Here is a 57,671-nt window from a genome sequence, read left to right as displayed (position 1 = left end):
CCCTTCAGACAACGGTTTGTCCTCCTTTGGTTCTGGTTTGGTTTCCTCCTCCTGCTCTATTTCTGGCAATTCTTCCAATGAATCAAAGAAGCTATCTTCTTCTTCAGTCACAGCTTCTACTTCTGGCTCTGGCTTCACCTTCGCTGGGATTGGCTCATCTGTTTTAAAAACATCCAATGGAACCACCGCATTAAAAAAAGTTTCAACCTCTTCTCTCTCTGCTGGATCTTCCTTGTAGTTTCCCACGGCATTTTTCATTACGCTTTGAACCACTGCCTTGTCAGTAGAAACCCCTGATTCCAAATTATTCAAAATAGAATCATACAGATCTTTGTAAACCTTGATGTATTTGCTCTCGGCTTTCAATTCTTTGCAAATGTCTTTACCCTCCAGCTTTTGAGCTTCCTCCAATAAAAATGCAGTCGGATCATACAGCCAAACCAAAGTTTGCTCTACTGCTCGGGTCAGCAATTCGTGAAAATCATCCTTCTGAATCAGGATGTGCTTAGAGAGCGTGTTGACTAATGTCTTCAAAGCTGTATTAACCTCCTCATTTCTATAATCGAAATAGGGGCTTTTAAACTTTTTCGTTTCTTCTTGCCACTCTTCGAACAATACCTTCAATACAAAGAAGTTGACCTGCTTGATAGGGGTCAGAGAAATGATTTCCTGACCTGTGATCCCTTCCTTTTCCTGAAAGAAATCGTCGAGAATTTTCTGGCTATAGGTATTGGCGTACTGGGATGTGGCTTGTGGATTTAATTTGCTACCGTGCATAATAATTGCTTCTTTTGTAAAGTTATAGAATATGCCGAAAATCGTTATACAAAACCTCCACAACAGGGAAATTTATACCAACGAAGAAAACAAAAATCTTTTGGAAATCATTCATGAAAATCAAGTGGATTGGATGTTTGCGTGTGGAGGAAAGGGCAGGTGCACGACCTGCAGGGCTCAGGTGCAAGAAGGTTTAGAGCATTTTTCGGAACTCACAGCTGCTGAGATTAAATTCAAGAATATGGATCGACTCAAAGAAAATGAAAGACTGGCATGCCAATGCAAGATTCAGGGAGATGTGGTCATCCGTGTGGCGGAAGAAAATAAATTCATGCACCTCAATTACTCCAACTAATCGATGTTTATAGAACCGGGCATAGACCAAAGCAGCTCTAAAGGAGCTCAAACGGGATGGATCGAAGTGATCTGCGGTTCGATGTTTTCAGGAAAGACCGAAGAACTAATTAGAAGGCTGAATCGAGCCGTTATCGCCAATCAAAAGGTGGAAATCTTCAAACCAGCAGTAGACAAACGCTATCACGAAAGTGATGTAGTCTCGCACAATGACAATTCCATCCGCTCTACTCCTGTTCAATTCGCCAGTGACATTCTCCTACTTGCCGGTAACTCAGATGTCGTGGGTATAGACGAAGCACAATTCTTTGATATGGAACTGGTCAATGTCTCTCGTAAACTGGCCAATAAAGGTAAACGAGTGATTATGGCTGGCTTGGACATGGACTTTCGCGGAGAGCCATTTGGTCCCATCCCATCCATCATGGGGATCGCCGAATATGTGACCAAAGTACGTGCTATCTGCATGAAATGTGGCAGCCTTGCTTCCTTCTCCTTTAGGCTATCTGACTCGAAGGACAAGGTGATGCTAGGAGAAGCGGATTCCTATGAAGCTAGGTGTCGCAAATGCTTTTACGAGGATTTTGATCCTAACAAACCTTAACAAATAATCCGGGGACGGCTATGCTGCATAAGACCAAAGGGATCGTTCTCAACTATATCAAATATAAGGAGACCTCTATTATAGCAAGGATTTATACGGCCGAGTTTGGCTTGCAATCCTACATCATCAATGGCGTCAGAAGCGCCCGATCCAAAAAAGGACTCGCATTGATGCAGCCCCTTACTCTGCTGGACATGGTAGTCTATCACAAAAACAACAAAGAAGACCAACTCCAGCGTATCTCAGAATACAAATCAGCCTATACTTTTACAAGTATCCCTTTTGAGGTCAAAAAATCCTCGGTGGCACTCTTTGTGACCGAATTGCTATCCAAAGTGCTCAAGGAAGAAGATGAGAGAGGGGTTGTCTTCGAATTTCTCTGCCATTTCATTATGGAGCTAGACCAAAGGCCAACTTCTTTTGAGAGTCTTCATATCTACTTGATGGTTCACCTGACCCACTTCATCGGATTTGGGATCCATGAGATCAGAGACCTGCAACGAGACAATATTTTGCAGAGGGTCAACACGAGTTTTGAAGAGATATATCAGACCATCATCCATATGAACCGCAGCGAAATCCATGAAGTCCAAATCATGGACAACAAATTGAGGAAAGACTGTCTCAGCTATATGATCAACTATTATCTGCAACATATCGAAGGCTTTGGTGAGTTAAAATCCATGGCTGTTTTATCTCAAATATTTAGATAGATATATTCTGTTTGCTGCAGATATATTAATTTAACCCCTGAAGAATGATAGACCTCTTTTTGTGAATACGTCCCTTCATTTTGAACATTAATCCTTAACAACCCACGCATGAGCGATCAATTATACGACGAAGTACCATCCTTAGACCTAGCCAATTTTCTATCAGAAGATGAAGCAAAAAGAGCCCAATTTGTGGAAGAATTAGGCCATGCTTATAACAACATCGGTTTTGTAGCGATCAAAAATCATGGGCTTTCTGATGCATTGGTTAAGAAACTCTATGATTCGATCGAAAAATTCTTTTCTCTCCCTGAAGAGGTAAAAACTAAATATGAAATACCAGAGCTATTCGGTCAGCGTGGCTATGTCGGAAAAGGAAAAGAACACGCCAAAGGCCGAAAAACAGGTGATTTGAAAGAGTTTTATCATGTAGGACAGTTTGTAGAAGATGGAGATGCTATCAAAGAAAACTACCCTGACAATGTCTGGCCAGCTGAAGTTGAGGATTTTGAAGCGGCTGCTACAGAAGCCTACAAAACACTGGAAGCTACTGGCAAGCACATGCTTCGAGCCATTGCTTTGTATCTGGGGCTTGAAGAAAATTATTTCGAAAGCAGGGTTCACAATGGCAACAGCATTTTGCGTCCTATCCATTATTTCCCAATCGAAAATCCAGAAGAAATACCTGCTGATGCGGTAAGAGCGGCAGAGCATGGAGACATCAACCTGATCACCCTACTAATGGGTGCAAGTGCAGATGGGCTCCAGGTCAAAAGAAGAGATGACAAATGGATACCGATCACCGCATTGCCCGAACAAATCGTGGTAAACGTAGGAGATATGCTTGCGCGCCTCACCAACAACAAATTAAAATCAACCATTCATAGAGTAGTCAACCCACCTAAAGAGCAGATGAAAAGTTCCCGCTACTCAATTCCATTCTTTATGCATCCACGTGCCGAAATGGACTTAACTTGTCTGGAAAGTTGCATCGACGAAAACCATCCCAAAGAATTCGATGACATGACGGCCGGCGAATTTTTACACCAGCGACTGACAGAAATAGGATTGAAAAAATGACATTCAAGAAGGTTCGATATTACATTTTTTTAAAGGACGTAATCATTCTTGCGGTGACTGCTTTTGGCGGACCACAGGCCCATTTTGCTATGATGCTGGATATGATGGTAAAGAAGCGGGGCTATCTGGACGAAAAGGATTTTATCGAACTGCATGCCTTGTGTTCTTTTTTACCAGGACCTACGTCCACCCAAACACTTACTGCGATTGGTTTTAAAGTAGGTGGTCCCAACCTTGCATATCTCACGTTGCTGGTCTGGATCATTCCGGCATTTATCATCATGTCTACTGCTGGTGTCATGATTTCCTCCTTGGAGGAGTACAATATCTCGCTGGATTTTACAAGATTCATACAACCGATGGCTGTTGGGATAGTCGCCTATTCTGCCTACCTCATCATCAAAAAAGTAGTGAATACCCGTCTGGCCGCTGGCCTCATGGTAGTCTCCGCTATTTGTAGTTTCATTTTCAGAACGCCATATGTTTTTCCGATACTTATATTGGTAGGGGGAACGATCACAGGGTTTAATTACAAAAGACACCAAAAAGAAGAGAAGCAAGGAATCAAAATCGAATGGTCGAATTTCATTCTTTGGGGAGCTGTATTGCTATTAGCTGCGGGTATTGGTGCGGTGACCAAATGGAGAGGTATCGATCTGTTTGAAAATTTTTATCGGATCGGCAGTTTGATATTTGGTGGAGGGCAAGTATTGGTACCTTTCCTTTACACTGAGTTTGTGGAGTTTAAAAAGTATCTGACCTCCGAAGAGTTCCTTTCTGGCTATGCCTTGGTTCAGGCAGTGCCTGGGCCGGTTTTCTCCTTTTCAGGGTTTGTAGGTTCGGTATCCATGCGGGATTATGGTATTTTCGGACAATATTTGGGCGGATTCTTGTCGGCAGTAGGTGTCTTTCTACCCGGTGCGTTTTTGATTTTCTTTGTCATTCGGTTTTGGGATGAACTGAAGAAATTCAGAATAGTTAAGGCCTCACTGGACGGAGTAAATGCTGTGAGTTCAGGGATGATCGTGGCTGCAGCTGTCTTACTAGCAATCCCACTTTTCAAAACCACTCCGGAAGCTTATGAGCAATACTTGAATATCGGAATCATATTTTCAACCATACTGATTTTACTTTTCACCAAAATCCCAACACCTGTTTTGATCATCGGCGGATTAATTCTGGGGATCGTACTTTGATGGCTTAAAGACTCATTTTCTCTTTGAACTTGGCTGCTTGTCTTCGACTTACCTCGACCTTGTCACCTCCTCTCAATTCCACCATCAATCCACCATTAAACCAGGGTTCAATCTTTTCTACCCAACTTAGATTGATGATGTGTTTGCGACTGGCACGAAAGAAGGACTTTTCATCCAACTTTTCATCCAATGCATTTAATGACTTATGAATCATGGGACGCACCGTATCAAAAAACACTTTGATATAGTTTCCGTCAGATTCGAAATAGCGCACCTTTTCGAGCTTTACGAACCAACATTTCTCCCCATCCTTTACGAATACCTGATCACTCAGCGATAGTTTATTCGTGGGTACTTGACTCTCCTGTTGTTGGTCTTTTCTGAATTTATCCAAAAGCTTTTGAATCACCCGAGAAAGACGATCTGGCTCAATCGGTTTCAGCAAATAGTCAAATGCATTCACCTCAAAAGCCTTGATAGCGTACTGATCATATGCAGTAGTAAAAACAACAAGAGGTGCACGGTCCAACTCTGCCAATAGATCAAAACCCGTCTTCTCTGGCATCTGAATATCTAAAAAAATCAAATCGGGCTGCAGCTGATCAATCAGCTCTAAAGCATCGTCTGCATGCGCAGCTTCACCTACTATTTCTATTTCACTATGTTCCTGCAGCAGAGAATTCAACTCTTTTCTTGCAAGCCGTTCGTCATCTATGATGATTGCCTTCATGGTCAGTATTCTTTGGGTAAAATGATTTCTGTTAAGACCAGTCCTTCTTCCTCATTTAAGATTCGGAAGGAAGCCCTGTCTTCGTATATCAAATTAAGCCGATCCTTTGTATTCTGCAAGCCTGTACCATGTCCATCTTCTAAAACCTGATTTTCTTCCAATCGACCATAGTTTCTGATTTGTAGAATCAAACGCTCACCTTCAGATTTAGTGGAGATAATAATTTTACCTCCATTTCGTAATTTGGAAATGCCATGTTTGATACCATTCTCCACTAGCGTTTGTAGCATCATCGGAGGAATCAAGCACCCCAGAGTATCCTCCTCCAAATCGATACGCACAGCCAGCCTTTCTTCAAATCGAATGCTCTCCAGGCCCAGATAAGCATTGACGGTTTCCATCTCCTCCTCTAGTCTCACCAGTCGCTTTTTCTCAGCATTCAGCGTATTTCTAAACATACTCGAAAGCTGGGTTATGGCCATCTTTGATTTTTTAGGTTCATCATCTACCAGGGCCTTAATACTGTTCAATGCATTAAAAATAAAATGAGGGTTCAACTGAGACCGGAGTTGCTGCAGTTCAGCCTCACGGATCACCGCTTGATATTGTAGGTTCTTATTGTGCTGCTCGAAAAAATGATAGGTAAAATAAACCAGAGACCAAAGACAGTACATGGCAGTAGGTCCCAAAATCCCAAAAATGATATTGACCATTCGAAATTCTACAGAAACCATCAAAAGGCCTGAAAGAAAGGAAACCAACAGCAAAAAGAAATAATTGGCAATCCCAAGAGCCAAATTACTCCCGAGAATCAATGGCAAAAGCTTAAGTATAGGGTAAGTACTCCAGCCCCTTCTCTTGATGATGGTTCGCAGTAGATGGGAGGAAGCAACATAAAAAAAGATTTGACTCAAGGCTATGGTAAATTCTCTTCCATCCAGCTTCCCACTTTGGATAAAATAAATGCCAAAATTGAGTAGTCCATAGGTGGACCAACCCAAAATCTGACAGAGCCAATAAATCTTATGCTTAGTCATATTGCCAAGGTAGCGCAAATCCCATGAAAGCGAGAAATGACATTCTCGCTTTTTGATCAACGGTAAATTCCTTGTTTTACTACGCGGTTTGAGTCGCTAATTTTTTCTTTTGAAGGAAATATGTGTCCCACACCCAGCTATATACCCATCCAAAAGATGCACATGAAATATGGATAAAGGAGATATGAACATTGTTGCCGATCACTGTCATATTGAAGACTTCGAATACCGTAACCATCGCCCATAAGAACCATTTCTTGCTACTGAAATAGGAAAGAGATCCAATAATAGCAAAGATCCCAACGGAACCTCCCATCCAGGTTCTGTTAAATCCATTACTCACAAAGTGTGTGTCTGGCCAGTACAATTGAAGGAAATTGAAAAGTGATCCTGTATATAGACCAATAAACAGGTAAGAAGCAAAATACAATTTTATTGTATTCCAGGTTCCATGCTGCTCTTCGAAAGACTGGACGGGAAACAAAAAGCCAAACAAAGTCACAAACCAAATGTGCTGTGGATCATTGTGAAACCAAGCGGTGGTAAAACATGTCATCAGAAAATGCCAGAAATCCGTTCGGAACTGTTCCATCCACATGGTCATCTCACACATAAACTGAATTTCCCAGGGGCCATCGCAATTGCGACGAGCAGCATATCCAAAAATGGCCAAAATCGTCCATGCAATGACGAGATAGCTAACTGTAAATTTCCTAGAAATCAACCACTCCTTAATTGAAGTGATATTATTGCCGTACTTATCAGTCCATGGCCATTGATAGGGAACCCAACGCTTGTTGTACTTCTCTTCCTGCTTCTCTTTTAATGCCTCCAATTGCTAAATGTATTTGTGTTGCAAAACAAGTTAATTTGTTAAGATTGAGATAACTCTGGTCCTAAAAATTGTGCTGTGTAACAATTATTTAATGCTACGATCTCTTCCGGAGTACCTTGACCTACAATGGTTCCTCCTCCTACTCCACCTTCTGGGCCTAAATCGATGATATAATCAGCGACTTTGATCACGTCCAAATTATGTTCGATGATCATCACTGTATTTCCCTTTTCGACCAAAATATTGAGCACATCCAACAAGAGCTTAATGTCCTGAAAGTGCAAACCGGTGGTAGGTTCGTCCAATACATAAAATGTCTTTCCCGTATCTTTCTTGGATAGCTCGGTTGCCAGTTTTACACGCTGAGCTTCTCCTCCAGAAAGCGTTGTAGCATGCTGTCCCAAGGTCAAATACCCCAGTCCAACATCATTTAGCGTTTTAATTTTACGAACGATTTTAGGCTGATGCTCGAAAAACTCCACTGCCTGCTCAACAGTCATGTCCAGTACGTCGGCGATGGATTTCCCTTTGAACCGAACCTCTAGTGTTTCCCTATTGTAGCGTTTTCCTTTACAGGTTTCGCATGGCACATAGACGTCAGGCAAAAAGTCCATTTCAACCAGCTTCATCCCGGCACCTTCGCAAGTCTCACATCGACCTCCTTTGACGTTGAATGAAAAACGACCAGGTTTATATCCACGGATCTTTGCCTCGGGCAATTGTGTATATAAACTCCTGATGTCTGAAAACACGCCAGTATAAGTGGCCGGATTCGATCTCGGTGTACGACCGATAGGCGATTGGTCTACCTCTATGATTTTATCGATATGCTCTATACCGTCAATTGATTCATAGGCTAGCGGTTCCTTTTTGGATCGATAAAATTTCTTATTGAGAATAGGCACAAAGGTCTCATGGATCAGGGAGGACTTACCACTTCCAGAAACTCCTGTCACCGCTATCATCTTCCCTAATGGCAGGGAAATAGAAACATTCTTCAAGTTGTGACCCGTAGCACCCTTGAGGTCAATTTGGGTACCATTGCCTTCCCTTCTCTTTTCTGGAACAGCAATTTTCAGCTCTCCATTCAAATAGCCAGCGGTGGTGGTTTTTGTTTTCACAAAATCTTTGGGGTGACCCTGAGCAACGATCTGTCCACCGTGTCTTCCTGCTCCAGGACCAATATCGATGATGTAGTCCGAATCCAACATCATGTCCTTGTCATGCTCCACGACGATGACTGTATTGCCAAGATCACGCAGGTCTTGCAGCGCTTTGATCAACTTGACATTGTCTCGCTGATGAAGGCCGATACTCGGCTCATCTAAAATATAAAGAACACCTACCAGCTGCGTACCGATCTGAGTAGCTAGCCTAATTCGCTGGGCTTCTCCCCCAGACAGCGTTCTGAGCGGACGGTTGAGCTCCAGATAGTTTAAGCCTACATCCAGCAAAAAACCTAGACGCTTGCGAATTTCTTTCAGTATCTCTGCGGCGATGATATTTTGACGCTCGTTCAATCGCTCCTCAACGCCATCGAACCACTCTGCCAATGCCTCGATGTTCAAAGTAGCTAGCTCCGCAATATTTTTGTCAGCGATCTTAAAGTGTAGCGATTCCTTTTTCAACCTGGCTCCCTCACAGGTAGGGCAAGTAGAACTGGAGGTAAAATCTTTGATCCACTTCTGAATTTTTTCCGTCCCGCTATCCTTTTGTTTTTCCAGAAAATGAATGATACCCTCGAACTCTGTATTCCAATCAGTGCCCGGGTATTTCTTAGAGCTAACTGCTACTGGTTCATCAGCTCCATAAAGCAAGATATCCAGCACCTCTCTTTTGATATCCTTGATTGGGGTGGTCAATTTATAATTATGCCTCTTTAGAATCGCATCTATTTTTTTGAAAATCCAGATGTCACGATAATCTCCCAATGGAGCAAAACCACCTCTGGTTATACTGAGTGAAGGATCCGGAATAATGTTGATTTCTTCTATCTTTTCAATCATCCCCAGCCCGTTACATTCAGGACAGGCACCATAGGGCGAGTTGAAAGAAAACATATTGGGAGCAGGGTCATCGTATGCCAATCCTGATTTGGCATCCATCAGATGTTTAGAAAAGTGGTGATCTTTGCCATTTTCATCAATCACCATCAAGATCCCCTTACCATGCTGGATGGCGGTTTTCAATGAAGCATTGATACGTGCATGATCCTTTTCTCCTACAATCACACGATCGATCACAATTTCTATGTCGTGCGTTTTGTAGCGATCTACTTGCATCTTAGGTACTACGTCCAGCATCTCGCCATTGACCCTCACTTTTGTAAAGCCCATTTTGGCAATCTGCACAAACAGTTCGCGGTAGTGCCCCTTTCTACCTTTCACGACTGGTGCCAGGATGGAAAGCTTCTGTCCGTCGAAATAGGACATCACATGGTTGAGGATCTGCTCCTCCGTTTGCTTTTCCATCTTTTCTCCTGTGATGTAGGAGTAAGCGATTCCCGCCCGAGCAAACAATAAACGCATAAAGTCATAGACCTCAGTCACTGTCCCTACGGTAGATCTAGGGTTCTTTGAAGTCGTCTTTTGCTCGATAGAAATCACTGGCGAGAGCCCATTGATCTTATCGACATCTGGACGCTCCATGTCTCCCAAAAAGCTGCGAGCATAGGCAGAAAAACTCTCCATGTATCGTCGCTGTCCCTCCGCATAGATCGTATCAAAGGCCAGGGAAGATTTTCCACTGCCGCTAATCCCGGTAATCACTACCAGCTGATCTCGCTTGAAGCTGACATCAATATTTTTGAGGTTGTGCTCGCGGGCACCATAGACCTCCAGATATTCTGTGTGGTCCAAATCCAGATTGAGCTTTTTCTCGCTAGTTTTTTCTGCCTGCATTATTCTTCTAATTATTCTTTACCAGCACTGTGTACTTCTGCCCAGTTCGCAGGGTCAATTTATAATCCCTAATCCATGGATTCAACTGTCTGAGCTGATAATATGACATATCGTATTGCGCTGCGAAATCATTCCAATCCGAAACGGAAGAATCAATCACAACACTTTTGGTATCTGGAAATTGATATAAATCCTCTTCGTCAACCTGAAAGCTAAAAAGCTCTGGATTCTCTAAAAGATTTTTGAGAGCGATGATCCGAAATACATATCGAGAGGGTTCTTCACTCACATTCATGTCATAGTAGCTTTCTGCCCTTTGATTTTCGACCACCCTTCTGGTAGCCGTCAAACCCATGTTATAAGAAGCCGCTACCATCGTCCAATTGCCTAATCTCTCATAAGACCACTTGAGATAATCACAAGCCGCGACAGTTGCCGCTATCGGATCGTATCGCTGATCCACCTGACCATTTACAATCAGCCCAAAATCTCCTGCTGTTCCTTTCAAAAATTGCCAAAAGCCTACTGCCCCAGCGGGTGAAATCACATTTTGTAATCCACTCTCCGCTACAGCCAGATACTTAAAATCTGAAGGAACCTCATTTGCCACCAGAATAGAATCAAGCAAAGGCAACCACTTATGAGCTCTTTTGATCAGGATGATAGCATTGGAGTGCCAAAAGGCATTGACTTGAACTTCGCGATCGAGTCGTTCTCTTACATCCGGACGCTCCATAGGCACCCGCTCCCCAGCAAACGTGATGCTATCCGGAAGTGAATATCCAGCGATAGTTCCATTGTTGATCTGAGGTTCTAAGACCTGAGGCACTTGCACCTGCTGCGCTACGGGTTCGGGCCTTAAAAAGTAAACCACTAACCCTCCAAGCACTGCACCGATCAATAAGTATCTCAGTTCTTTAGGCATAAATCAGATCAGGAAATTCGGTGACAGATTGTATTTGTTGTAAAAATCATCGATCACATCTACAGCTTCAGTAGCAGTGTCCACCACGTGAAACAAATCCATATCATCAGGACTGATATTTTCAAACTGATCCAAAAGAGTATTCTTGATCCAGTCTACCAATCCACTCCAGTATTCTTTACCAACTAAGATGATGGGAAACTCTCCAATCTTTTCTGTCTGAATCAGTGTCAATGCTTCGAACAATTCATCCAGCGTACCAAAACCGCCAGGCAATACGATAAATCCCTGCGAGTAACGCACGAACATCACCTTGCGCACAAAGAAATAATCGAAGTTGATCAGCTTATCTTGATCGATATAGGGATTGCCATTTTGTTCGAAAGGCAGGTCAATATTGAGACCTACCGATTTTCCTTTTTCACTACTGGCGCCTTTGTTGCCTGCCTCCATGATACCAGGACCACCACCCGTGATCACACCATAGCCATGACGCACCAGTTTAGCCCCAATCTCCTCGGCTATTTTGTAATATTTATTAGACTCATGTGTACGAGCAGACCCGAAAATCGAAACACAAGGACCGATTCTGGCCAGTTTTTCGAATCCTTCTACCATCTCGGACATCACCTTGAAGATGACCCATGAATCTATACTTTTGATTTCGTTCCAGTCTTTCTTTTTGAAAGCTCTTATGATTTTCTTTTCTGTTTCTTCGCTTATTGGTTCTTCAGCCATTTGGAATGTATTAGGGTTAAACAAATGCCGGGTTGATTGAGTCTCTCAGGAGCACATGCACACCGTTCCCTCTTGGGGGACACAAATGATACTGCATGATCCCTCTCAAAGTTTCGGAGCGCGCAAATTTATAAATTAAAAGAGTAAGCTTTAGTCTGGGGCGAGAATATCCTCCACAGCTTTTTGGGCATTGTCGTATTTGAATTGAAAACCGCTATCCAAGACCTTTTGATTAGACAAATGGTGACCTTCCAAAACTATTTCTGCCATTTCTCCTAAGATAATTTTCAACACAAAGGCAGGCACATTGGGCAACCAAAGTGGACGCCTGATCGACCTTGCAATCATCTTGGTCAATTGAGCATTGGTCACAGGGTTGCTGGCAACCGCGTTGTAAGGTCCTTCGATTTTTTCATTGTTCATGAAAAAGATCAGCATCTCTACCAGATCCTCCACATGAATCCAATTGCAAATTTGCTTTCCAGAACCCAGCGGTGCTCCTACCAGCCAACGAATAGGCTCAGCCATTTTTATCAAAGCGCCTCCTCGGTCCGACAGCACCATGCCTATTCTGGCATGAACCAGACGGATGCCCATTTCTTTTATAGGATCAGCAGCCTCCTCCCAGGCACTGGTGATGTCTGCCAAATATCCCTTTCCACTTGGGTCTCCTTCTTTGGACCAATGGGAGAAATCTTCGTATCCATAAAATCCCATCGCAGAAGCACCTACAAAAACGCGAGGCTTTTTATTCATTTCAGCCAGTTTTCGGCAGAGCAATTTGGTGGATTCCACTCGGCTATCCAAAATGACTTTCTTTCTTTCCTCCGTCCATTTTTCATCGGCTATACCTGCACCTGCCAGATGAAAAACGACTTCCACATCATCCAATGCACCCTCTTCGATATAGTCATTGTTAATGTCCCACTCGAAAACCTCTGCGCTGAGATGTTGAAATTTGGAACGGCTTAATAGCCTGACATTATGTCCCTTAGATGAAAGAGATGCCGTTAAATGAGAAGCGACGAGCCCATTACCGCCCGTTATAAGGATTATCATAGAAAATAGCTGTTTTAAGCTTTTAAGTTAATATAAATTGTTGAACGATATACATTATTAAAGTTATTCACTATTTTAACAGTTAGTCAAAACTAAAACCCACTGCATGAATTTCTCTTTGGAGTCTTATCAACAATTGATCGTTTTAGGTGCTGGATTTCTCATTATTTGCATCGCAGCTTCTAGAATCGCACCTCAGTTTAAACGTATCAATTTACCAGTAATTACGGGTTTTTTGTTTACGGGGATCATCTGCGGCCCTTATGTTTTGAATCTTATCCCTAAAGAGAGTTCCATTCAACTAAATTTTGTAAATGAGGTTGCACTCTCTTTTATAGCCTTTGCTGCTGGTGCGGAACTTTATATTCGCGAGCTTAGATCAAAATTCAGAAGTATAAAGTGGAATACCATCAGTCAATTGCTTTTCACTTTTGGTATTGGTTCTACATCCATTTACTTTTTTTCTGATATCATTCCATTTATGGATGGGATGCAATTTGTAGAGCGACTCAGTGTATCCATTTTGGCTGGTGCCATTTTTGTCGCACGATCACCTACAAGTGCCATAGCCATTATCAATGAGCTACGGGCCAAAGGTCCAATGACGCAAACGGTTTTAGGAGTGACGGTTCTCACCGATTTTTTTGTCATCATTCTGTTTGCGATATGTTATTCATTTGCACTTAGTCTTACCAGCGGTGATAATTTTAACTATCTGAGCCTCCTCATTTTATTATTAGAGTTATCCGCCTCATTTGGATTAGGCTGGTTGTTGGGCCAGACTTTGAATTGGATATTGAACCTGAGAGTGATTGTCCATTTCAAGATGGCAGTGATCATTCTTATCGGATATAGTGTCTATTTACTTGACCACTTTATCGCAGAATATACACAACACTATATAGGCACGGAATTGGGCATAGAGCCACTGATCATCTGCATCATCGCCAGTTTCTTCGTCACCAACTACACCAAAAACAAACCTGAATTCCTGTCGATTCTAGATAAGGCATTCCCTATTATTTATGCGGCATTTTTTACACTAACGGGTGCGAGCCTTTCCTTGTATGCATTATTGGATGCCTCGTTGATAGCTGTTATTTTCTTTTTGATAAGACTGATATCCATAGTTGCAGGTAATTATTTGGGAGGAATCATGGCAGAGGATCCATGGCCACAAATTCACCTGGGATGGATGCCTTACATCACTCAAGCGGGAGTAGCATTAGGCCTTACAGCAGTAGTATCTAACAGCTTCCCGGATTTCGGGCAGGCTTTTGCTGCCTTCATTATCGCTATCATTGTCATCAATGAAGTGATCGGGCCGCCACTATTCAAATACGCACTGACAAAAATCGGCGAAAACCGAAACAAAGGCACTTTCAAGTTTGATGGAGTGAGAGATGCCATCATATTAGGATTCGAGTCTCAGAGCGTATCTCTCGCTCGTCAGTTAATGGAAAATGGATGGAAAGTCCAGATCGCCACTAGAAAAGAAAAAGGTTCCATCGAAGAACCGACAGGAATCACTATCAATTACATCGATGGGGTGAGTCTCGATTCGCTGAAAGAAATGAAGGCTGAAAAATCTGAAGCCATCGTATGCTTGATGTCAGATCAAAGAAATCTGGAAGCCTGTGAATTGGCTTACAAACATTTTGGTACACCAGATCTGATCGTGAGGCTGGATGACAGAAGCTATTTTGATAAGTTTTTGGCTCTGGGTGTTCGAATTGTGGATCCATCTACAGCCATAGTGAGTCTTTTGGATCACTATGTTCGATCTCCACAGGCTACCTCTCTACTACTCGGTATGGAGCCTGGTCAGGACACGAGAGATATGGAATTGCTCGATCCAAGTTTACATGGTATCACCCTCAGAGACCTTCGATTGCCGTCTGATGTCTTGATTTTATCCATCCAAAGATCAGGACAGATGATCATATCACATGGCTTTACCCGTTTGAGAGTGGGAGATGTGGTGACTTTTGTAGGGTCGAAAGAAAGTCTGGATCGAATGCAACTCAAATTCGATCATTTCAATTGATGGATGTAGGTTTAACTTTGGATCAGTCGGTATTTCTGGGGGATAGATGAAAAATTAAGAATTTACATTCCCCCTAACATCTGACGAATACTTATTACCATAACACCAACCGTTAACCAAAAAACGCTCCTATTAAACTTATTGGATGATTTCCTTTAATGTTAATGGTTAAGGTTAACAGTTTTTAAGTATAGAAATGTATGGATCTACTTACCTCCCAACTTTACAGACTGATCCTTAACTTTTCTATGAACGCTATAAGCGAATATCATTAGAATCATCATCCAAATTCCATCGAAACCTAGAACATGAATCTTTGAAGCTTGAAATTCAAAGCCTACCCAATTTATTCTTCGTAGGCCCAGTCGATTCCTGTCTTCATGTCCTTGAGCATGATGCCCTGTTCCTTCAGGCTGCTGCGGAGTGCGTCTACTTTGTCGTAGTTCTTATCTGCTTTCGCCTCAGCATATTCTTTGATCACGATGTCCATCAGCTCATCGACATCTACATTGGTTTCCTCTTTCAGTCCAAGTACGTCTAATACAAAAGACTCATAGGTCTCCTTCATGCGCTCAAATGTGTCCTTTCCGATTTCGGCAATCGAAAGATTCTGTATGTAGACATTGTTGATCTTTTTCAAAAGATTGAAGAGATGACCAATCGCCAGTGCCGTATTGAAATCATCGTTCATCGCACGATAGCAATTGTCACAGATCTGATTGATTTGACTGATGGCCTTTTCGTTTGGCTCGGCAGTTTCATCTGTCACCTCTATTTTTCTCAAGGTCTTCAAACCATTGATCAGCTTGCGGTAGCCCTTCTGTGCAGCAAACAATGCATCATTAGAAAAATCCAGTGTGCTCGCATAGTGGGACTGCAGCATAAAGAACCTTACCGTCATCGGGCTATAGGGACGATCCAACAGCTCGTGATCTCCTGAGAACAATTCGTGTGGCAAAAATGAGTTGCCCAGCGACTTACTCATCTTCTGACCATTGACGGTCAGCATATTGGTGTGCAACCAGTATTTGACAGGATCTTCGCCATGTGCGCCTACGGACTGTGCCAGCTCACATTCGTGATGAGGAAACTTCAAATCCATTCCTCCCCCGTGAATATCAAAAGTCTTGCCCAGGTATTTGGTTCCCATCACAGTACACTCCAGGTGCCAGCCCGGGAATCCTTCGCCCCAGGGCGAGTTCCAGCGCATGATGTGATCGGTACCCTCTGCGGACTTCCAAAGCGCAAAGTCCACTGAATCTCTTTTATCATCCTGTCCGTCCAGGGTCCTTGTATTGGACAGCAAATCTTCGATTTTACGACCCGATAGCTTACCATAGTCGTGGTCTTTCTGATAGGCCTTCACATCAAAATACACTGAGCCCTTCACTTCGTAGGCCAGTCCCTTTTCGATCAAAACCTCTATCAGTTCTATTTGCTCCAGGATATGACCCGTTGCACTTGGTTCGATGCTCGGAGGCAGGGCATTGAATTTGTCCATCACCATGTGAAAGTCCTGCGTGTATCGCTGCACCACTTCCATCGGCTCTATGTTTTCCAATTTTGCCTTCTTGGCAATTTTATCTTCTCCAGAGTCAGCATCATTCACCAGATGTCCTACATCCGTGATATTACGCACATAGCGCACCTTGTAACCGAGATGCTTGAGGTATCTAAATATGACATCAAAGCTGACGAAAGTTCGAACGTTGCCCAGGTGTACATCGCTGTAAACGGTGGGGCCACACACGTACATCCCCACGAAGGGTGCATGGATGGGTTCGAAAAGTTCTTTTTTACCAGTAAGTGAATTGTTGATTCTTAGATCCTTGAGCATCGATTAGCTATTACTAAAATGAAGTTGCAAAATTGCTTATACGAAGGCAAGGAAAAAAGTTATGCCTCCAAAATATTGACTTTAGGGATGCATCTTAGACCAATTGGCATCTGCTTTCTCCTCGTATTCCTCTGGCTGGGTCTCCCATTCCTCCAACAACGATCCGGTTATCTTGCTAGTCCAATCGTCATAAAAGAGCAACAACTTACCATCCTGAATCTTCCATAGGGTAGGGTCAGGCTGCATTTTGGTGTTGTTTTCAGCTATGGCATAAGCACACCAGCCCCCATAGGCAGGCAAATATTTTTCAGGATTTTTTTCGAATAGTAGCTGGTTGTCTCCATTTAAAAAATGATAGGTCACATCCCCTCGGTCGACTCTCAAACTCGGGTCGCCAAGGATGGCCTCTCCTGATTCGAAATAGGCAACCGGATCATAACCATCTATGGCCACTCCATGAATGGCGAATATTTTATTTTTTGGTGCCTCCTCCGAACAGGCAGCCAGAAATATCAAAAGAGCAAAGGAAAAGAAAAGCTTTCTCATAAGTTTTAATTCAAATTGAGCAAACGAAGAGAGAGGCATAGTGTTGCGTTCAATTTTGCTCAGAGCGGATTTACAAAACCCATCCAAGACAAAAATGGCAGATTTCAGTCCCGGCTAATTCGAAAGTTAGTAATTCGATTTGTTTATCTTTATTATTGAATCCCAAATGGAATATGAATGAAAAAAATTGCTGTCCTATTTACTTTTCTCTTACTGAGTCAACACCTACTGGCCCAGACAGATGGCAATTATGAATACACCAAAGAATTCATCTGGGGCATTAACAAAAACACCAATGGCGGACTGATTGGCGGTTTCATGTTTCGCTGGTCCAGCGCTAGAGGTGAAAAGAAATTTCGAAGCATTGGATTTGAGCTCATGAATGTCAAGCATCCAAAAGAAAATCGAATTTCGAACGGACAGAGCCAATTTATCTATGGTAAGTCCAACTTTCTTTACAGCATTCGTGCTCAATATGGCTTTGATCACCTGCTATTCAAAAAAGCTCCGGACAAGGGCGTGCAGATCAACTTTAACTACTCGATCGGACCGACTTTGGGCGTGATTGCACCCTACTATGTACAGGATGGCAATGGGGATAGCAAGCAGTTTAGCTTCGAAGATTTCCCTACCTGGAATTCCATTGCGCGAACCGGTCATGTTTTTGAAGGACTAGGTGAATCCGAACTGGCTTTTGGAGTCAATGCACGAGCCGGGTTACTTTTCGAAATGGGTGCTTTCAAGAGTAATGTCACAGGTTTCGAAATAGGAGCTTTGATAGAGGCCTTTACCAAAGAAATCGAGCTAATGCCGCGCGAAGACAACAAGGCCGTTTTCCTCTCTGCCTACATCACCATTTTCTACGGAAGTCGAAGATAAGTCCAACACAGACAAGGTCGGACTATGAAAATATGCGCTTAGTGTGTTTCTTTGCACAAAGCTAAAAAATCATGATCGAGTTACCGGTAGTAAACGAGCAACCCAAGAAAAGACAAAAACCTGATTGGCTGAGAGTAAAACTCCCAGTAGGAAAGGAATATGCCAGTGTGAGAAAGGTAGTGGACGAAAACAAGCTCCATACCATCTGTGAGAGCGGTAACTGTCCGAACATGGGTGAATGCTGGGGTGCCGGAACAGCCACTTTCATGATCCTGGGTAATGTATGTACACGTAGCTGTACCTTCTGCGCGGTGGCCACCGGTCGTCCACCAGAGTACGACGAGCAGGAGCCTATCCGAGTAGCAGAGGCCATCAAAACCATGGGCGTAAAGCATGCGGTACTGACCTCTGTCAACCGTGATGAGCTGAAAGATCGTGGAGCAGAAATCTGGTACCAAACCGTCTACCACACCAAAAGACTCGCGCCTGAAACAACCATAGAGACTTTGATTCCGGATGTCAAAGGAAACTGGGATGCCCTCTACCGCATGTTCGAAGCGGGGCAAGAAGTCGTGTCTCACAACATGGAAACAGTCGAAAGACTCTACAGAAGAGTACGTCCACAGGCCAAATATCAAAGAAGCCTCGATCAAATCAAATTGACGAAGGAGGCTAAGCAAAGAACTAAATCGGGTATCATGTTGGGACTGGGCGAGACAGAGGATGAAGTATACAAGGCAATGGACGACCTGGTCGCTCACGGTCTGGACATCCTGACGCTAGGACAGTACCTACAGCCTACCAAGATGCACATCGAAGTGGCAGAATTCATCCACCCGGATCAGTTCGACAAGTACAAAGAAGAAGGACTGAAAAGAGGATTGAAATATGTAGAGTCTGCACCTCTCGTACGTTCGTCGTACCACGCCGAGCGTCACGTCAATGTGCCGATCTAATCCCCGGATTTTTGATTGAAAACCATACACCATTAGTATCCATCATCATGGCAGTCAAGGACACTGAGCCTTATCTGCCGGCATGTCTGGATTCGATATTGGCACAGACCTACCCCAACTGGGAGCTGATCGCTGTAAACGACCACAGCACGGATGCGACTCCAGATATTCTGCGCAGCTATGCCGAGAAGGACCCTCGGGTTCGAGTGTTTGATAGCGATCGTCCCCGACTGATCCCTACGCTGCAAGTAGCCTATGCACAAGCCAAAGGCACGCTGATTAACCGCATGGACTCGGACGACATGATGCCCCACGACAAGCTGGAGATTCTGGTCAAGGAATGGCTAAAGTACGGCAAAGGCCATGTGATCGCTGGTGGCACAGAACATTTCGTGGACGAGGGCGAAGTAGGAGATGGCTTCCGCCGCTACGAGCGCTGGCTCAATGATGTCGCCCGTCGATCCGCCCACTATGAAGAAATCTATACCGAATGCGTGATCCCCTCCCACTCATGGATCATCCATCGAGAGGACTTTGATCATGTAGGCGCTTTTGATCCGATCGTCTATCCGGAGGACTATGACCTGAGCTTTCGCTTCTACCGTGCCCAACTCAAAATCATTGGGATCGACGTGGTGCTGCACCACTGGCGCGACCGCTCCAATCGCATCTCTCGCACCTGGGACGAATACAAGGACAACCGCTATTTTGACCTGAAGACCCGATTCTTCTACGAGCTAGATAGAGACAGAAGCCGACCCCTTGTACTATGGGGAGCTGGCCGCAATGGCAAAGACATGGCCAAGATCCTGCTGGATCATCAAGACACCTTTCACTGGGTATGCGACAATGAGCGCAAGATCGGAAAGGACGTCTACGGCATACGCATGGAGCACTTCGACGTGATCCCCACTCTCGATCATCCTCAGATCATGATCGTAGTATCCTCCCCCGATGGCAAAGAAGAAATCAAAGCTATGCTTAAAGCCTGGAATAAAAAGCCAGTCGAGGACTATTGGTTTTTTGCCTAAACCCAAATTTGTCTTTAGAACTTCGTCATGAAGGCGCAAATCGCAATAAATCAAGAAGTTTGGTAAAAAAGGCATAGCATCGCTATGGTGATTGAGTCAAACGAAACGAAGTGTTTGATTTGAAGCGAGTTGTGTATATAATAGATTTTCTAATGATAATTTTGGGTTAAACGTCAAAGAGGTTTACCCCTCTTTGATCGTTAGCCTTTGATAGACCTGAGTCTGATCATAAAAAGTTGACAGGCAGGAATCTAGCTAGAAAAGCATTGTCGATTTCTTTCCCCGTCATTGGTACTTTGTAGAAATCTAAAGCGATCCTCAGGTTGCGACACGTCATTGGTTTGTTAGGAGAATTCTCATTCGGCCTACAAGACCGAATGAGATATCTCGCTGCGCTTCGATATGACGACTATTCAGAGACAGGCTTCTGTATTGTTTTTTAAAACTCTGCGTTACCCGGAGTACGTGGGAATGGGATCACGTCACGGATGTTGGTCATGCCGGTGACGAAGAGGATCATTCGCTCAAAGCCCAGTCCGAAACCACTGTGTGGAGCGGAACCAAATCTACGCGTATCCAGATACCACCATAGCTCTTCGCTTGGGATGCCCATCTCTTCCATGCGAGTAGTTAGCTTATCCATTCTTTCTTCACGCTGCGCTCCCCCTACGATCTCCCCAATGCCTGGGAAGAGGATGTCCATCGCCGCTACAGTTTTATCATCATCGTTTTGACGCATGTAGAAGGCCTTGATGTCCTTTGGGTAATCTGTAAGGATCACAGGTTTTTTGAAGTGCTTTTCTACCAGATAGCGCTCATGCTCCGACTGAAGATCTGCTCCCCAGCCTTCTATCAGGTAGTTGAACTTCTTCTTCTTGTTAGGCTTAGAGTTGCGCAGAATGTCGATGGCTTCCGTATAGGTTACTCGTTCGAATGCATTGTCTACGACGAACTTTAATCGATCCATCAAGTACATGTCTGGTCGATCTGCTTCTTTCTTGTTTTTATTTTCTTCTACCTCACGATCATGAAGGAACTTCAGATCATCCGCACAGTTGTCCAGGGCATATTGCACCAGGTATTGCAGCATTTCTTCAGCCAGGTCTGCATTGTCGTCCAGATCATAAAAAGCCATCTCCGGTTCGATCATCCAGAATTCTGCCAGGTGACGGGTAGTATTAGAATTTTCGGCACGGAAAGTCGGTCCGAAAGTATAAATATTGCCTAGTGCCATAGCTGCTAGTTCTCCTTCGAGCTGACCCGATACGGTGAGGTTAGTTTCTCTTTCGAAGAAATCCTGTTCGTGATCTACTTTGCCTTCCTCGGTTTTAGGCACATTGTTGAGGTCTAGAGTCGTGACCTTGAAGGTCTCTCCTGCTCCTTCTGCATCCGATGCAGTGATGATCGGCGTGTGGATGTTATAAAATCCTTTGTCGTTGAAGAACTTGTGTACCGCATAGATCATCGCATGTCTGACTCTGAACACAGCACCAAAGGTGTTGGTACGAGGGCGCAGGTGTGCGATCTCGCGAAGGAATTCCATCGAGTGCTTTTTAGGCTGCAGTGGATATTTTTCTGGATCTGCCTCGCCTAGTATTTCGAGTGACTTTACGATCAGTTCTACTTTTTGGCCAGAGCCTTGAGAAGCGACCAACTCACCTCTAGCAGCGATACTCGCTCCTGTGGTACAGCGACGCAGCAGTGATTCCTCAATCTCATTGGGATCCGCTACCAGCTGAAGGTTATTGAGGGTAGAGCCATCGTTGAGGGCAATGAACGCGACGTTCTTGTTTTGCCTCTTGGTTCTAATCCATCCCTTGACAAGCGCACTGGATCCAACCTCTCCCGATTGGAGTATGTCCAGTATTTTGGTGCGTTTTTCGGTACTCACTTTCTCTGTTTTTTTGATTAATTAATTTCCCTCTGTATAAGTAGGAACGCAAAAAAAGGTCTTTTTGAACTCCTATCCAACCGTCCTTCTTAAAGACCTTTGATTAGTTCGAGTATTTCTTTGTCACTAATGTTCTCTTGTTCTGATTTGTCGTAAATGTAAATGAGGTATATCGTAGTAGCTGTGATATGTAGATGAGTAATGACACGTGCCCCTCCTGATTTTCCTTTCCCTTTCGAAGTGATGGACAATCGTATCTTGTAGCAGTTGTTTTTCAGGGGAGTGCCTTGTCGAGGGTTTTCTTTTAACTGACTAATCAAGCTGCTTAAGTCACTCTTAAACGAGGGGTGCTTTTTGAGAATTGATTTAGCTTTTCGCTTGAATTTAGCTGTGAGTTCAATCTTCAATTTCATTAAGAAAATCTTCGGCTGATTGTAATTGAATCTTTCCTTCCTTAGCCAACTTCACTTCATCCACAGCTTCTTTCAGATCACTGATGATCTTAGCTTTTTCTTCACTTATTGGAGTTGCTTTAACGAATGAAAAATTTCTCAGCACCTCTAACAGGAATTCTGCCTTGTTTTCTTTAACGTCAACTATCAGTTTCATAGATGTAAAATAAATATTATTTGCCAATGCATGATTTATATGACCTGAATTATCCCTTGTATTGTCATTAATCATATTGAATTGTTTCTATCTAAGAGTAGGATTATTTCTATTTGCCGAAATACTTATCAATTAAGACAGAGATGAAAAAATACGACATATACGGAATAGGAAACGCTTTGGTGGATTTGGTGTTCGAGGTGGGTGATGACTTCCTGACCAAAAACGAAGTGGAAAAAGGACTGATGACACTGGTAGAAGAAGATCGTCAGAAGCAACTGATCAGCCAGATCAATGTGAGCGAAAACATGATGAAGGGTGGCGGATCGGCTGCTAACACAGTGGTAGCTGCCAGCCAGTTTGGAAGTACCTGCTACTATTCTTGTAAGGTGTCTAATGATGAGTTCGGTTCTTTTTATCTCAAAGACCTAAAGACAAACGGTGTAGACACGAAGTTGACCGAAGAGACTGCTCCCGAAGGAATCACCGGTAGATGTCTGGTGATGACGACTCCTGATGCCGAGCGTACCATGAATACATTTTTGGGAATCACTTCTGATTTTTCTGTTGAGGAAATAGACGAGGAGGCCATCAAAAACTCAAAATATATCTATTCTGAAGGCTACCTAGTGCCATCCCCATCTGGACGTGAGGCCATGAAAAAAGCCATGGATGTCGCCCGAGCCAATGGAGTGAAAGTTTCCCTTTCTTTCTCAGACCCTAGTATGGTTAAGTTCTTTCATGCGGAGATGAAAGAAATCGTGGGTGATGGAGTGGATCTTCTCTTTTGTAATGAGGAAGAGGCAATGCTTTTCACAGAGAAAGACAATGTGCTAGACGCCAGAGAAGCTTTGAAGGATGTGGCCGATCGTTTTGTGATCACACTGGGTAAGAATGGTGCTACGATATTTGATGGCGAGACTTTTATCGACATAGAGCCGTACCAGGTGGATGCTGTCGATACCAATGGCGCTGGAGATATGTATGCAGGCGCTTTCCTTTTTGGGATCACGCATGGTCATAGCTATGCCGAGGCGGGTAAGATCGCGAGCTTGGCTTCTTCTAAAGTTGTTTCTCAGTTTGGTCCTAGACTGGAATGGTCACAGGCCAAAGAGATTTTGAATCACCTGTTCGAGTAAGATAAATAGACACCAGTGGACGAGTCGTTTCGCTGGTGTCACGCTTTTACCGTTCAAATAATAAGCTTCGGATTTATCCTCGTCCCTATCATATATTTGTCTTAGAAGAAATTAGACGAATAATGATGAATTTGAAGCAATTTTTAACCCTGCTTCTTCTTTTTGCTGCGACACAGCTATGGGCACAAAAGAAGATTACTGTGGAAGATTTCACAGAAAAAGGCACTTTTAGACAAGAGAATCTGGCCAGTCTCAACTGGATGAACAACGGCCAATACTACACGGCTCTTGAGGGCAATCAGATTTTAAGATACAATGTGACCACTGGCAGTTCAGATTCTGTCATCGTGGATGGAAATGCGCTAAACTTGAGTATCTCGGATTATAATTTTAGTGAGGATGAATCTAAAATTTTGATCCTGACGGATAAAAAGAGCATCTATCGCCGTTCTTATACAGCCGAGTATTATGTCTACACCTTCAAAGGCGAGGAGCTGAAGAAATTATCAGATGGCGGTCGTCAGTCTTATGCAACTTTCTCTCCAGACAATTCGATGGTAGCTTTCGTTCGTGACAACAATCTATTTTATGTCAAGCTGGTAAATATGGCAGAATATGCTGTGACCACAGATGGCAAATTCGGCAGCATCATCAACGGTAGCACCGATTGGGTTTATGAAGAGGAGCTTTATCTGACTAAGGCCTTCAACTGGTCGCCTGATAGCAAGAAGTTGTCTTTCTTCAAATTTGACGAAAGTAAGGTGAAGGAATACAACCTGCAGTACTGGGACAATGGGTCGATCTATCCAAGAGACTATCGCTACAAGTACCCAAAGGCTGGTGAGGACAATGCCGTCGTAGAGGTGTACATCCATCACCTGGACAAGAATGAAAATGTGAAAGTGAAAACAGGAGAGGAAACAGATGTTTACTTCCCTAAGATGCAATGGACGAAAGATGCCAACACGCTTTCGCTGATGAAGCTAAATCGTCTGCAAAATCGACTGGACATCTATCATGTCAATGCGAAAACGGGAGGAATGGTTTTGATATTGACAGACAAGTCTAAGACCTATCTGGACGTGACCTATGCACACGAATTGATCTATCTCAACAACGGTACGCAGTTTTTGTACTCGACGGAGAGAGAGGGGTACAAGCATTACTACCTGCACCGAATCGATGGCCAACTCAACAATGCCGTGACTAAAGGCAATTGGGAGGCTGAAGAGTTTGTGGGTCTGGATCAGAGTGGTCGTACTCCTGTGTTGTATTACATTTCTACGGAGGGGTCTAGTCTGGAAAGACACTTCTATCGTGTAGATCTGAAAGGAAAAGGAAAAATGAAACTGAGTACCAAAGCAGGTATCAACTCAGTGGATATGAGTAAGGATTTCAAATACTACATTTCATTCAATCATTCTGCTGGTCAGCCCAGGGAGATCTCTTTGGTCTCAACCAAAAAGAACGAAACAGTAAAAGTCCTGAAGGACAATGCCAAGTTGAAAGAGACGATCAAAGAGTTTGGCTTGAGCGAAAAAATCTTCTTCCAGATCACTGGAGCTGATAGCAAGCAATTGAATGCATTTATGCTGCAGCCTACAGACATGGACAGCACAAAGCAGTATCCACTGTTGATCTATCAGTACAGCGGACCAGGATCACAAAACGTAAAGAATGGTTGGTCGGGTAGTCACTATTATTACCACCAGATGCTGGCTCAAAATGGATACATCGTAGTGTATGTCGATTCGAGAGGTACCGGAGGCCGTGGAGAGAAATTCAAGAAAATGACTTACATGGATTTGGGCAAGTTGGAAGTTCAGGATTTGATCGCCAGTGCCAAGTCACTGGGTAAGTTGGATTTTGTGGATGCAGATAGAATTGGAATCTGGGGATGGAGCTACGGCGGACATATGTCCTCTCTTTCGATCATGAAGGGTGGTGATGTGTTCAAAGCAGCCGTGGCAGTCGCACCGGTGACCAATTGGAGATTTTATGATACAATCTATACGGAACGTTACATGAGGACTCCACAAGAGAATCCAGAGGGATACGACAGCAACTCTCCGAATACCTATGCCAGTCAGCTGAAAGGCAACTTCCTACTGATCCATGGCACTGGAGATGACAATGTTCATTTTCAGAATGCGGTGACACTTCAGGAGAGTCTGATTCAGTCCAACAAGCAGTTTGATTCCTTCTATTATCCAGATAAGGCACATAGTCTCTATGGTGGAAAAACCCGCACGCATCTTTATTCCATGATGGCGAGTTGGATCATGGAGAATTTGTAAAAAATACTCTATATTTATTTCAAGGAAGCAATCCCCTGTATCCCAAGGGATTGCTTTTTTGTATCAAGCATGGAGAGAAAATTCTTTATAGTAGCCAACCCCTATTCGGGTCAGGGTAGAGCCCAATATGCGCTGATGCGGCTGAAGAAAAAGCTGGATCAGGAGGGGTATTATTATGCAGTTTTTCTAACCCCTCAAAGCGAAATCCTCGACGAGTTTATCGAAGAAAATCTTTTTACTGATTCTACTGATGTGGTTGCCATCGGAGGCGATGGTACGATCAATGCTTGCATCAATGCGATCAAGGACAAGGACATGGTGTTGAGTTTCATTCCTGTAGGAACGGGCAACGATTTTGTGAAAACCATAGACATCGGTACTGATCTGGACGAGCACATAGATACGCTGATCTATGGCAAGGAAAAGCTGGTGGATGTGGGTATCTGCAACAACCGACGATTTATCAACGGTCTGGGTGTGGGCTTTGATGGACAAATCATCTATGAAGACCAGAACTCTACTAGTATGTTCAATGGCTACTGGAGGTATCTCATGCGGGTGTTGAAGATTCTGGGCAGTTACAAATCCAAGAACTATATTTTTAATATGGATGGCCAAAAGCTGGAGATGAATTTGCTGACTATGGCCATTCATAATGGTACTACGTTTGGTGGTTCTTTTAAGCTAAATCCTAATTCGAAGAACGACGATGGCCTTCTCGATGTATGTATCATCGGACGCATGTCCCCTGTGCGCCGCTATCTTCAGTTGTACAAGGCTAACTTTGGTAGTCATGGCAGTTTGCCTGAAGTCAATTTTTTCCAAACCAAGGAGTTGAAAATAGAAGCCAATGATCAGTTGAGAGCCCATCTCGATGGCGAATATTTTGGACATCCCCCCTTTGAAATTTCCATTCTCGAAAAGGCCCAAAAGGTGAGGGTGAAGATTTAACCCTAAAATGAAGTGGTATTTTGGGAGTTAATGTTCATTCAAGAAAACTAAATCATCTTGGTTCATGGATCTAATTCTCTTGATTCTTGAATCAATTGATAGGTAGGGTTTTGCTTTTGCTCCCCGTTTTGTGTGTATAGGTGTGAAACTGCACCCCAATTTTAACACACAAATACTATGAAGAAAGAGAACCATTTCAAACGAATTTTGCTTTCTCTGATGGCAGCTGGACTGATCGTGACCAGTTGTGATAAGGCGGAGGATGTGATCGAAGAAGAGGAACAACAACAATCCGAAACGCCAGCTGATATTAGCGTACTGGCCGATAAGTTTTACAGCGACGATGTGACTGTGCAGGTGACGGATGATGAATTGATCATTACTACCAAGGATTTGCCAGATCATAAGAGTGTTTATTATTCACAGAATGATCCGCTGTATGAGTTTTATCAAGGACAGGATTTTCGTCAGAATCCAGGTCAGATCGGAGAGCAAAACATTGTTTTGACAGTACCGAGATATCCTGAAGAAGCCAGCAATCACCAGTCGCCAGGTTTGGGGCCTATGGGTGTGGCGATCAATAGCGTCGTTTTCTTCAATCAGGAAGCCGCTCCTGGTGACGATATCTTCGAGGAGCTTTATACTTTCGATCAGTACGATGGACACCCAGCTGGGGACCAGTATCACTATCACATCGAGCCAAGCTGGTTGACAGAACTGAAAGGTAGCGATGCTTTTCTCGGCGTGCTTTTGGATGGTTTTCCAGTGTATGGACCGATGGAAGATCAAGTGGAAGTCACCAATGACGATTTGGATGATTATCATGGACATTTTGGAGTTACCGCTGATTTTCCTGATGGCATCTATCACTATCATATCACGGTAGATTATCCATGGATCAATGGAGATGGATACTACGGAACCCCAGGTACCAAAACCCAATAACAAATGAGAGGGCTTTTTTTCCTTGCTAGTATAGTTTCGGTGGCACTGAGTTTTGGTTGTTCTGTTGAAGCTGGAAATGATTTTAGCACGTCCACAGCTATAGTGCCTGATTTTGAGATTTCGGTAGGTCATGCCGAATTGAAGAAGTTGAAGTCCGGAGAGTATTTATTCAGAGGGCTGCCCTTGTCGGGATACTTGTTGGAACACGATCAATCGGGTATTTTGAGATCTCGAAGAGGCTATTTCGATGGGTTTTTGGAGGGGGATTACTTACTTTTTTATCCCAGTGGCGATACGGCTGAATGGCGAAATTATAGTCAAGGAAGAAAGCATGGTAGGCACGTTGGTTTTCACAGCAATGGCAATCAGAAATTTGAATTTTTCTTCGATAAGGGAAAAGCCATAGGGACCCATCGGCAATGGTATGCCGATGGGACATCCTACATGCTGGAAAATTATAATGACGCAGGAAAGCCTTTCGGCCTCCAAAGAGTATGGAGACCAGATGGCAAGCTTCGCTCCAATTTTGTAGTCAAGGAAGATGGCCGCTCTTACGGCTTGGTAGGGCTCAAGCGATGTACGAAAATAGACAGTGAAACGAAATATATAGATCCCTATGAAGGTAGTTAATGCTTTAATGCTTGTTGGAATTTCTTGGTTGGTTCTGGCCTGTCAGACTGCGGATAGTGAACAATCTGTTGTCGTAGACTTGCCATACTATTCTACCTCGGATTGGATGCCCGTTTGGATTCCTGAGGATAGTTTGGAAACAGTAAACCCACATGCCATTCCTCCATTTGCTTTTCTGAATCAGGATGGAAAAGAAATTACAGACAAGGACATGAAGGGAAAGGTCTATGTCGCCAATTTTTTCTTTTCGACTTGTCCGGGTGTCTGTCCTAAGATGACGAACAATCTGCATTTGGTGCAGGACGAATTTGGTACTAACTCAGAGGTAAGAATCCTGTCTCATTCTGTTATGCCCTGGGTGGATTCCGTGGCACAGCTAGCCCGCTATGCCGAGAGGAATGCAATCCAATCTGAGACCTGGGATTTGGTTACCGGAGATAAAAAGGAAATCTATCAATTGGCCAGAGAATCTTATTTTGCTGATGAGGGATTCGGTAAGACGCTGACTACCGAAGAGGATTTTTTACATACCGAAAAATTGATTCTTATTGATCAATACAGCCATATCCGCGGTGTGTACAATGGCACACTTCCATTGGATACCAAACGCTTGATTGCTGATATTTATCAGCTGATCGAGTAGTTTTGGTGTATGAAGAGCTTCCAAAAAGAAATAACTTTATCCGCTTATCGCCGAGGGTTTCATCTCGTTACTCATGAGATACTGGAGCAGTTTCCAGAATTGTCTCAGATCCGAATCGGAATCTTTCAGGCCTTTATTAAGCACACCTCTGCTAGCTTGACCATCAACGAAAATGCCGATCCAACCGTTCGGCAGGATTTCGAAAGTCATATCAATGAAATGGTACCCGAAAATGCGCCCTATTACAGACATACCTACGAGGGGCCAGACGACATGCCTGCCCATATCAAGGCATCCCTTATGGGCAGCTCAGTGTCGATTCCTATCACCAATGGTCGATTGAATATGGGTACCTGGCAGGGGATTTATCTATGCGAGCACCGAGACTATGGGGGATCTAGACGATTGGTTTTAACGGCGATGGGTAGCTGATCTCAAGGCTTTTTTCTTCCTTTCTTTAGTGTTTGGTTTTTCTGTCATATCTTGTTGGCAGACAAATTATTTTATAACCAATCCATTATCAATAATGCTAACGATAGGAATTATTCTGGTCATTGTTGGGGTTATCTTGTATTTCTTGAGACCCCAATTGGCCGAGGAAAATGTTTTTGAGGGCGAACAAAAAGTAAGATCCAAAGCGCCACCATTTCTACTCATGTTTAGTCAAAAGTTTGCTGCGATTATCGCATCGGTGGGCTTGTTGATTGCACTTTTGCCTTACCTCTTTTTTTGGGCTGATGCCACTGAGCAGTACTTTCTAGTCTATCCCACAGGAAACACCAGTGTAGTCACTACTCAGGGAGTCAAGTTTAGAGGTTTTGCCAAAATCACCCCATGGCAAAAGTACATAGACGTAAAGGTGGTCGATGAAGGTAGACGAAGTGCAGATATTGAAGGAGCGATGGATCCGATTCCGATTCGCTTCATCGATCAGGTAACCGCCACAGTTTACATCTCCTGTAGATTTCAACTGCCTCTGGATGAGGAAAGCTTCGAGACACTTGCAATCAAATTTAGAAGTATGTCCAACCTGGTAAACAACACGCTGGTGCCCACAGTACGAGAGCAAACCAACAACACCGGTTATATGTTTGCCGCTCAGGATTATATATCTGGGGAGGCTCAGAGTTTTAGACAGACTTTGGACGAACAACTAAAAGATGGAGCTTATGCGGTGGAAAAATTAGAAAATCGCGACACCATTTTTATGGAAATCCAAAATGAAGGGGATCGTATGATCAAAGAGATTCAGACTTCATATACAGTCAATAAGATTCTGATCAATGGAGTGCCAAAGAGAATCTCACATGAGATTACAGAGAACAATATCATAGTATCGCAGGTAATTGTGGACGATGTGGTATTGGAAAGCACTTTTAAGAAAAGACTGGAAGCCCAGAGAGACGAATCTGCGAAGAGACAGCTAGAGCAGCAAAAAATCGAAACTGCAAAATCTTCGCAGCAGAGGATCATCGCCGAAGGGGAAAGAGACAAGGCGGCTGAACGTGTAACTCAGGAAAAGGAGCAGGTAAAACAATTGATCGCTATCGAGACCAAACTAAAGCAAGAAAAGACCAATAAGGAACTGGCTGCTATAGCATTGGAAACGGAGCGTCTGAAATCACAGCAGCGAAAAGTAGCAGCTGAGGCCAAAGCCTATGAGAATGCAAAACTGGTATCGGCGGGTCTTACTCCACAGGAAAAAGCAGAATGGCAGTACAAAACGGCAGTGGGAGTAGCTAAAGAGATTTCGAATATTCATTTCCCTCAAACGATGATCACTGGAGGCCAGGGTAAATCAGGTACTCCATTAGAGTCGTTGATTGGGGCGGCCATGGCCAAGCAGTTGCTAGGCGATGAAAATGGCAAGACGAAAGGCTTCTGATTTACTTCTAGTATAGAATGAAAAAAGGCGCAGTTCCGATGGGAGTGCGCCTTTTCATTTTCAAAATTGTGTGTCCTAGTTTAGGTGAATTTTTTGGCTGAAGCTGTCTACTCCGATCTGTGTTCTTAGGATATAAATACCTGATTTGAGAGCCAAATTTTCAGTTTTATAGGTGATCTTTTGGCCTTGTCTTTCTATTTCCACTTCGTGTTTCAGGTTGCCCGAAAGATCGAAAATCTGAGCGTTTACTTCTTCATTACTTTCTTGGTAGTCGAGCTGAATGTTTTGATTGCTGCTCAATGGAACAGGGTAAACGTCGAGTTTTTGCTTGTCTTTGTTTGGGTTGAAATGGATTCTTTTTGTTGGGAATATCTCATTTTGGCCATCAAAGTCTACTTGCTCCAAACGGTAATAGTACATACCAGCTCTTTCTGGGTAGTCCGTCACTTCGTAGTACTGGGTTTCGTTGGAGTTGCCGTGTCCTATCAAAACTTTAATTACTTCAAAAACCTGATTATTGCCAGACCTGTATACAATGAACCTATCATTGTTGATTTCAGAACTTGTGGTCCATTTAATGACAATTCCACTTTCCACTCTTTCAACTTTGAATCCAACTAAACTCACAGGTAGTGTCGAGCAAGCTGAACCGCAGCATCCCCCACCACCGCTACTGCAGTCGCCTGTCGATCCGGTGCCTGTAGGTGCGCCTCCAGTATATGAACCTCCTACCGAAAACCCACCATCATTGACTGTAGTGCTTCCACCTCCAGCGTTATTGTAGTCGCCTTCTATAATGATGGTACCTCCACCGTCTGCAGTTGTACTACCACTACCGCTGTTGTTGTAATCTCCTCCTACTTTGATTGACCCACCGTTTCTTACTTCCACTATTTCGGCTCCAGCATTATCAAAATCCCCTGTAATTTCTACGTCTGAACCATCAATATAGAGTTCGTTATTCACCACATCACCATTGATATACATCGTTGAACCATTGGTGATTTCTAATGAGCCACCTCCATTCATAGTCAAGGCATCTACTCCAGTATCGACTGCAAAACCTTGTCCCACATTGAATGTTGATCCTGAAGCAGTATTTGTTCCGCCGGCAATATCAAGCATTCCTCCTATATTGAAGGTGGAGTTAGAAATGGTTGCATCTTCTAATTCAAATTCTCCAGTGCCTGTCGTTGTAAAGGTACTATTGGTAATTATCCAACTGTTATGGTTAGTTTCAAGAGAAGCTGATTGAATGGTAGAATTATGAATTTCAATATTAGTTCCAGCTATTGAAATGGCTCCAGCGACAGTGAGGATAGTGCCGTCCATATTAAAAGGACCTCCCCCGGCAATTGTGAAATTAGTAGCAATGTTGATTGTTCCACCAAATATTTCGTTAGTGGTACCGTACCCTTCGGTTAATTGGTTGGCATTGATAATCGCATCCGATGCTGCATCTATTTTGCCTCCATTATTGATACTTAATGTTCCAGTGATGGTGACTGTTACTCCACTTGCTATAGTTAAAGTTCCACCACTTACCGTTAGGTTGCCTGTGGTAGTGCAGTCAGAACTGATGGTTCCAGAAGTAGGGCATTGACCAAATGAGGCATAATTCACCAGGTATAGCAGCGCTGCTACAATAATTTTTCTCATGTTTATCTGCTAATAAATGTCCGAAATTCAGACTTTCAAATCATCTGCGAGGTGGATCTGCAAAATAGATTCGAAAAAAGCAGAATGCCATGAAATAATCTAAAAACTATGTTGTTACACAGATATTTAAGAGAATTTCCTAGAGTTAGGTTTAAATACTGATAAGCTCCATTTTTTAATCATAAAATACCCTCTCCACCTTATTGTCAATAGGAGGAATGGTCATGAGGTATTCGTAGATAGAGGCAGCCTCATAGTCACTAAGTTGAGTGTAGGGATGCATCGGATAGCGCAAGGCTCTATCGTTCGGAACCAATCCGAATTTTACTGCTTTCACGAAATCTTCCTGACTCCAATTGCCAATACCTGTTTCGTGTGGGGTTAGATTGGCAGTAGCGACGATTTGGCCTTTTAGGTTCAGGGTTTGATTCCCTCCTCCAAAGTAGCCTTTGCTTTGATCTGGATTCATGAAATCATTCGTTTTGAAATCGGCAGAGTGGCAAGAAAAGCATTCTAGATTGTAGGCGAGATATTTACCCAGCTGCACCTGATCGGCAGTGTCTGGCATAGGGATTACTTCTGTTGGCATAGGCATGGGTTTCCAGGCCAGATTAGAAAGAAGCTTGGTCAGGAAGGACGGATCCGAATCCTTGTCCGGTGTGGGATCAGCAGCCACAAGTGCCTCGTCTGATCGTAAAAAGGCGATAATGGCATTGACATCTTCATCCGCCATGTTGGTGAGCTTGGCCATATAGGGTGGGACGTATTGTCCGTCTTTTTTGATGCCTGTTCTTAGCAGATACAGCAGCTCCGCATCTGTCCAGTTTCCGATTCCGTAGTTTTTGTCCTGTGTAATATTGCGAGAATAGATGGGACCAAATTCCGCCGGAGCGTCGAGCATCTGGGTGCCAGTTAGTTTTCCAGTTTCTCTGTTCATGTGGCAACCAGCGCAGAGCATTAGCGCTAGCTTTTTGCCTCGTTCGATGGCTTCAGGGCTGCTCTTGACCGTATAGTCGGGCAATTTCACTTCATAGCTTGGAATGCCTTTGCCTGAGATGTAAAAGAAAACAGAGAGGATCACGACGAGAATCAATCCAACTACGAGACCGATTCCCAGGAGTATTTTAGATTTCATGAATGTTAAGTTTAGTATAGGTACTGTTAAGATACTAAAATTTTCTCATTCATGAATGGCGGGGGCTTAGTGTGCCTCCAGCCAGTTGTCCCCTACTCCCATGCCGATTTCCATGGGTACATCTAATGGAATCGCTGTTTTCATGAACTCCTCGACCTTTGTTTTCAGTAGATCAAGCTCGTCTACATGCGCATCAAATACCAATTCATCATGTACCTGCATGGTCATTTTCGATTTCAACTTCTCTTTTTGCATCCACTCGTGGATATTGATCATGGCTACTTTGATGATGTCTGCAGCTGATCCCTGGATGGGTGCGTTGATCGCATTTCGTTCGGCAAATCCTCGCACGGTGGCATTGCGGCTGTTGATGTCGCGGAGGTAGCGCCTACGTCCCAGGATCGTCTCGACATATTCCAGCTCCTTGGCCTTGTTGACCTGCTCGTCCATGTAGCGTTTGATCCCAGGGAATTCGGTGAAGTAAGCATCGATGATCTCGGCTGCTTCCGTTCGGCTGATCCCGATGTTTTGGGAGAGTCCAAAAGCAGAGATGCCATAAATCAAACCAAAGTTGATTTCCTTGGCTTTGCGTCGTACGTCTGGTGTCATTTCCTCCATCGGTACTTTGAATACCTTGGAAGCGGTAGTGGCGTGGATGTCTCGGCCATTTTTGAAAGCCTCGATCATGCTTTCATCTTTCGCGAAATCCGCAATGATGCGCAGTTCGATTTGTGAATAATCCGCTGCGAATATTTTGTAATCCTTGCTCCTCGGCACAAAAGCCTTTCTGATTTCCCGACCTTTTTCGGTACGGATAGGAATGTTCTGCAGGTTGGGATTATTAGAGCTAAGACGGCCGGTAGCGGCTACCGCCTGGCGATAGTCGGTATGGATCAGACCATCCTTCTTGCTGATTAACTGGGGCAAGGCATCGACATAGGTCGATCGCAGTTTTTGGTACTCTCTGAACTCCAATATCTGTGCAGCAATCTCATGCTCAATGGCCAGTTTGGACAAGATCTCTTCACCCGTAGCATACTGTCCCGTCTTGGTCTTTTTGGGCTTCTCCACCAGTTTCATCTTCTCGAAGAGTATCTCTCCCATCTGCTTAGGCGAGTTGATGTTGAATTCCTGGCCTGCGGATTCAAATATTTTGTCCTGTGCCGCGGCACTGAGTTCGTTCAACTCTTTGGACATGGTGGCGAGTACGTCAGTATCGATTTTTACTCCGGCATATTCCATAGTTGCCAGCACGATGCTGAGGGGTTCTTCTACCTCGTGTAGCAGTTTGCCCAGCTGGTGAGCTTCAATTTCTAACCCCAACTTTTCCTTCAACTGAAAAGTGATATCCGCATCTTCGCAGGCATAGTCCACGACTTGCTCTACCGGGATGTCACGCATATTCAGCTGTGACTTTCCTTTGCCTATCAGATCCTCGATAGGGACGCAAGTGTAGTGCAGATAGTTTTCGGCCAGTACGTCCATTTTGTGGCGAGAGTCAGGGTCTACCAGATAGTGGGCCAGCATGGTGTCAAAGAGCTTCCCTTTGACCTCCACACCATAGTTTTTCATGACCTGAATGTCATACTTCAGGTTCTGGCCGATCTTGACGATTTCTTCATTTTCCAGAGCGGGACGCAGTAGCTCTACCAGAGCCTGCGCTTCTTTTTGGTCGGCGGGCATGGGGACATAGTAGGCCTCATGTGCCTGATACGAAAAAGCAATACCTACCAGCTCTGCCTCCTCTGGGTTGACACTGTTAGTCTCTGTATCGAAGCAAAACTCCTCCTGCATCAAAAGGTATTTGTTGAGCGACTGGATCAGTTCTTTGCTATCGATCAGGTGATAGTCGTGCTCTACGGTAGCGATGCTGCCTTTTTCGGTGGGGGCCGCTACTTCTTCTGTTTTGCTCTCTGTGGTCGCACCAAACAGACCCAATTGTGAATCAGTCGCTGCGGCTACTTTTTTCTTGGGTTTCGCGGTGGGAGTGGCAGGGCTGCTTTCCTCACCAAAAAGGCGCTTGAGCATCGTACGAAACTCCAGCTCTTCGAAGATCTTCTTTACTTCAGGCTCATTGGGCTCGCAGTGTTTCAGGTCTTCTTCATCAAACTCAAGTGGCACATCGATTTTGATGGTGGCGAGTTCTTTGGACAAAATCCCCTGAGGACCGAACTCCTCTACTTTTTCTTTCATCTTGCCTTTGAGGTCGGCGGTGTTTTCGAGCAAACCTTCTACCGAACCATATTCTTTGATGAATTTGATGGCTGTTTTCTTTCCCACTCCCGGTATCCCCGGGATGTTGTCGGCAGCATCTCCCTCTAGGCCTAGGATGTCGCGCACCTGGTCTACCTTGTCGATTTCAAATTTGGCCAGCACCTCTGGGATGCCCAGGATGTCTACTCCATTGCCCATATAGGCGGGCTTGTAGAGATAGATGTGCTCCTCTACGAGCTGCGCGTAATCCTTGTCGGGCGTCATCATGTAGACTTCAAAATCTTTCTGAGCGGCCTGCTTGGCGAAGGTGCCGATCACGTCATCTGCCTCGAAACCATCCAGCTGAAGGATAGGAATGTTCATGGCCTTGAGGATGTCTTTGATCAGGGGAGTAGCGGTGCGAATGTCTTCTGGTGTTTCCTCTCGATGGGCTTTGTATTCGGGGAACTGAATATGTCTGAATGTCGGCGCACTGGTATCGAAGGCCACTCCGATGTGGGTAGGTTTTTCCTTCCTCAAGATCTCCAACAGGGAATTCATAAAACCAAATACCGCACTGGTATTGACACCTTTGGAGTTGATTCTTGGGTTTTTGCTGAAGGCGAAATGCGCTCTGTAGATCAAGGCATAGGCATCCAACAGGAATAATTTCTTTTCAGGTTTACTCATGAGGTAAAAGTAAGCCAACTCGACTTGGGATGCTCGGAGAGGGGAGGAAAAATGTTTTGATTGAGAAGATTACGAGTTAGTGATACTTCTAAATGAAAGCTTATGAATTTATAACAGCTTGCCTAATAACTTACCTTTCAATTCTTTCCATGATGTTTCTATATTTCCATATTTCAAGTTTGGTAGGGATTTCAATTTGGCGAATTCTGATTCTGGATAGTTCCATGAACAGTTAAAGGTTACCAATTGATTAAGCTCCAATAATGGATTAAAAGATTTGTCTTTGATTTGTGAGTTTGTAGTACTTAGATATTTCAAATTAGTCAAATTTCTAATTGGTTCTAGAGTATCAATTTTTTGTGCGGTCCATATGCTCCCATCAATGCCAAGTCCTTGTAACTGGGATAAATTGGATAATACTGAGAAGTCTGAAATTTTATTCAATTGTTCTGTTTCTAGGCTTTCCAAATTATGTAATGAACCTAGAACGTCAATATTTTCGACTTGAGAAGAGCTGCCGAGATGCAGATGCTTTAGTTTTCCTAAATGAATAAGATTGTCTATATGTTTGATCGAACTCCATTTAATCCAAAGCCCTTCTAGGTTTGGCATTTTACAAACTGCCTCAAATATTTTTTGGTTTACTTTAGAAGGCAGCCAAATAAACTTCACTTCCTCTAATTCAGGAAGCCTTTTACACCAATTTTCATAGTTCTTCCTTTGATCGTAGGGTTTTAAATGAGTCTGAGTGATAAGCAGATTAAGTTTTTCGACAGGTCTGTAATCTTTGAGTAAAGTAATAGATTTACTGGGTGAAACGAAACCCTTAGTTACATGCCATACACCGTGTTTTATTTGTTTTTCTGTCATTGTCAATTCCTTCTACTCACTGAGTTGTTTACAAATAAATCCAATTATTTTTCACTATAGCTAATCGATCTAATGACATCAAGATTGTAGTAACTAACTATATTTTCTTGTGTTTTTCCGGCCATAGCGCCGTGAGGATTGGTTGTCCGGTATTTCCGGACAACCAGTTCTTCTTCTAATTCTCCTTCCTTAAATACGTTTTGTATGTGCTCACCGATTGTTTGTTTGGCTTTCCCAAACAGCTCCTGCATGGCTTTTTGAGTTAACCATATGGATTCGTCCTGCAATAGTACGTCTACCTTTACCTCTCCATTTTGTGAAGTATATAATATAAAAGAAGATTGGTTGGGATTGAGTTTTTCCATTAGAGCGCTGTTCGATGTTGGTGCCTGAAACTAACAGTAACAAAAATAGTGATTTGTTCAGGGTCTGGGCAACTCGTTATTTTTTCTCAAGCTTTTTGAATCCGTAATAGATCAGCCCTGAGCAGATCAATAATCCCAGAATGGCGGGTATCAAAATGGACTTACCTGATTCGCCGGCATTCTGAATGCTCCAAACGATTTTTCCAGTGGCCATGAGTACGATGACGCCAAGCCCCATGACCAAACTCCGCTTCCAAAACGCCAAGCCCAGGGCGATAAACGAAATGGGAATGGTCAACGTCAGGAGTATTTTGCTGCCGTTCCATTCTCCATAGAGATATTCCTTTTCGAATGCCAAAAACGTGATTACACTTTGGTCTACTACTTCGGGCTTGGGAAACCAAAACATACTTGTAAACAGAGCAAAGACTGACACCATCATTCCGGTGAAACTTTTTTTAAAGGCGAAATAGCAGAAGGGTAGCAGGAAGAGAGGTCTGAGGTACCAACTCCATGGGTTGTGGTGGCGATCAAAAACCCAGTCGAAGAAGGGTTGATGCATCATAGATACCGCTATGAATGCAAGGGTCAGGCCCAGAAAAATGCTACCAATGATGAGGTCTTGTTTTTGATTTTTCATCTTAATCAACAGTCGTAAATGATGATAAGCGGTTCAATTAGAAAGGTAAAAAATTTGACTGGTACCTTTCTAATTGGCCTTAAACTTTCTCTTCTGTTCTTAAGTTACATTGGCGTCAATTCCCCAATCACCTCTCTGGCAGATCCAGAAAGGGGAGCAAGTCGCCAGCAAAGGCCACCAGGAAACTGAGCAGGAAGCCCCAGAATATACAACTGATCCACATGTATTTGATGATGTCGGCTTTCTTGCCACCGAAAGCATTAGCTAGCAGGGCTCCACCGATGGGCATGAAGAGTACGGGTGTCAAAAAGGCAATGCCGGGCACCCCGTATTCCTGCCAGATTTTGACATAGCGACGGGTTTTGGGAGAGAAGAGGTTCTTTCTTCTTTTTTTGAAGTAGGCCTGTGTCTGGTGCCGCACCCATGTCCCAAAGAAGGTGACCAGATATACGCTGGTCATCATACCCAGGGTGGTGAGCGTACCGGTGATCCATACATTGATCCCATAGGTCACGCCGAGGACGGGTCCGATGATGATTTTTAAAGTGCTACCTAAGTACACACTCAGGTACTGTAATATCTCTGCTGTCATTTGCCTTCGCGAAGTAAAACAAGATTGTGGTTTGATATAAACGAAAATCCATGAATTTTGTGGTGATAATGAACGAGAATATGAAGCAAACGGATCTGGCACTACTCCAAGCACTGTGTGGGGTATTTGCGCCTTCGGGTAATGAAGTAGCGATGAAGGATTTTTTGATAGAATATGTGGAAAAGAAAAGTGCACAGTGGAAAGTGCGTCCGGACCTGATCCATGGCACAGCTTTTCAGGATTGTCTGATTCTGAAGTTTGGCAAACCACGTACGGCTGTTTTTGCACACATCGATTCGATCGGTTTTACCGTTCGCTACGAAAACCAGTTGGTGCCCATAGGCAGCCCGGAGGCAGAGGACGGATATGTCCTGGAAGGGCAGGACAGCATGGGGCCGATCCAGTGCAAACTGAAGGTACAGGATAGGCATCTATTTTACGATTTTGGTCGTGGGATCGAAACAGGTACTGAGCTGGTTTTTCAACAGGACTTTCGCGAGACGGATGATTTTGTGCAGTCCTGTTATCTGGACAATCGACTGGGCGTCTATGCGATGCTAAAGCTGGCCGAGACGCTGGAAGATGGCCTGATCGTTTTCTCCTGTGGCGAAGAGCATGGAGGGGGTACGGTTCCCTTTTTGTGTAAGTATATCTATGAGCAGTATGCTGTGAAGCAAGCCTTGGTAGCAGATATCACCTGGGTGACCGAAGGCGTGCAGCATGGCGGAGGTGTAGCCATCTCTATGCGTGATATGAGCGTACCGAGACGATCCTATGTCGACAGGATTTTGAAACTGGCCGAGCAGTCAGGTATCCCCTATCAGATAGAAGTCGAGCGCAGCGGAGGTAGCGACGGTCGCGAGATTCATGCCTCGCCCTATCCGATCGATTGGTGCTTCATCGGGGCGCCGGAAGACCATGTGCACTCACCCGACGAGATCGTACACAAGAAGGACATCCAGTCGATGATCGACATGTATGTGTACCTGATGCAGAATTTGTAGTCAAGCTATGCGTCGAACGCTTTGCGCTAACCGCTTATTTGTGGCATGCAGTATAAGTACGCTTAGCGCAAAGCGGTTAGCGTACTGCCTTTAAAAATTAACCGAACGTTGAATAAGAGAATCGAGTTGGACTTAGCAGACCAGCAGACCAGCAGACCAGCAGATCAGACCCCACTATTAACATTTAACTAATTATCAATTCACTACTGAATTCCTGAAATCAAATTAAATTGCCGAAAAAAATCCCCGAGATGATCCAGATCAAAGACAAGCAGTTCAAGAAATACCTATCCAAAGAAGAAATTCAGGAGACCGTACAGCAGTTGGCCGCACAGGTCAGCGAGGAATATGAAGGCAAGGAATTGGTGCTGCTGGGCATTCTCAACGGCTGCTTTTTGTTTTTGTCGGACCTGGTTCGTGAGATGAAAACCGATCCGGAAATCAGCTTTCTCAAATTGAGCTCCTACGAGGGCAGTGAATCTTCGGGACAGGTCAAGCAACTAATAGGGCTGGACGAAGGACTGGATGGAAAGCATGTGCTGATCGTAGAGGACATCGTGGATACGGGCAACACGCTGGAGCATATCATTTCCTCTTTGGAAAACGAAGGGGCAGAATCAGTGAAAGTATGTACGCTTCTGCTCAAACCTGATGTTTACTCCAAGGACATAGCCATCGACTATGTAGGCAGAGAAATCCCTAATGATTTCGTAGTGGGCTATGGTATGGACTATGATGGTCAGGGCCGCAGCTTAGAGCATTTGTATCAGTTAGAAAAAGCTTAGTTTGTATCTAAATTACTCTAAGTCTTTGTACTAAATACTCAGTACTAGCTACTCAACTTCATTTTTGATTATATTTGACCCCTTTTTGATATAAGCCTTAGAGCACATACTAATACATCATGCTAAACATAGTACTATTCGGCCCTCCAGGTGCGGGCAAAGGAACGCAGAGTGAGAATATTATTGCACAGTACAATTTGGTTCACCTATCGACAGGTGACCTATTCAGAAAACATTTAGGAGAAGGTACAGAGCTGGGCAAATTGGCGCAGAAGTACATGGATGATGGCAATCTCGTGCCAGACTCTGTGGTGATCGACATGGTCAAAGACAAGATCGCTTCTAGCACAGATGCGAAAGGTTTCATCTTCGACGGTTTCCCGAGAACAGTCCCTCAGGCGACTGCACTGGACGAGATGTTGAACGAGTTTGATACTTCGATCAGCGGTATGGTTGCACTAGATGTACCGGACGAAGAGTTGAAGACGCGTTTGCTCGAGAGAGGTAAGACTTCTGGTCGTGCCGATGATCAGAACGAAGACAAAATCAACAACCGTATCCAGGTCTACAAAGACGAGACATTGCCAGTTGCTGAGTTTTACGACAAGCAGGGCAAGTTCAACAAAATCCATGGAGTAGGATCAATCGACGAGATATTCAGCAATATCCGTACGGTGATCGATAGCTTCTAATCTGTAAGGATTAAAGAGAATTGAAAAGGTTGTCCAGGAAGTCAAGCACTTTCAGGACAACCTTTTTCTTTTTACCTGAATTGGCATTCAGGAGTTCTTAGGGAATCTAAAGTAATATTGGCCTTGTATTAATTTCGTTAATAAATTCAGACTAATGATGATCATGATTGAATCCGCTGTTTGAGCAGAGCGAGTTCGGATTCATTACAGTTACAAGTCTGAATTTTAGAAATTTATACATAGCCTTGATTTCTTTGCATACTTTCTGCATCAAGGCAGAAAGTATGAGCCTGCCTGGCTTGAAGGCAGGAATTGAATTTTCTAGTTGCATTCAAAGTGTGAATTGACGCTTCATTATGTTTACTAAATGAATAAAACAGTGCTCTAATACATGTTGGTGCAAGCTTTTTCCTTTCTTTTGCATCTTATGCAGAGTTAATAGTGAATTGGAAAAAGTTATTAGGCTTAAAATAGTAAGAACAGAACGATAAAGATTTTGCTAACAATAAGCTTTGTAGCTTTTGTCTTTACTGACTGTTTATTCCTTGTTAACTCTCATATTTGCTCCTCAGAGTTTAAGGACTCTCATGGAGGGTAAACCCATTAACAATTAACCCTTTTCCATTAACTAAAAAAATAATGGCATCATCCAATTTCATTGATTACGTTAAGTTTTGTTCTCGTTCGGGCAACGGGGGCGCTGGCTCGGTACATTTTCGTCGTGAAAAACACGTGCCTAAAGGCGGGCCTGATGGGGGTGATGGAGGTCGTGGAGGACACATCATCCTTCGTGGCAATGCACAGCTATGGACGCTGCTGCACCTTAGATACAAAAAACATGTGATCGCAGAGGATGGTCAACCGGGCGGTGGTAGCAAAAGCTCCGGAGCAGAAGGAAAGGATGTGATTCTGGAAGTGCCGCTGGGTACAGTGGCCAAAGACGATGAAACCGGCGAAAAGATAGTAGAAATCCTGGAGGATGGACAAGAGATAATACTAACACCCGGCGGGCGAGGGGGATTAGGAAACCATACTTTTAAAACCTCTACCAATCAGGCACCTCACTATGCTCAGCCAGGAGAAGATGGGCAAGAGCATTGGGTGATTCTAGAGTTGAAGGTACTGGCGGATATTGGTTTGGTGGGCTTCCCAAATGCGGGTAAATCGACTTTGCTCTCTGTGATGTCAGCGGCTAAGCCTGAAGTTGCAGACTATCCATTTACGACGCTGGTTCCTAATCTGGGGGTTGTGGGCTACAGAGATCACCGCTCATTTGTGATCGCAGATATTCCGGGAATTATTGAAGGAGCCTCGGAAGGAAAAGGCTTAGGTATTCGCTTTTTGAGACATATCGAAAGGAATTCGATGTTGCTCTTTATGGTGCCGGTAGATTCGGAGGACATCAAAAAGGACTATGAGATTCTACTAGGCGAGCTCACCAAGTATAATCCAGAACTGCTCGACAAAGAACGTGTACTTGCCGTTACGAAAGCAGATATGCTCGACGAGGAATTGATGGAAGCCATGGCCAAAGAATTGCCAGAAGGCATCCCTTCGATCTTCATCTCCAGTGTGGCGCACTACAACCTTGACAAGCTCAAAGATATGCTCTGGGAGAAGCTGAATAGTTGATTTTACTGTCCTCAAACCGGACAGGCTCTTCATTTTTGGCTTGACCGCAGCGGCGGACCGTCCAAAAACGAAGCAAAAAAGTCAAGGCTCTGAATAAATTCCTAAAATTCAGCTTTATGTACGAACTAAATGCAAACTCGCTGCGCTCAAACAGTGGATTTAATCTTAAATTTCATGAAGCTGAATTTCTAAACGTAATTAATTCAAGGCCAAATTACATCGAAAACGGCTTTAAGAAAGAAACCAAAATCATACTAAAAATGTTCCTTTCGCATCCATTTCAGAAAATACTCGTACTTTTACAGAAGTGAAGAAAATCATTGCCATATCGCTGAGTCTCATCATCTTGATGAGCCATGTGGGCCTTTCGGTCTCGACACACTACTGTGGAGGTGAGGCAGTGCGTACCCATATAGGGATTCAGAGTGTGGATCTCAGCTGCGGTATGGAGGAGGCAAAAGCTGCACTCCCAATAGACTGTGAATCGGCCATCAGCATGAATAGCTGCTGTGATGATCAGCTCTTGACTGCAGATGTGGAGGATGAAATCCAGACAGCCAAAATGCAGTTGACTTTCGATTTGGATTTTCTTTTTGTGCTTGTAGCGGTTTTGAGTGACTTTACTTCTACTCAGATCGATCATCAGCCTTCTTATTTTGACACTTCCCCCCCTCCTTTGCTGAAATCAAGCCTTCAGGTTTTGTTTCAGTCTTTCCTTCTTTAAATCATACACAGTTTACAGTGCGGGCTAATGCTTAGCCCAAGGGACCATTGCGTCCTTATCATTTCTTTTCACTGTTTTGAATTGTGATATGTTAAATCGAATTATCAAATATTTTCTGGACAACAAGCTGGTCACATTGATCTTGCTTGTCGTTCTCATCGCCTGGGGCTTGGTTCATTCACCTTTTAGCCGTGAGGGGGTTTTGTCTTTTTCAGACTTTTTGCCCTCGGATCCGGTACCTGTGGATGCCATCCCCGACATAGGCGAAAATCAACAAATTGTTTTTACTGAGTGGCCGGGTCGATCCCCACAGGATATCGACGATCAGATCACCTACCCGCTTACGACTAGTTTGCTTGGAATCCCCGGTGTGAAGTCGATTAGGAGTTCTTCGATCTTTGGGATGTCGAGCATCTACATCATTTTCGACGAGGACATAGAGTTCTATTGGTCTCGCTCCCGGATTTTGGAAAAGCTCAATTCTCTACCTTCCGGGCTTTTGCCATCGGAGGTAAAGCCTGCTCTCGGACCAGATGCAACAGCCTTGGGGCAAGTCTACTGGTACACCTTAGAAGGTCGTGATGCAAAAGGCAATCCGACTGGCGGCTGGGACTTGCAGGAGATTCGTACCATTCAGGATTATTATGTCAAATATGCCCTGAATGCCGTAGAGGATGTATCGGAGATTGCTTCGATAGGTGGATATGTCAAGGAGTATCAAGTCGATGTAAACCCTGATGCGATGAAAGCCTATGGGATAGGCCTCAATCAGGTGATGAAGGCTGTAAAGGAGAGCAATCGCGATGCAGGTGCGAAGACCATCGAGATCAATCAGGCGGAATACCTGATCCGTGGTTTGGGCTATATCAAATCGATTGGCGATCTGGAAATGGCTGTCGTGTCTGTGAAGGACAATGTGCCGATTAGGGTCAAAGATATTGCGCATGTGACATTAGGACCAGCCACGCGCAGAGGTCTGCTCGACAAAGATGGTGCAGAAGTGGTGGGCGGAGTAGTGGTGGCTCGCTATGGTGCCAATCCCCTGGCGGTGATCAATGGAGTCAAGGATAAAATTGCGGATATATCTGCAGGCCTTCCTAAAAAGACCTTGGCCAATGGCGTGGAGAGTCAGCTGACGATTGTGCCCTTTTATGATCGTACGCAGTTGATTCATGAGACCCTGGGCACCCTGGAGGAGGCACTTTCTCTTGAGATTCTCATTACCATACTGGTGGTGATCGTGATGGTGTTGAATCTTCGAGCTTCGATTTTGATTTCTGGTTTGTTGCCGATTGCTGTTCTGATGGTCTTTATCGCCATGCGCTATTTTGGGATTGATGCCAATATCGTGGCATTGTCTGGAATTGCGATTGCCATTGGTACCATGGTCGATCTGGGTATCGTATTGTCAGAAAATGTCCTGAAACATCTTGATGAGTCGCCCAAAGGTCAGGCCTTAAAAACGACTATCTACAATGCCACGGCAGAAGTGAGCCATGCCATCTTAACTGCTGTCGCAACCACTATTGTAAGTTTTCTTCCGGTCTTTACCATGGAGGCGGCAGAAGGTAAATTGTTTCGACCTTTGGCGTTTACCAAGACTTTTGCATTACTATCTGCACTGGTGGTTTCTTTGCTGATCTTACCTACCGTGGCGCAGTGGTTTTTTGGATTGAAAATACCCAAACAAAAATTCCGAGTGTGGGGAGCCTGGTTGTTGCTTTTGGTCGGAGTGGCCTTGTTTTTCCTCTCTAATCTCTGGGCGGGTTTTACGATATGTGCTTTTGCCATCAGTAGAATCCTTCCTCAATACCTCCTAATTAAATCTCGATGGATTGATTTAATGCCTGTTATGATCGCCCTACTATCGATAGGTTGGTTGTTGGCGAGCTACTGGATGCCTTTGGGTCCAGGCAGATCGGTGGCACTCAATTTTCTGTTTGTGGGTTTGATGATCGGGCTGGTTCTGGGTGCCTTTCTATTGCTGGAGTACTATTATGAGACAATATTACGCTGGTGTTTGAGCTACAAATGGGTTTTCCTCCTGATACCAGCGACCCTGATTGGTTTTGGGGCTTATGTCTGGCAAAACACCGGCAAGGAATTTATGCCTTCTCTCAACGAAGGAAGTTTTCTGCTCATGCCTACCTCCATGCCCCATGCAGGTGTGGAGCAAAATAAGCGCGTCGTTCAACAGCTGGATATGCTGCTGGCCAACATTCCAGAAGTGGAGCTGGCTGTAGGAAAAATGGGAAGAGCCGAAACCGCTTTGGACCCGGCTCCTATCTCGATGTACGAAAATGTAATCAACTACAGATCGGAGTATAAAACAGATGCAGAGGGTCACAGGGCTCGTTTTAAAACAGATGGGAAGGGTCATTATATTTTGTCCTCAGGAGAGCAATTGAGCAATGATCAAGTGCTGGAAAGTGGGTTGATGAATCAATTGCAAGCAGATGAGGATGGAGAATATTTCCGAAACTGGAGGAGCCAAATTGCTTCACCAGATGATATATGGCAAGAGATTGTCAAAGTGACCAAGATCCCAGGAGTGACTTCTGCGCCGAAACTGCAACCGATCGAAACCCGATTGGTGATGTTGCAAACAGGTATGCGGGCTCCGATGGGAATCAAAGTTTACGGCCCTGATCTAAAGACCATCGAAGCATTTGGAGAAAAGCTTGAGGGCATACTCAAAGAGGTGCCTTCGGTAAAGGAAGAAGCAGTATTTGCCGATCGAATAGTCGGTAAGCCATACATTCATTTGAATATCAACAGAGAGGCCATTGGTCGCTATGGTTTGAGTATCGAGGCAGTACAGCAGACGATCGAGACAGCCATCGGGGGTATGCCAATCACTAGTACTGTTGAAGGTCGTGAGAGATTTCCTGTGCGAGTGAGGTATCCACGAGAATTTCGCGATGATCCTTCTACGCTGGCAGAGATACTTGTTCCCTCACCGATTGGCGTGCAAGTTCCACTTGGCGAGTTGGTGGAGATCGAGTACATGCAGGGGCCACAAATGATCAAAAGCGAAGACACCTTTTTGGTGGGCTATGTCCTACTGGATAAAAAGGATGGCTATGCTGAAGTAGAGGTTGTAGAAGAGGCCCAGGCTTACATTCAGTCTAAGATTGATCAGGGAGAGCTGAAAGTTCCATCGGGGGTTAGCTACAAGTTTTCGGGTAGTTACGAAAACCAGATAAGAGCTGAAAAACGATTGGCCATCGTGGTGCCTCTGGTACTGGCAATCATTTTCTTGATCCTTTATTTCCAGTTCAAATCTGTGAGCACCTCGCTGATGATCTTTACAGGTATCGCGATGGCTTTCAGTGGTGGATTTATCATGCTATGGTTCTACAGTCAGGATTGGTTTTTCAATTTTGACTTCATGGGCATCAACATGCGGGCGCTATTTCAGATGCACCCGATCAACTTGTCAGTGGCTGTTTGGGTAGGCTTCATTGCGCTCTTTGGGATCGCTACAGATGATGGCGTGCTGATGGGCACCTATCTGGATCAGAGTTTCAGCAGGAATCCTATCAAGAATCGTGAGGACATTCTGGACGCAGTAGTGGAGGCAGGGAAAAGAAGAATCAAACCTGCGGTAATGACCTCTGCGACTACCATTATCGCCTTGTTGCCCGTGCTCACTTCTACAGGGAGAGGGTCGGACATCATGATACCAATGGCGATTCCGGCCTTTGGGGGAATGATCGTCGCATCGATTACTTTTTTCATCGTCCCGGTGCTTTATGCCATTCGGGAGGATTTCAAATTCAAAAAAGGGAAGTCATGAAAAAATTGATTTTATATATCCTATTGGTGACCATGGTCTTTGGGGCACATGCACAGGAGTTGGACCAATACCTGCAAGAGGCCTATGAGAATAATCCTGGGCTGAAGGCCAGTTACCATGAGTTTGAAGCTGCAATGAAACGCGTAGCTCAAGTGTCTGCATTGCCAGATCCTACCTTGTCTTTTGGTTATTTCATCAGTCCGATAGAAACTCGTGTAGGCGCGCAAAGGGCCAAACTTTCTCTGTCGCAGATGTTTCCATGGTTTGGGACGATCAGTGCTCGGAAGGACCTGGCCGCTATGCAAGCCGAAGCTCGATACCAGCAGTTTCTGGATGACAAGGCGCAGCTTACTTTAAAAGTTAAGCAAGCTTACTTTCCCATTTTGGAATTGCAGGAGCAGATAAGAATTCAGGAACAAAATCTGGGACTTCTGGAAAGCTACAAGCGGGTAGCGACCACTTCCTATGCCAATGGTCGGTCCAGTATGACAGATGTGTTAAGAGTCGATCTAAGATTGGATGACCTGAAGACGGAAATCCAATTGATGAGAGATCAAATGAAACCGCTGAGCATGGCCTTTGCCTATTTGCTTCATCATCCGGATAGTGTATCGCTGAGTTTTGAAGATTCATTATCGATCGAAGACCAGTGGTTGGTGAACCAAGCCAATGACAGTAACTTTTGGTACCACCCCAAAATGGAGGGATTGAGTCAAAACCTGTCTACCTGGCAAGCAAAGGAGCAATTGTCCAATAAAAACGCCATGCCGCAAATTGGTCTGGGTCTGGACTATGCTTTTGTCGCCAAACGAGAGGGCATTAGTCTTCCTGACAATGGTAAAGATGCCATCATGCCAATGGTTACGCTTTCGATTCCGATTTATCAGAAAAAATATCGGGGCGAAAAGGAAGAAAGCCGACTGATGCAAACAGCTGTCCAAAACAGAATGGAGGACTTGCAAAGCCAATTGCAATCCCAATACGAAACAGCCTGGTATGAAGCCAAGGCCTCCTGGGACCGTTACCAGCTCTTCGAACAACAGGAAGAGACGACCCACAGCATCATTGATCTGTTGTATACCGAATATGCCCATTCGGGACAGAATTTCGAGGAGTTGCTGCGCATGCAGCAGCAACTGTTGAAATACGAATTGGCAAAAGTCACTGCCGCTAAAAGCTATCAATTGGCTCTGGCAAAACTCAATTATCTCACATTTAACGCTGAAGAAAATGAATCAGGTAAATAATAAAATAATAGGAGCAGCAGTTCTGGCCTTGGCTTTGGGCCTTGGTTTGGGATGGTTTCTTTTTTCGACAGATCAGAAGGTGGAGGAAGTTCATACCCATGAATCAAAATCAGAGGAATGGACCTGCTCGATGCATCCTCAGATCCGACAGTCCGAACCGGGCCAATGCCCGATATGCGGAATGGATTTGATCCCCGTGGGAAGTGAAGGAGCTTCAGAATCCTATGCGATTAAGATGTCACCCACTGCCATGCAACTGGCCGATGTACAAACTGCTATCGTGCAAAAGCAAACGGCTACCAAAGAGTTAAGGCTCAGTGGAAAGGTACAAGTCAACGAACAGTCGACAGCAACCCAAACTTCCCATATGTCAGGTAGGTTAGAATCTCTCAGGGTCAATACAACGGGAGAATATGTGAGCAAAGGACAGGTGATAGCTAGCCTTTACTCTCCAGAATTGGTGGCAGCTCAGCGCGAGCTCTTCGAAGCGCAAAAGATGAAAGACAAACATCCAGAGCTCTTCGAAGCGGCACAGCAGAAGCTACTCAATTGGAAGCTGTCCAAGAGGCAGATTGATCAGATATTGAAGGCAGGAAAACCCATGGATCAGTTGCCGATATTGGCAGATAAGAATGGGATTGTAATTGCAAAAAAGGCCAATCAGGGAGATTATGTAAAAGAAGGTCAGGCGCTATATGATTTGGCCAATCTGAATTCACTCTGGGTGCTTTTCGATGTATATGAGCAAGACATGCCCTGGGTAAAGCAGGGTGACAGCATTCGTTTCGAAGTGTCTTCACTTCCAGGAAAGAAGTTTGAAGGTCGAGTCAACTTTATCGATCCGGTGATCAATCCTCAGACGCGTGTGGCTCAGGCAAGAGTGGTGGTCAGTAATCCTGATCAGCAACTCAAACCAGAAATGTTTGTGACCGGTTGGTTGAATAGCCCTTTGTCTGATCAGACTGAGCAAATTGCCATTCCAAAATCTGCAGTGATGTGGACGGGTAAGCGCTCAGTGGTTTATGTGAAGGAGTCAGATAGTGAGTCCGTCCAGTTTGCCTCCCGAAAAGTGACTTTAGGATCATCTCTTGGAGACAGCTATGTCATATTGGAAGGTTTGGAAGTCGGAGAGGAAATAGCCGTTCACGGTACATTTAGCATAGATGCTGCAGCTCAGCTGGCAGGAAAACCTAGTATGATGAATGCACGTGAGGAAGAATCTGTTGCGGAGGAAAAACCAATAACTACTCAGTCTTTGTCAGAAGAAGGAAAACGAGCCTTGCAGCCTCTGATCAGGAATTATTTGGACATCAAATCGGCTCTGGCTGATGATGACTTTGCGCGAGCACAATCAGAATCTTCTACTTTCAGCAAGAAGTTATCTGAGGTAGAAATGAAAGTTTTTAAAGGAGAGTCTCATATGACCTGGATGGAAAGTCAAACTGTACTGATGCCTATTGCCAGGGCACTTGCTGCTTCGTCAGATATTACCTCTTTGAGAAATCAATTCATCCAATTGTCAGACGAAATGATTGAACTCGTCCAGATTTTTCAACCCTATAATGAAGCGCTGTACATACAGCACTGCCCCATGGCCAATAGCAACCAGGGAGCAGACTGGATCAGCAGTGAAAAGGAAATTTTAAATCCCTACTATGGAGCTTCGATGCTTAAGTGTGGAGAAGTCAAACAAGAAATAACTAAGAATTAAATAACTATAAATTGTAAGAAGATGAAAACAACTAATTATTTATCTCAAATCGTAACCATGCTAGTAGCAGTAGTGGTTTTAGTGGCATGCGGTAGCAAAAAGGAAAGTGCTAGCACTGAAGAGCATGCCCATGCGGGTCATGACATGGAATCATCCGAAATGGAAATGACCGAAACTCAGAAACCATCCAATGAAAAAGTAGCCAAATACATGGAGCTGAAAGATGCTTTGGTGGAAACAGATGCAGAAAAAGCCAGTTCAGCTGCGGCTTCTTTTTTGGCCGTGTTAGAGGATGGATCTTCGTTATCCGATCTCTTGACCAAAATTCAGGGCGCTACAGATGTAGAGGAGCAAAGAACTGCTTTCAGTGACCTCTCCAATCAAATGTACGAATGGGCCAAGTCTGGAGAAGCAGAAGGTTTGTACCTACAATACTGTCCGATGGCATTCAACAACAGCGGTGCGCAGTGGTTGAGTTTGGATAAGGAAATTAATAACCCGTACTTTGGGGACAAAATGCTCCACTGCGGTACGGTCAAGGAAGAATTATAGGAATCGAAAAAGTCCGAAACAAAACTCCTACCGTCTGACAAATGGTAGGAGTTTTTATTTTTTATAGGACATTATGACACATCTCTGACATTGGCAAAGTAATTGTCAATGTATGGAGGCATATAATTTTTGACAAAAATGGCAAAAAGCGATAAAAAAGCTGACAATAAGTCTCAAGAAGCAGAAGTAAAAGAAGAAGTACTAGATCAAGCTGAAAAGCAAGAAGAGGTACAAGAAGAAAAGGAAGAGCAGAAAGAAGAGCTTTCCGCAGAGGAGAAATTGAAGGCGGAACTTCAGGAGTCTCAAGACAAATACTTGAGGTTGTATTCTGAGTTCGAAAACTTTAGAAGAAGAACATCCAAGGAGAAGCTGGATTTGATCAGCACGGCCAACGAAAGTTTGATTCAGGCTTTGTTGCCAGTGGTGGACGATTTCGAAAGAGCGGAAAAGTCAATGACTGAGGATTCAGAGATAAAGTCTGTCAAAGAGGGAGTGGATTTGATCTTCAACAAATTGCGTGGTGTTTTGGAATCCAAAGGGGTAAAACCAGTGGAGGCTGAAAAAGGCGGAGAATTTGATCTCGAAAAACACGAAGCAATCACTCAAATACCAGCTCCAGAGGAAGAACTAAAAGGAAAGATCGTAGACGTAGTGGAGAAGGGTTACCAACTCAATGATAAGGTGATACGATTCGCGAAAGTAGTAACCGGAGCATAACATGGCGAAAAGAGATTATTACGAAGTACTAGGATTGAGCAAATCTGCTACGGCAGATGAGATCAAAAAGGCCTATCGTAAAATGGCCATCAAATATCACCCGGACAAAAACCCGGATGATAAAGAGGCTGAAGAAAAATTTAAAGAAGCTGCAGAGGCCTATGAGGTATTGAGCGATGCGAACAAGAAGCAGCGCTATGATCAATTTGGTCATGCCGGAATGGGCGGAGCTGCCGGTGGCGGTGGTTTCGGAGGCGGAGGTATGTCTATGGACGATATCTTCTCTCAATTTGGCGACATCTTCGGTGGCGGAGGTGGCGGAGGATTTGAGAGCTTCTTCGGAGGTGGTGGCGGTCGCCAGCGCAGACGCAAGGGGACGAATCTTCGCATCAAATTGAAGCTGACGCTTGAAGACATCGCTCACGGTGTAGAAAAGAAATTAAAAGTCAACCGATTGGTTGCCGCTGATGGGGTGACTTTCAGAACTTGTCCACAGTGCCAGGGTTCGGGTCAAGTACAAAAGGTGGTGAATACCATGCTAGGCCAGATGGTATCAGCATCTACTTGTCCATCATGTAATGGTGCCGGTCAGACCATCGATAAGAAACCTCCTGGGGTAGATAGTTCAGGGTTGACTTACAAAGAGGAAGTAATCTCTGTGAAAATTCCTGCAGGTGTAGTGGATGGTATGCAGTTGTCCATGTCTGGCAAAGGAAACGAAGCCCCAGGTGGAGGTGTACCAGGGGATCTGCTGATCGTGGTAGAAGAGAAGGAAGACGATACGCTCAAAAGAGATGGTAACAATATCGTGTATGATCTCTATCTGAACTTTGTAGATGCGGCGCTGGGAACTTCTGTAGAGGTGCCGACGATCGATGGCAAAGTAAAGATCAAGATCGATCCAGGAACACAAAGCGGCAAGATCCTTCGTTTGAGAGGAAAAGGAATCAAGGAGATCAATGGATATGGCAAAGGCGATCAATTGATCCACGTCAATGTATGGACGCCAAAGGCGCTGACCAAAGACGAGAGGGAAAAATTGGAGAGTTTGAGAGATTCAGAGAATTTCACTCCAGCACCATCTAAGTCTGACAAAGGCTTCTTTGAGAAGATCAAAGAGTTCTTTTAGGCCATAATCGACGATAAAACACGCAAGAAAGGGTCAGGATTTTCAATTCTGACCCTTTCCTTTTATTTTCGGGCTTTGTTTTAAAACCGAAATGTGCTGAATTCCGTTATAAATGCCATGTTGAGAATTTTATTAGTTGCTCTGGCAATATGCGTTGGTGGGTATGAAGGCTTTGGTCAGCTAAAGAAATTTTATACCGTCAAAAATGATGTCACTTTCGACACAGTGAATTTTTCGATGAAAGCGACATCAGGGACCTGTTTTGTCAAACCGTCCCATCACAACGATCCGGTCACCATCTACGGCAATCCCTCTCTCTCAGACGTCAATCCTACCTTTACCAGCGACATCAAGTATACCACCAACTTTGTACACCTCGAATTAGAAGATTACAACCAGAAAGGCCTCAGTCACGCCATTACTTACAATGTTTTTGGATCGGAAGATGGCTCTGAGGAAAAAGACTTTTGGAAGATATACCTGACAGACCAGAAAATTTACAATTTGAATTTGACCTATGGGGTCGGAGACAATCATATCAATCTTTCAGATTTGGCCGTTTCCAGATTCAAAATCCAGTCGGGGAGTGCGGACGTCAATATTCATTATGATGATAAGGGAATGAATAGATGTCAAATGGATACCTTCTCTGTGATTGTAGATTTGGGCAATCTGGTGGCGCAGAAGATGCATTTGGCCCGAGCTAAAAATGTGATAGCAGAAGTGGGTTTTGGAACAGCGGTATTGGATTTTGGTGAGGGCGTTAATAGTCCATGCAAGGTCAACGCCAGCGTAGGAGCTGGAACCTTAAAGATCAAAATACCTGAGAACGATTTTCCTGCCATCATACGATTCAAGAGTTCCCCACTGTGCAAATATTCTTTGGAGCAGGGCTTCAAGGAGATTGAACCCGATGTGTATGCCAATAAGAGCTACTCCCCTAAAGCGGAGAACATCATGGAGTTTGTGATAGATGTCGCTTTAGGCAACATTACCTTCGAGTACATCAAATAATTTCCCTTTCATGTAATATTTTCGAGTCAACCGGCACTAACCGGGTGTATCACAAAATTAAACTTGACTTGAATCTACTTGAAATTAAAAGTGTCTCCAAGCGCTATGGAAACCATCAGGCCCTGGAGAAAATCTCTTTTGAAATCCCTGAAAACAGTATTTTTGGACTACTAGGTCCCAATGGAGCAGGGAAAACCACATTAATCAGAATCATCACTCAGATTATCATGCCGGATGAAGGCGAGGTGCTTTTTCATGGCAAAAAGCTAGAGCCTGAGCATGTTAGGAAAATTGGTTATCTGCCTGAGGAAAGAGGCCTTTATAAAAAAATGAAGGTTGGTGAACAGCTGCTTTATCTGGCGCAATTGAAAGGACTGGAGAAAAGAGAGGCAGTGAAAAAGATCAAAGATTGGCTGAAGCGCCTGGAGATGGATTCGTGGGTCAACAAGAACATAGAGGATCTGTCCAAAGGAATGCAGCAAAAGATCCAATTCATAGCTACGGTGGTTCACGAACCATCTCTCATCATTCTGGACGAGCCCTTTTCAGGTTTCGATCCTGTCAACGCCAATTTGATCAAGGATGAAATTTTAGCGCTGAGAGAAAAAGGAACTACGGTTATTTTTTCTACCCACAGAATGGAATCTGTAGAAGAGCTCTGTGATGATATTGCTTTGATCAATAATGCCAACGTTATCATTTCAGGCGCTAAGACAGACATCAAAAACCAATTTAGGGACAACACCTTCATCGTAGAATATGCAGGCGAAGAACTAAAGGCTCAGGATGGTTTGGATATCCTAAAATCGAGAAAACTTCAGGATATCTATAAGACGGAACTAAAATTAGGAGAGAGCATGAGTGTAAATGATTTGGTGAAAGAAATCACCAGTCAGTCCAATTTGGTTTCTTTCAACGAGAAAATTCCTTCCATTAATGACATCTTTATTTCCACTGTAAATCCTAACGGCCATGAATAATATTTTCCTAATCATAAAACGTGAATACCTCTCTAGAGTAAAAAAGAAGTCTTTTTTGATCATGACCATTTTGGGGCCAATTCTGTTTTCCGGCTTATTTGTAGTACCAATATGGCTGGCCACACGAGATGGCGATGAAAAAGTAATTCAGGTATTGGATGAATCAGGTTTGTTTGGTGAAGAGTTTGTCAGTTCGGACAATATGACCTATGTCTATATAGACGAAGATTTAGAAGCAGCCAAATCTGCCTTGAACAACAATGAGGTTTTTGGTTTGTTATACATTCCCGAAATGTCGATCGAAAAACCAGAAGGTATTCGCTTCTTTTCTACTCAGAACCCTGGATTTGGTTTGCAATCCGATCTGGAAAGAGTAATTAAGTCCAAAATTGAAAATATCAAGCTCATCAATTCTGGGTTGAACCAGGAGTTTCTGGACAATTTGTGGGCTAGCGTCCACGTTCAGACGGTGAATTTGTCAGAAACTGGAGAGGAAAGTGAGAGTAGTACGGGCGGTGCTACTGTGGTAGGCTACATCGGTGCATTTCTGATATACTTTTTCATATTCCTATATGGTGCCCAGATCATGAGAGGTGTGATTGAAGAAAAGACGAATCGCATCATCGAAGTGATCATTGCCTCTGTAAGACCTTTTCATTTGATGATGGGAAAGATCATAGGTGTAGGAGGTGTTGGACTCAGTCAGTTTTTGCTTTGGGTGCTGTTGTCTAGCGCGATAGTTACAGGTATTACTACTTTCGTAGGAGGAGATATGTCTCCTGAGCAGGTGGAGGCGATGCAGCAAGCCAATCAGATAGCTGCTACTCCTCAGCAAACAGAAGCACAAGCCGTAATTGAAAAATCGATGGGCGCCATAGGTCAGATCAATTTGCCTTTGGTCATATCTTGTTTTGTCTTCTATTTCTTAGCTGGATATTTGTTCTATGGGGCCTTGTTTGCAGCGATTGGATCTGCGGTAGATAGTGATGCAGATTCTCAGCAATTTATGTTTCCGGTTACTATTCCGCTGATATTTTCGGTGGCAGTTTTGTCTGCTGTGATCAATGATCCTCATGGCAATTTGGCTTTTTGGCTGTCTCTGGTCCCCTTTACCTCTCCCGTGATTATGATGATGAGAATTCCATTTGATGTGCCGATATGGCAGATTGGTCTATCCATGGTCATGATGATTGGCGGGTTTATTTTTACGACCTGGCTGGCTAGTAGAATCTACAGAGTAGGGATCTTCATGCACGGTACCAAAGTCAATTACAAAACATTGGCGAAGTGGTTCATGATGAAGAGTTAAATCACAACTAATTGGAAATAAAAAAGGCTCATTCTAGTTCAGAATGAGCCTTTTTTATACTCAATTTTGTTTTCTACTTTATGAATATTTCGAACACCTCTGACTTGGTTTCGTTTCCTAATTTGTCAGTAGCTCGGATGGAATAAGTCACCAATCCTTTACTAGAAAGGGTAATAGGTTTGGTATATTCCACTTCTGGTTTTCCATCAATTGTATAATAGATCTTATCTGTATCCAGTACTTTATCGGTGGCCCCAAGGAAGAGCTTGGTACCGCTAGAGTAAACCTTGATTTGTTTTCCAGGTTTGTCATCGAGCTCAATCGTGCCGATGGACTCCATACTGATGATGTTTTCGATAGCAGGCCCAGTGTTGTCTACCACAAAAGCGAAGTTTTTGGTATTGCGGTTGTTTACCTGGTCAGTAGCATAAAAATCGATGTTGTAATAACCTTCTTCTGCTATTTTGATTGGGCCTTCATAGTCCTGGCCCGTTTCTCCATTGATTTTGTATCCTATGTTTTTGACTCCACTGTCATTGTCAGTAGCAGAAAGGTCAATGGTGGATTGGCTAGTGATGAATGCGGTGTCTCTGGATATATACTTCTTGCCGCTGAAGCTGTAATTCACTTCAGGAGGAGACATGTCTATGTTAAGAGCAGCTCTGCTCAAGCCTTTGTCCTCCAGTTTTCCTTCGAAAGTATTGTTGACATTGTCAGTAGCGAAGTAGGTCACCACCTGGCTGCCGTTTCCTTTTTCGATGGCAAATGGCTCGTAATAGGTTTGAATTTCCCCACCATTCAATGAGTATTTAATCTCCTTTACGCCTGCCTTGTTGTCCTCAGCAGTTAGTTTTACTTTAGTTCTAGTGGAGATAAATACGCGACCTCTGCTTTGGTATTGGTCCCCGACTATGGTTGCTTCCACCTCAGGTACTGTTTTGTCCAAATAGAAGTTGATGCTTTGTTCGGTTTCTTGATTTCCTACCTGATCTACTGCG

At 44.0% G+C, this 57,671-nt stretch carries 52 protein-coding genes (2 of these 52 cut by a window edge); 31 read left to right on the top strand and 21 right to left on the bottom strand.

Going from position 1 to position 57,671, the window contains the following annotated elements:
* Nucleotides 1-777, bottom strand: partial view of a DUF8457 domain-containing protein gene (locus N7U62_RS18110; RefSeq protein ID WP_264139487.1) — the 5' portion only. Its footprint begins 420 nt before the window's first position; the window shows 777 of its 1,197 coding nt (coding positions 1-777); its start codon is at nucleotides 775-777; the stop codon falls past the left edge of the window.
* Between the two features lie 31 nt (nucleotides 778-808).
* Here N7U62_RS18110 and N7U62_RS18105 point away from each other — a divergent pair, with 31 nt between their 5' ends.
* The 5 genes from N7U62_RS18105 to chrA all read left to right on the top strand — a co-directional run bounded on the left by N7U62_RS18105 (nucleotide 809) and on the right by chrA (nucleotide 4,724).
* Nucleotides 809-1,132 carry a 2Fe-2S iron-sulfur cluster-binding protein gene (locus N7U62_RS18105; protein ID WP_264139485.1) on the top strand — a complete coding sequence of 108 codons (324 nt, stop codon included), beginning with the start codon at nucleotides 809-811 and terminating at the stop codon, nucleotides 1,130-1,132.
* 3 nt (nucleotides 1,133-1,135) lie between these two features.
* Entirely contained in the window at nucleotides 1,136-1,735 is a 600-nt protein-coding gene (locus N7U62_RS18100; protein WP_264139484.1) for a thymidine kinase, read from the top strand.
* Nucleotides 1,736-1,755: 20 nt separating this feature from the next.
* Complete coding sequence (gene recO / locus N7U62_RS18095; protein WP_264139483.1) at nucleotides 1,756-2,448, top strand: DNA repair protein RecO; 693 nt, start codon at nucleotides 1,756-1,758, stop codon at nucleotides 2,446-2,448.
* 108 nt (nucleotides 2,449-2,556) lie between these two features.
* The gene (locus tag N7U62_RS18090) at nucleotides 2,557-3,528 is read left to right on the top strand and encodes an isopenicillin N synthase family dioxygenase (RefSeq protein WP_264139482.1); all 972 of its coding nucleotides are present in this window, start codon (nucleotides 2,557-2,559) and stop codon (nucleotides 3,526-3,528) included.
* Complete coding sequence (gene chrA / locus N7U62_RS18085; protein ID WP_264139481.1) at nucleotides 3,525-4,724, top strand: chromate efflux transporter; 1,200 nt, start codon at nucleotides 3,525-3,527, stop codon at nucleotides 4,722-4,724. Before N7U62_RS18090 ends, chrA begins: the two co-directional genes overlap by 4 nt.
* Before the next feature lie 4 nt (nucleotides 4,725-4,728).
* On the opposite strand, the gene N7U62_RS18080 is transcribed toward chrA, so the two are convergent.
* The 7 genes from N7U62_RS18080 to N7U62_RS18050 all read right to left on the bottom strand — a co-directional run bounded on the left by N7U62_RS18080 (nucleotide 4,729) and on the right by N7U62_RS18050 (nucleotide 12,948).
* The gene (locus N7U62_RS18080; protein WP_264139479.1) at nucleotides 4,729-5,454 is read right to left on the bottom strand and encodes a LytR/AlgR family response regulator transcription factor; all 726 of its coding nucleotides are present in this window, start codon (nucleotides 5,452-5,454) and stop codon (nucleotides 4,729-4,731) included.
* A 2-nt stretch (nucleotides 5,455-5,456) separates the two neighbouring features.
* A complete protein-coding gene (locus N7U62_RS18075) occupies nucleotides 5,457-6,491 on the bottom strand; it encodes a sensor histidine kinase (RefSeq protein WP_264139478.1) in 1,035 nt (344 codons plus the stop codon).
* Nucleotides 6,492-6,570: 79 nt separating this feature from the next.
* Nucleotides 6,571-7,326 (bottom strand): rhomboid family intramembrane serine protease, encoded by a 756-nt coding sequence (locus N7U62_RS18070; protein ID WP_264139477.1) that lies wholly within the window; start codon nucleotides 7,324-7,326, stop codon nucleotides 6,571-6,573.
* 38 nt (nucleotides 7,327-7,364) lie between these two features.
* Nucleotides 7,365-10,226 (bottom strand): excinuclease ABC subunit UvrA, encoded by a 2,862-nt coding sequence (uvrA, locus tag N7U62_RS18065; RefSeq protein WP_264139476.1) that lies wholly within the window; start codon nucleotides 10,224-10,226, stop codon nucleotides 7,365-7,367.
* 7 nt (nucleotides 10,227-10,233) lie between these two features.
* A complete protein-coding gene (locus N7U62_RS18060) occupies nucleotides 10,234-11,151 on the bottom strand; it encodes a lytic transglycosylase domain-containing protein (protein ID WP_264139475.1) in 918 nt (305 codons plus the stop codon).
* 3 nt (nucleotides 11,152-11,154) lie between these two features.
* Entirely contained in the window at nucleotides 11,155-11,889 is a 735-nt protein-coding gene (locus tag N7U62_RS18055) for an LOG family protein (protein ID WP_264139474.1), read from the bottom strand.
* A 150-nt stretch (nucleotides 11,890-12,039) separates the two neighbouring features.
* A complete protein-coding gene (locus N7U62_RS18050; protein WP_264139473.1) occupies nucleotides 12,040-12,948 on the bottom strand; it encodes a TIGR01777 family oxidoreductase in 909 nt (302 codons plus the stop codon).
* A 106-nt stretch (nucleotides 12,949-13,054) separates the two neighbouring features.
* Between N7U62_RS18050 and N7U62_RS18045 the strand changes: the two genes are divergently transcribed.
* The gene (locus N7U62_RS18045; RefSeq protein ID WP_264139471.1) at nucleotides 13,055-14,995 is read left to right on the top strand and encodes a monovalent cation:proton antiporter family protein; all 1,941 of its coding nucleotides are present in this window, start codon (nucleotides 13,055-13,057) and stop codon (nucleotides 14,993-14,995) included.
* Nucleotides 14,996-15,341: 346 nt separating this feature from the next.
* Here the strand turns inward: N7U62_RS18045 and cysS are convergent, their stop codons facing one another.
* Both cysS and N7U62_RS18035 read right to left on the bottom strand, forming a co-directional pair.
* Complete coding sequence (gene cysS / locus N7U62_RS18040) at nucleotides 15,342-16,832, bottom strand: cysteine--tRNA ligase (RefSeq protein WP_264139470.1); 1,491 nt, start codon at nucleotides 16,830-16,832, stop codon at nucleotides 15,342-15,344.
* A gap of 81 nt (nucleotides 16,833-16,913) precedes the next feature.
* Nucleotides 16,914-17,378 (bottom strand): YHS domain-containing (seleno)protein, encoded by a 465-nt coding sequence (locus N7U62_RS18035; protein WP_264139468.1) that lies wholly within the window; start codon nucleotides 17,376-17,378, stop codon nucleotides 16,914-16,916.
* A gap of 177 nt (nucleotides 17,379-17,555) precedes the next feature.
* Between N7U62_RS18035 and N7U62_RS18030 the strand changes: the two genes are divergently transcribed.
* The 3 genes from N7U62_RS18030 to N7U62_RS18020 all read left to right on the top strand — a co-directional run bounded on the left by N7U62_RS18030 (nucleotide 17,556) and on the right by N7U62_RS18020 (nucleotide 20,244).
* The gene (locus N7U62_RS18030) at nucleotides 17,556-18,257 is read left to right on the top strand and encodes a hypothetical protein (protein WP_264139467.1); all 702 of its coding nucleotides are present in this window, start codon (nucleotides 17,556-17,558) and stop codon (nucleotides 18,255-18,257) included.
* Nucleotides 18,258-18,328: 71 nt separating this feature from the next.
* A complete protein-coding gene (gene lipA, locus N7U62_RS18025; RefSeq protein ID WP_264139466.1) occupies nucleotides 18,329-19,213 on the top strand; it encodes a lipoyl synthase in 885 nt (294 codons plus the stop codon).
* A gap of 11 nt (nucleotides 19,214-19,224) precedes the next feature.
* Entirely contained in the window at nucleotides 19,225-20,244 is a 1,020-nt protein-coding gene (locus N7U62_RS18020) for a glycosyltransferase family 2 protein (protein WP_507173223.1), read from the top strand.
* 439 nt (nucleotides 20,245-20,683) lie between these two features.
* On the opposite strand, the gene asnS is transcribed toward N7U62_RS18020, so the two are convergent.
* From asnS to N7U62_RS18005, 3 genes are all read right to left on the bottom strand, one after another.
* On the bottom strand, nucleotides 20,684-22,135 hold the full coding sequence (gene asnS, locus N7U62_RS18015; RefSeq protein ID WP_264139464.1) for an asparagine--tRNA ligase: 1,452 nt from the start codon (nucleotides 22,133-22,135) through the stop codon (nucleotides 20,684-20,686).
* 89 nt (nucleotides 22,136-22,224) lie between these two features.
* Nucleotides 22,225-22,548 carry a type II toxin-antitoxin system RelE/ParE family toxin gene (locus N7U62_RS18010; RefSeq protein ID WP_264139462.1) on the bottom strand — a complete coding sequence of 108 codons (324 nt, stop codon included), beginning with the start codon at nucleotides 22,546-22,548 and terminating at the stop codon, nucleotides 22,225-22,227.
* Entirely contained in the window at nucleotides 22,532-22,819 is a 288-nt protein-coding gene (locus N7U62_RS18005; RefSeq protein ID WP_264139461.1) for a hypothetical protein, read from the bottom strand. The genes N7U62_RS18010 and N7U62_RS18005 overlap by 17 nt, the downstream gene beginning before the upstream one ends.
* Nucleotides 22,820-22,887: 68 nt before the next feature.
* Between N7U62_RS18005 and N7U62_RS18000 the strand changes: the two genes are divergently transcribed.
* From N7U62_RS18000 to N7U62_RS17965, 8 genes are all read left to right on the top strand, one after another.
* Nucleotides 22,888-23,883 (top strand): adenosine kinase, encoded by a 996-nt coding sequence (locus N7U62_RS18000; protein ID WP_264139460.1) that lies wholly within the window; start codon nucleotides 22,888-22,890, stop codon nucleotides 23,881-23,883.
* A 125-nt stretch (nucleotides 23,884-24,008) separates the two neighbouring features.
* On the top strand, nucleotides 24,009-26,180 hold the full coding sequence (locus N7U62_RS17995) for a S9 family peptidase (protein WP_318840750.1): 2,172 nt from the start codon (nucleotides 24,009-24,011) through the stop codon (nucleotides 26,178-26,180).
* A gap of 69 nt (nucleotides 26,181-26,249) precedes the next feature.
* Nucleotides 26,250-27,131 (top strand): diacylglycerol/lipid kinase family protein, encoded by an 882-nt coding sequence (locus N7U62_RS17990; RefSeq protein ID WP_264139456.1) that lies wholly within the window; start codon nucleotides 26,250-26,252, stop codon nucleotides 27,129-27,131.
* A gap of 177 nt (nucleotides 27,132-27,308) precedes the next feature.
* Nucleotides 27,309-28,076: a YHYH protein gene (locus N7U62_RS17985; RefSeq protein ID WP_264139455.1), complete on the top strand. Its 768-nt coding sequence runs from the start codon at nucleotides 27,309-27,311 to the stop codon at nucleotides 28,074-28,076.
* 3 nt (nucleotides 28,077-28,079) lie between these two features.
* Entirely contained in the window at nucleotides 28,080-28,706 is a 627-nt protein-coding gene (locus tag N7U62_RS17980; protein WP_264139454.1) for a toxin-antitoxin system YwqK family antitoxin, read from the top strand.
* A complete protein-coding gene (locus N7U62_RS17975) occupies nucleotides 28,693-29,349 on the top strand; it encodes an SCO family protein (protein WP_264139453.1) in 657 nt (218 codons plus the stop codon). Before N7U62_RS17980 ends, N7U62_RS17975 begins: the two co-directional genes overlap by 14 nt.
* A gap of 9 nt (nucleotides 29,350-29,358) precedes the next feature.
* Complete coding sequence (locus N7U62_RS17970; protein ID WP_264139452.1) at nucleotides 29,359-29,781, top strand: secondary thiamine-phosphate synthase enzyme YjbQ; 423 nt, start codon at nucleotides 29,359-29,361, stop codon at nucleotides 29,779-29,781.
* Nucleotides 29,782-29,875: 94 nt separating this feature from the next.
* Nucleotides 29,876-31,234, top strand: coding sequence for an MFS transporter (locus tag N7U62_RS17965; RefSeq protein WP_264139451.1), 1,359 nt, complete (start codon nucleotides 29,876-29,878; stop codon nucleotides 31,232-31,234).
* Between the two features lie 75 nt (nucleotides 31,235-31,309).
* On the opposite strand, the gene N7U62_RS17960 is transcribed toward N7U62_RS17965, so the two are convergent.
* From N7U62_RS17960 to N7U62_RS17930, 7 genes are all read right to left on the bottom strand, one after another.
* Nucleotides 31,310-32,893 (bottom strand): T9SS type A sorting domain-containing protein, encoded by a 1,584-nt coding sequence (locus tag N7U62_RS17960; protein ID WP_264139450.1) that lies wholly within the window; start codon nucleotides 32,891-32,893, stop codon nucleotides 31,310-31,312.
* A 175-nt stretch (nucleotides 32,894-33,068) separates the two neighbouring features.
* Nucleotides 33,069-34,028 carry a c-type cytochrome gene (locus tag N7U62_RS17955; RefSeq protein ID WP_264139449.1) on the bottom strand — a complete coding sequence of 320 codons (960 nt, stop codon included), beginning with the start codon at nucleotides 34,026-34,028 and terminating at the stop codon, nucleotides 33,069-33,071.
* A 66-nt stretch (nucleotides 34,029-34,094) separates the two neighbouring features.
* Nucleotides 34,095-36,911: a DNA polymerase I gene (polA, locus tag N7U62_RS17950; RefSeq protein WP_264139448.1), complete on the bottom strand. Its 2,817-nt coding sequence runs from the start codon at nucleotides 36,909-36,911 to the stop codon at nucleotides 34,095-34,097.
* A 108-nt stretch (nucleotides 36,912-37,019) separates the two neighbouring features.
* Nucleotides 37,020-37,781 carry a leucine-rich repeat domain-containing protein gene (locus N7U62_RS17945; RefSeq protein WP_264139447.1) on the bottom strand — a complete coding sequence of 254 codons (762 nt, stop codon included), beginning with the start codon at nucleotides 37,779-37,781 and terminating at the stop codon, nucleotides 37,020-37,022.
* A 44-nt stretch (nucleotides 37,782-37,825) separates the two neighbouring features.
* Nucleotides 37,826-38,146, bottom strand: a complete 321-nt coding sequence (locus N7U62_RS17940) for a virulence RhuM family protein (RefSeq protein WP_264139446.1) — start codon at nucleotides 38,144-38,146, stop codon at nucleotides 37,826-37,828.
* Nucleotides 38,147-38,222: 76 nt separating this feature from the next.
* Nucleotides 38,223-38,786 (bottom strand): hypothetical protein, encoded by a 564-nt coding sequence (locus N7U62_RS17935; RefSeq protein WP_264139445.1) that lies wholly within the window; start codon nucleotides 38,784-38,786, stop codon nucleotides 38,223-38,225.
* Between the two features lie 127 nt (nucleotides 38,787-38,913).
* The gene (locus N7U62_RS17930) at nucleotides 38,914-39,378 is read right to left on the bottom strand and encodes a hypothetical protein (protein WP_264139444.1); all 465 of its coding nucleotides are present in this window, start codon (nucleotides 39,376-39,378) and stop codon (nucleotides 38,914-38,916) included.
* Nucleotides 39,379-39,446: 68 nt separating this feature from the next.
* Here N7U62_RS17930 and N7U62_RS17925 point away from each other — a divergent pair, with 68 nt between their 5' ends.
* The 14 genes from N7U62_RS17925 to N7U62_RS17860 all read left to right on the top strand — a co-directional run bounded on the left by N7U62_RS17925 (nucleotide 39,447) and on the right by N7U62_RS17860 (nucleotide 56,673).
* On the top strand, nucleotides 39,447-40,382 hold the full coding sequence (locus N7U62_RS17925; protein WP_264139443.1) for a M20/M25/M40 family metallo-hydrolase: 936 nt from the start codon (nucleotides 39,447-39,449) through the stop codon (nucleotides 40,380-40,382).
* A 230-nt stretch (nucleotides 40,383-40,612) separates the two neighbouring features.
* Nucleotides 40,613-41,167 (top strand): hypoxanthine phosphoribosyltransferase, encoded by a 555-nt coding sequence (hpt, locus tag N7U62_RS17920; RefSeq protein ID WP_264139442.1) that lies wholly within the window; start codon nucleotides 40,613-40,615, stop codon nucleotides 41,165-41,167.
* A 119-nt stretch (nucleotides 41,168-41,286) separates the two neighbouring features.
* Nucleotides 41,287-41,859 carry an adenylate kinase gene (locus tag N7U62_RS17915; protein WP_264139441.1) on the top strand — a complete coding sequence of 191 codons (573 nt, stop codon included), beginning with the start codon at nucleotides 41,287-41,289 and terminating at the stop codon, nucleotides 41,857-41,859.
* A 639-nt stretch (nucleotides 41,860-42,498) separates the two neighbouring features.
* The gene (gene obgE, locus N7U62_RS17910) at nucleotides 42,499-43,491 is read left to right on the top strand and encodes a GTPase ObgE (protein ID WP_264139440.1); all 993 of its coding nucleotides are present in this window, start codon (nucleotides 42,499-42,501) and stop codon (nucleotides 43,489-43,491) included.
* 307 nt (nucleotides 43,492-43,798) lie between these two features.
* Nucleotides 43,799-44,215: an HYC_CC_PP family protein gene (locus N7U62_RS17905; protein ID WP_264139439.1), complete on the top strand. Its 417-nt coding sequence runs from the start codon at nucleotides 43,799-43,801 to the stop codon at nucleotides 44,213-44,215.
* Nucleotides 44,216-44,303: 88 nt separating this feature from the next.
* Nucleotides 44,304-48,014 (top strand): efflux RND transporter permease subunit, encoded by a 3,711-nt coding sequence (locus tag N7U62_RS17900; RefSeq protein ID WP_264139438.1) that lies wholly within the window; start codon nucleotides 44,304-44,306, stop codon nucleotides 48,012-48,014.
* The gene (locus N7U62_RS17895; RefSeq protein ID WP_264139437.1) at nucleotides 48,011-49,261 is read left to right on the top strand and encodes a TolC family protein; all 1,251 of its coding nucleotides are present in this window, start codon (nucleotides 48,011-48,013) and stop codon (nucleotides 49,259-49,261) included. Before N7U62_RS17900 ends, N7U62_RS17895 begins: the two co-directional genes overlap by 4 nt.
* Nucleotides 49,245-50,972, top strand: a complete 1,728-nt coding sequence (locus N7U62_RS17890) for an efflux RND transporter periplasmic adaptor subunit (protein WP_264139436.1) — start codon at nucleotides 49,245-49,247, stop codon at nucleotides 50,970-50,972. Before N7U62_RS17895 ends, N7U62_RS17890 begins: the two co-directional genes overlap by 17 nt.
* A 21-nt stretch (nucleotides 50,973-50,993) precedes the next feature.
* Nucleotides 50,994-51,524 carry a DUF3347 domain-containing protein gene (locus N7U62_RS17885; protein WP_264139435.1) on the top strand — a complete coding sequence of 177 codons (531 nt, stop codon included), beginning with the start codon at nucleotides 50,994-50,996 and terminating at the stop codon, nucleotides 51,522-51,524.
* A 138-nt stretch (nucleotides 51,525-51,662) separates the two neighbouring features.
* Nucleotides 51,663-52,241: a nucleotide exchange factor GrpE gene (locus tag N7U62_RS17880; protein WP_264139433.1), complete on the top strand. Its 579-nt coding sequence runs from the start codon at nucleotides 51,663-51,665 to the stop codon at nucleotides 52,239-52,241.
* Nucleotide 52,242: 1 nt separating this feature from the next.
* Nucleotides 52,243-53,370: a molecular chaperone DnaJ gene (gene dnaJ / locus N7U62_RS17875; RefSeq protein ID WP_264139432.1), complete on the top strand. Its 1,128-nt coding sequence runs from the start codon at nucleotides 52,243-52,245 to the stop codon at nucleotides 53,368-53,370.
* 117 nt (nucleotides 53,371-53,487) lie between these two features.
* The gene (locus N7U62_RS17870) at nucleotides 53,488-54,384 is read left to right on the top strand and encodes a toast rack family protein (protein WP_264139431.1); all 897 of its coding nucleotides are present in this window, start codon (nucleotides 53,488-53,490) and stop codon (nucleotides 54,382-54,384) included.
* Nucleotides 54,385-54,452: 68 nt separating this feature from the next.
* The gene (locus tag N7U62_RS17865) at nucleotides 54,453-55,364 is read left to right on the top strand and encodes an ABC transporter ATP-binding protein (protein ID WP_264139430.1); all 912 of its coding nucleotides are present in this window, start codon (nucleotides 54,453-54,455) and stop codon (nucleotides 55,362-55,364) included.
* Entirely contained in the window at nucleotides 55,357-56,673 is a 1,317-nt protein-coding gene (locus tag N7U62_RS17860; protein WP_264139429.1) for an ABC transporter permease, read from the top strand. Before N7U62_RS17865 ends, N7U62_RS17860 begins: the two co-directional genes overlap by 8 nt.
* 73 nt (nucleotides 56,674-56,746) lie before the next feature.
* Here N7U62_RS17860 and N7U62_RS17855 read toward each other — a convergent pair whose 3' ends face one another.
* Nucleotides 56,747-57,671, bottom strand: the 3' portion of a protein-coding gene (locus N7U62_RS17855; RefSeq protein WP_264139428.1) for a chitobiase/beta-hexosaminidase C-terminal domain-containing protein. 812 nt of this gene lie beyond the right edge of the window; the window shows 925 of its 1,737 coding nt (coding positions 813-1,737); its start codon lies beyond the right edge, outside the window — the gene reads right to left on this strand; it ends in the stop codon at nucleotides 56,747-56,749.

It is taken from the genome of Reichenbachiella ulvae (assembly GCF_025833875.1).
Classification (GTDB): domain Bacteria; phylum Bacteroidota; class Bacteroidia; order Cytophagales; family Cyclobacteriaceae; genus Reichenbachiella; species Reichenbachiella ulvae.
Note: the sequence above shows the minus strand (reverse complement) of the source record. Positions and strands in the feature narration are given on the sequence as shown.

Bases quoted from the DNA above. Each gene is read 5' to 3' on its own strand.
- N7U62_RS18105 (WP_264139485.1), top strand. From the start codon at position 809: ATGCCGAAAATCGTTATACAAAACCTCCACAACAGGGAAATTTATACC.
- N7U62_RS18100 (WP_264139484.1), top strand. From the start codon at position 1,136: ATGTTTATAGAACCGGGCATAGACCAAAGCAGCTCTAAAGGAGCTCAA.
- recO (WP_264139483.1), top strand. From the start codon at position 1,756: ATGCTGCATAAGACCAAAGGGATCGTTCTCAACTATATCAAATATAAG.
- N7U62_RS18090 (WP_264139482.1), top strand. From the start codon at position 2,557: ATGAGCGATCAATTATACGACGAAGTACCATCCTTAGACCTAGCCAAT.
- chrA (WP_264139481.1), top strand. From the start codon at position 3,525: ATGACATTCAAGAAGGTTCGATATTACATTTTTTTAAAGGACGTAATC.
- N7U62_RS18080 (WP_264139479.1), bottom strand. From the start codon at position 5,454: ATGAAGGCAATCATCATAGATGACGAACGGCTTGCAAGAAAAGAGTTG.
- N7U62_RS18075 (WP_264139478.1), bottom strand. From the start codon at position 6,491: ATGACTAAGCATAAGATTTATTGGCTCTGTCAGATTTTGGGTTGGTCC.
- uvrA (WP_264139476.1), bottom strand. From the start codon at position 10,226: ATGCAGGCAGAAAAAACTAGCGAGAAAAAGCTCAATCTGGATTTGGAC.
- N7U62_RS18060 (WP_264139475.1), bottom strand. From the start codon at position 11,151: ATGCCTAAAGAACTGAGATACTTATTGATCGGTGCAGTGCTTGGAGGG.
- N7U62_RS18055 (WP_264139474.1), bottom strand. From the start codon at position 11,889: ATGGCTGAAGAACCAATAAGCGAAGAAACAGAAAAGAAAATCATAAGA.
- N7U62_RS18050 (WP_264139473.1), bottom strand. From the start codon at position 12,948: ATGATAATCCTTATAACGGGCGGTAATGGGCTCGTCGCTTCTCATTTA.
- N7U62_RS18045 (WP_264139471.1), top strand. From the start codon at position 13,055: ATGAATTTCTCTTTGGAGTCTTATCAACAATTGATCGTTTTAGGTGCT.
- cysS (WP_264139470.1), bottom strand. From the start codon at position 16,832: ATGCTCAAGGATCTAAGAATCAACAATTCACTTACTGGTAAAAAAGAA.
- N7U62_RS18035 (WP_264139468.1), bottom strand. From the start codon at position 17,378: ATGAGAAAGCTTTTCTTTTCCTTTGCTCTTTTGATATTTCTGGCTGCC.
- N7U62_RS18030 (WP_264139467.1), top strand. From the start codon at position 17,556: ATGAAAAAAATTGCTGTCCTATTTACTTTTCTCTTACTGAGTCAACAC.
- lipA (WP_264139466.1), top strand. From the start codon at position 18,329: ATGATCGAGTTACCGGTAGTAAACGAGCAACCCAAGAAAAGACAAAAA.
- N7U62_RS18010 (WP_264139462.1), bottom strand. From the start codon at position 22,548: ATGAAATTGAAGATTGAACTCACAGCTAAATTCAAGCGAAAAGCTAAA.
- N7U62_RS18005 (WP_264139461.1), bottom strand. From the start codon at position 22,819: ATGATTAATGACAATACAAGGGATAATTCAGGTCATATAAATCATGCA.
- N7U62_RS18000 (WP_264139460.1), top strand. From the start codon at position 22,888: ATGAAAAAATACGACATATACGGAATAGGAAACGCTTTGGTGGATTTG.
- N7U62_RS17995 (WP_318840750.1), top strand. From the start codon at position 24,009: ATGAATTTGAAGCAATTTTTAACCCTGCTTCTTCTTTTTGCTGCGACA.
- N7U62_RS17990 (WP_264139456.1), top strand. From the start codon at position 26,250: ATGGAGAGAAAATTCTTTATAGTAGCCAACCCCTATTCGGGTCAGGGT.
- N7U62_RS17985 (WP_264139455.1), top strand. From the start codon at position 27,309: ATGAAGAAAGAGAACCATTTCAAACGAATTTTGCTTTCTCTGATGGCA.
- N7U62_RS17980 (WP_264139454.1), top strand. From the start codon at position 28,080: ATGAGAGGGCTTTTTTTCCTTGCTAGTATAGTTTCGGTGGCACTGAGT.
- N7U62_RS17975 (WP_264139453.1), top strand. From the start codon at position 28,693: ATGAAGGTAGTTAATGCTTTAATGCTTGTTGGAATTTCTTGGTTGGTT.
- N7U62_RS17970 (WP_264139452.1), top strand. From the start codon at position 29,359: ATGAAGAGCTTCCAAAAAGAAATAACTTTATCCGCTTATCGCCGAGGG.
- N7U62_RS17965 (WP_264139451.1), top strand. From the start codon at position 29,876: ATGCTAACGATAGGAATTATTCTGGTCATTGTTGGGGTTATCTTGTAT.
- N7U62_RS17960 (WP_264139450.1), bottom strand. From the start codon at position 32,893: ATGAGAAAAATTATTGTAGCAGCGCTGCTATACCTGGTGAATTATGCC.
- N7U62_RS17955 (WP_264139449.1), bottom strand. From the start codon at position 34,028: ATGAAATCTAAAATACTCCTGGGAATCGGTCTCGTAGTTGGATTGATT.
- polA (WP_264139448.1), bottom strand. From the start codon at position 36,911: ATGAGTAAACCTGAAAAGAAATTATTCCTGTTGGATGCCTATGCCTTG.
- N7U62_RS17945 (WP_264139447.1), bottom strand. From the start codon at position 37,781: ATGACAGAAAAACAAATAAAACACGGTGTATGGCATGTAACTAAGGGT.
- N7U62_RS17940 (WP_264139446.1), bottom strand. From the start codon at position 38,146: ATGGAAAAACTCAATCCCAACCAATCTTCTTTTATATTATATACTTCA.
- N7U62_RS17935 (WP_264139445.1), bottom strand. From the start codon at position 38,786: ATGAAAAATCAAAAACAAGACCTCATCATTGGTAGCATTTTTCTGGGC.
- N7U62_RS17930 (WP_264139444.1), bottom strand. From the start codon at position 39,378: ATGACAGCAGAGATATTACAGTACCTGAGTGTGTACTTAGGTAGCACT.
- N7U62_RS17925 (WP_264139443.1), top strand. From the start codon at position 39,447: ATGAACGAGAATATGAAGCAAACGGATCTGGCACTACTCCAAGCACTG.
- N7U62_RS17915 (WP_264139441.1), top strand. From the start codon at position 41,287: ATGCTAAACATAGTACTATTCGGCCCTCCAGGTGCGGGCAAAGGAACG.
- obgE (WP_264139440.1), top strand. From the start codon at position 42,499: ATGGCATCATCCAATTTCATTGATTACGTTAAGTTTTGTTCTCGTTCG.
- N7U62_RS17900 (WP_264139438.1), top strand. From the start codon at position 44,304: ATGTTAAATCGAATTATCAAATATTTTCTGGACAACAAGCTGGTCACA.
- N7U62_RS17895 (WP_264139437.1), top strand. From the start codon at position 48,011: ATGAAAAAATTGATTTTATATATCCTATTGGTGACCATGGTCTTTGGG.
- N7U62_RS17890 (WP_264139436.1), top strand. From the start codon at position 49,245: ATGAATCAGGTAAATAATAAAATAATAGGAGCAGCAGTTCTGGCCTTG.
- N7U62_RS17885 (WP_264139435.1), top strand. From the start codon at position 50,994: ATGAAAACAACTAATTATTTATCTCAAATCGTAACCATGCTAGTAGCA.
- N7U62_RS17880 (WP_264139433.1), top strand. From the start codon at position 51,663: ATGGCAAAAAGCGATAAAAAAGCTGACAATAAGTCTCAAGAAGCAGAA.
- dnaJ (WP_264139432.1), top strand. From the start codon at position 52,243: ATGGCGAAAAGAGATTATTACGAAGTACTAGGATTGAGCAAATCTGCT.
- N7U62_RS17870 (WP_264139431.1), top strand. From the start codon at position 53,488: ATGTTGAGAATTTTATTAGTTGCTCTGGCAATATGCGTTGGTGGGTAT.
- N7U62_RS17860 (WP_264139429.1), top strand. From the start codon at position 55,357: ATGAATAATATTTTCCTAATCATAAAACGTGAATACCTCTCTAGAGTA.